Annotated in this window: 53 protein-coding genes (1 of these 53 running past the window's edge); 17 read left to right on the plus strand and 36 right to left on the minus strand. The window is 67.9% G+C overall.

Features of this window, described 5'->3' with window-relative positions:
- Positions 1-639: 639 nt before the first annotated feature.
- From E0H73_RS13585 to E0H73_RS13600, 4 genes are all read right to left on the minus strand, one after another.
- Positions 640-1,959 (minus strand): serine hydrolase domain-containing protein, encoded by a 1,320-nt coding sequence (locus tag E0H73_RS13585; RefSeq protein ID WP_131354786.1) that lies wholly within the window; start codon positions 1,957-1,959, stop codon positions 640-642.
- Between the two features lie 65 nt (positions 1,960-2,024).
- Entirely contained in the window at positions 2,025-2,252 is a 228-nt protein-coding gene (locus E0H73_RS13590; RefSeq protein ID WP_131354789.1) for a hypothetical protein, read from the minus strand.
- A gap of 78 nt (positions 2,253-2,330) precedes the next feature.
- On the minus strand, positions 2,331-2,534 hold the full coding sequence (locus E0H73_RS13595) for a KTSC domain-containing protein (RefSeq protein ID WP_131354791.1): 204 nt from the start codon (positions 2,532-2,534) through the stop codon (positions 2,331-2,333).
- Between the two features lie 36 nt (positions 2,535-2,570).
- Positions 2,571-2,924 carry a helix-turn-helix domain-containing protein gene (locus E0H73_RS13600; RefSeq protein WP_131354793.1) on the minus strand — a complete coding sequence of 118 codons (354 nt, stop codon included), beginning with the start codon at positions 2,922-2,924 and terminating at the stop codon, positions 2,571-2,573.
- Between the two features lie 139 nt (positions 2,925-3,063).
- Here E0H73_RS13600 and E0H73_RS13605 point away from each other — a divergent pair, with 139 nt between their 5' ends.
- Positions 3,064-3,360, plus strand: coding sequence for a hypothetical protein (locus E0H73_RS13605; RefSeq protein WP_238163409.1), 297 nt, complete (start codon positions 3,064-3,066; stop codon positions 3,358-3,360).
- A 59-nt stretch (positions 3,361-3,419) separates the two neighbouring features.
- Here the strand turns inward: E0H73_RS13605 and E0H73_RS13610 are convergent, their stop codons facing one another.
- Positions 3,420-4,190 carry a hypothetical protein gene (locus tag E0H73_RS13610; RefSeq protein ID WP_131354796.1) on the minus strand — a complete coding sequence of 257 codons (771 nt, stop codon included), beginning with the start codon at positions 4,188-4,190 and terminating at the stop codon, positions 3,420-3,422.
- A gap of 437 nt (positions 4,191-4,627) precedes the next feature.
- On the minus strand, positions 4,628-5,257 hold the full coding sequence (locus tag E0H73_RS13615; protein WP_131354799.1) for a hypothetical protein: 630 nt from the start codon (positions 5,255-5,257) through the stop codon (positions 4,628-4,630).
- Between the two features lie 212 nt (positions 5,258-5,469).
- Here E0H73_RS13615 and E0H73_RS13620 point away from each other — a divergent pair, with 212 nt between their 5' ends.
- Positions 5,470-6,294 carry an aldo/keto reductase gene (locus E0H73_RS13620; protein ID WP_131354802.1) on the plus strand — a complete coding sequence of 275 codons (825 nt, stop codon included), beginning with the start codon at positions 5,470-5,472 and terminating at the stop codon, positions 6,292-6,294.
- Positions 6,295-6,757: 463 nt separating this feature from the next.
- Here E0H73_RS13620 and E0H73_RS13625 read toward each other — a convergent pair whose 3' ends face one another.
- The 8 genes from E0H73_RS13625 to E0H73_RS47180 all read right to left on the minus strand — a co-directional run bounded on the left by E0H73_RS13625 (position 6,758) and on the right by E0H73_RS47180 (position 18,297).
- Complete coding sequence (locus tag E0H73_RS13625; RefSeq protein WP_131354805.1) at positions 6,758-7,816, minus strand: class I SAM-dependent methyltransferase; 1,059 nt, start codon at positions 7,814-7,816, stop codon at positions 6,758-6,760.
- Between the two features lie 62 nt (positions 7,817-7,878).
- The gene (locus E0H73_RS13630; RefSeq protein ID WP_131354807.1) at positions 7,879-9,513 is read right to left on the minus strand and encodes a helix-turn-helix transcriptional regulator; all 1,635 of its coding nucleotides are present in this window, start codon (positions 9,511-9,513) and stop codon (positions 7,879-7,881) included.
- 244 nt (positions 9,514-9,757) lie between these two features.
- The gene (locus tag E0H73_RS13635; protein WP_131354810.1) at positions 9,758-12,667 is read right to left on the minus strand and encodes a vitamin B12-dependent ribonucleotide reductase; all 2,910 of its coding nucleotides are present in this window, start codon (positions 12,665-12,667) and stop codon (positions 9,758-9,760) included.
- A 94-nt stretch (positions 12,668-12,761) separates the two neighbouring features.
- Positions 12,762-13,256, minus strand: a complete 495-nt coding sequence (gene nrdR, locus E0H73_RS13640) for a transcriptional regulator NrdR (RefSeq protein ID WP_131354813.1) — start codon at positions 13,254-13,256, stop codon at positions 12,762-12,764.
- A gap of 280 nt (positions 13,257-13,536) precedes the next feature.
- A complete protein-coding gene (locus E0H73_RS13645) occupies positions 13,537-15,225 on the minus strand; it encodes a dihydroxy-acid dehydratase (protein ID WP_131354816.1) in 1,689 nt (562 codons plus the stop codon).
- A complete protein-coding gene (locus tag E0H73_RS13650; protein WP_131354819.1) occupies positions 15,222-16,109 on the minus strand; it encodes a dihydrodipicolinate synthase family protein in 888 nt (295 codons plus the stop codon). The genes E0H73_RS13645 and E0H73_RS13650 overlap by 4 nt, the downstream gene beginning before the upstream one ends.
- Positions 16,110-16,182: 73 nt before the next feature.
- Complete coding sequence (locus E0H73_RS13655) at positions 16,183-17,898, minus strand: GH39 family glycosyl hydrolase (RefSeq protein WP_131354822.1); 1,716 nt, start codon at positions 17,896-17,898, stop codon at positions 16,183-16,185.
- 108 nt (positions 17,899-18,006) lie between these two features.
- The gene (locus tag E0H73_RS47180; RefSeq protein ID WP_238163983.1) at positions 18,007-18,297 is read right to left on the minus strand and encodes a hypothetical protein; all 291 of its coding nucleotides are present in this window, start codon (positions 18,295-18,297) and stop codon (positions 18,007-18,009) included.
- A gap of 77 nt (positions 18,298-18,374) precedes the next feature.
- On the opposite strand from E0H73_RS47180, the gene E0H73_RS13665 reads away from it, so the two are divergent.
- Positions 18,375-19,325 (plus strand): nucleoside hydrolase, encoded by a 951-nt coding sequence (locus E0H73_RS13665; protein WP_131354828.1) that lies wholly within the window; start codon positions 18,375-18,377, stop codon positions 19,323-19,325.
- Here E0H73_RS13665 and E0H73_RS13670 read toward each other — a convergent pair.
- Positions 19,318-19,908 carry a TetR/AcrR family transcriptional regulator gene (locus E0H73_RS13670; protein ID WP_131354831.1) on the minus strand — a complete coding sequence of 197 codons (591 nt, stop codon included), beginning with the start codon at positions 19,906-19,908 and terminating at the stop codon, positions 19,318-19,320. The genes E0H73_RS13665 and E0H73_RS13670 overlap by 8 nt on opposite strands.
- Before the next feature lie 81 nt (positions 19,909-19,989).
- Here E0H73_RS13670 and E0H73_RS13675 point away from each other — a divergent pair, with 81 nt between their 5' ends.
- Together E0H73_RS13675 and ubiG are read left to right on the plus strand one after the other, a co-directional pair.
- Positions 19,990-20,562 (plus strand): GNAT family N-acetyltransferase, encoded by a 573-nt coding sequence (locus E0H73_RS13675; protein ID WP_238163984.1) that lies wholly within the window; start codon positions 19,990-19,992, stop codon positions 20,560-20,562.
- A gap of 8 nt (positions 20,563-20,570) precedes the next feature.
- On the plus strand, positions 20,571-21,347 hold the full coding sequence (ubiG, locus tag E0H73_RS13680) for a bifunctional 2-polyprenyl-6-hydroxyphenol methylase/3-demethylubiquinol 3-O-methyltransferase UbiG (protein ID WP_131354837.1): 777 nt from the start codon (positions 20,571-20,573) through the stop codon (positions 21,345-21,347).
- Between the two features lie 7 nt (positions 21,348-21,354).
- Here the strand turns inward: ubiG and E0H73_RS13685 are convergent, their stop codons facing one another.
- Positions 21,355-21,891, minus strand: a complete 537-nt coding sequence (locus E0H73_RS13685; RefSeq protein WP_131354840.1) for a LysM peptidoglycan-binding domain-containing protein — start codon at positions 21,889-21,891, stop codon at positions 21,355-21,357.
- A gap of 357 nt (positions 21,892-22,248) precedes the next feature.
- Here E0H73_RS13685 and lexA point away from each other — a divergent pair, with 357 nt between their 5' ends.
- Entirely contained in the window at positions 22,249-23,025 is a 777-nt protein-coding gene (gene lexA / locus E0H73_RS13690; RefSeq protein ID WP_131354843.1) for a transcriptional repressor LexA, read from the plus strand.
- A gap of 48 nt (positions 23,026-23,073) precedes the next feature.
- On the plus strand, positions 23,074-23,583 hold the full coding sequence (locus E0H73_RS13695; protein WP_131354846.1) for a glutathione peroxidase: 510 nt from the start codon (positions 23,074-23,076) through the stop codon (positions 23,581-23,583).
- A gap of 190 nt (positions 23,584-23,773) precedes the next feature.
- Here E0H73_RS13695 and ligD read toward each other — a convergent pair whose 3' ends face one another.
- From ligD to macS, 5 genes are all read right to left on the minus strand, one after another.
- Complete coding sequence (gene ligD, locus E0H73_RS13700) at positions 23,774-24,751, minus strand: non-homologous end-joining DNA ligase (protein WP_131354849.1); 978 nt, start codon at positions 24,749-24,751, stop codon at positions 23,774-23,776.
- Positions 24,748-26,745 carry an ATP-dependent DNA helicase gene (locus E0H73_RS13705; protein WP_131354852.1) on the minus strand — a complete coding sequence of 666 codons (1,998 nt, stop codon included), beginning with the start codon at positions 26,743-26,745 and terminating at the stop codon, positions 24,748-24,750. Before E0H73_RS13705 ends, ligD begins: the two co-directional genes overlap by 4 nt.
- 242 nt (positions 26,746-26,987) lie before the next feature.
- Positions 26,988-29,288 carry a protein translocase subunit SecD gene (gene secD, locus E0H73_RS13710; protein WP_131354855.1) on the minus strand — a complete coding sequence of 767 codons (2,301 nt, stop codon included), beginning with the start codon at positions 29,286-29,288 and terminating at the stop codon, positions 26,988-26,990.
- A 73-nt stretch (positions 29,289-29,361) separates the two neighbouring features.
- Positions 29,362-29,997, minus strand: a complete 636-nt coding sequence (locus E0H73_RS13715) for a response regulator (protein WP_131354858.1) — start codon at positions 29,995-29,997, stop codon at positions 29,362-29,364.
- Positions 29,994-31,115, minus strand: a complete 1,122-nt coding sequence (gene macS, locus E0H73_RS13720; RefSeq protein WP_131354861.1) for a MacS family sensor histidine kinase — start codon at positions 31,113-31,115, stop codon at positions 29,994-29,996. The genes E0H73_RS13715 and macS overlap by 4 nt, the downstream gene beginning before the upstream one ends.
- Positions 31,116-31,351: 236 nt before the next feature.
- Here macS and E0H73_RS13725 point away from each other — a divergent pair, with 236 nt between their 5' ends.
- Positions 31,352-33,727: an immune inhibitor A domain-containing protein gene (locus E0H73_RS13725; protein ID WP_131354864.1), complete on the plus strand. Its 2,376-nt coding sequence runs from the start codon at positions 31,352-31,354 to the stop codon at positions 33,725-33,727.
- A 65-nt stretch (positions 33,728-33,792) separates the two neighbouring features.
- On the opposite strand, the gene hflX is transcribed toward E0H73_RS13725, so the two are convergent.
- Positions 33,793-35,304 carry a GTPase HflX gene (hflX, locus tag E0H73_RS13730; RefSeq protein WP_131354866.1) on the minus strand — a complete coding sequence of 504 codons (1,512 nt, stop codon included), beginning with the start codon at positions 35,302-35,304 and terminating at the stop codon, positions 33,793-33,795.
- 83 nt (positions 35,305-35,387) lie between these two features.
- Complete coding sequence (dapF, locus tag E0H73_RS13735) at positions 35,388-36,230, minus strand: diaminopimelate epimerase (RefSeq protein ID WP_131354869.1); 843 nt, start codon at positions 36,228-36,230, stop codon at positions 35,388-35,390.
- 24 nt (positions 36,231-36,254) lie between these two features.
- On the opposite strand from dapF, the gene E0H73_RS13740 reads away from it, so the two are divergent.
- A complete protein-coding gene (locus E0H73_RS13740; RefSeq protein WP_131354872.1) occupies positions 36,255-36,518 on the plus strand; it encodes a hypothetical protein in 264 nt (87 codons plus the stop codon).
- Here E0H73_RS13740 and E0H73_RS13745 read toward each other — a convergent pair.
- The 5 genes from E0H73_RS13745 to E0H73_RS13765 are packed head-to-tail and all read right to left on the minus strand — an operon-like array spanning position 36,505 to position 41,916.
- Positions 36,505-38,058 carry an N-acyl-D-amino-acid deacylase family protein gene (locus E0H73_RS13745; protein WP_131354875.1) on the minus strand — a complete coding sequence of 518 codons (1,554 nt, stop codon included), beginning with the start codon at positions 38,056-38,058 and terminating at the stop codon, positions 36,505-36,507. The two genes, E0H73_RS13740 and E0H73_RS13745, sit on opposite strands and share 14 nt — an antisense overlap.
- Positions 38,055-39,488, minus strand: coding sequence for a Na+/H+ antiporter NhaC family protein (locus tag E0H73_RS13750; protein WP_131354878.1), 1,434 nt, complete (start codon positions 39,486-39,488; stop codon positions 38,055-38,057). The genes E0H73_RS13745 and E0H73_RS13750 overlap by 4 nt, the downstream gene beginning before the upstream one ends.
- Positions 39,489-39,505: 17 nt before the next feature.
- Positions 39,506-40,621, minus strand: coding sequence for an o-succinylbenzoate synthase (gene menC, locus E0H73_RS13755; RefSeq protein ID WP_238163985.1), 1,116 nt, complete (start codon positions 40,619-40,621; stop codon positions 39,506-39,508).
- Entirely contained in the window at positions 40,611-41,255 is a 645-nt protein-coding gene (locus E0H73_RS13760) for a MurR/RpiR family transcriptional regulator (protein WP_131354881.1), read from the minus strand. Before E0H73_RS13760 ends, menC begins: the two co-directional genes overlap by 11 nt.
- On the minus strand, positions 41,248-41,916 hold the full coding sequence (locus tag E0H73_RS13765; RefSeq protein ID WP_131354884.1) for a GNAT family N-acetyltransferase: 669 nt from the start codon (positions 41,914-41,916) through the stop codon (positions 41,248-41,250). Before E0H73_RS13765 ends, E0H73_RS13760 begins: the two co-directional genes overlap by 8 nt.
- Before the next feature lie 101 nt (positions 41,917-42,017).
- Between E0H73_RS13765 and E0H73_RS13770 the strand changes: the two genes are divergently transcribed.
- Positions 42,018-43,109 (plus strand): M20 family metallopeptidase, encoded by a 1,092-nt coding sequence (locus tag E0H73_RS13770; RefSeq protein WP_238163986.1) that lies wholly within the window; start codon positions 42,018-42,020, stop codon positions 43,107-43,109.
- Here E0H73_RS13770 and ggt read toward each other — a convergent pair.
- The 4 genes from ggt to miaA form a co-directional block, all read right to left on the minus strand.
- On the minus strand, positions 43,102-44,919 hold the full coding sequence (gene ggt / locus E0H73_RS13775) for a gamma-glutamyltransferase (protein ID WP_238163987.1): 1,818 nt from the start codon (positions 44,917-44,919) through the stop codon (positions 43,102-43,104). The two genes, E0H73_RS13770 and ggt, sit on opposite strands and share 8 nt — an antisense overlap.
- 90 nt (positions 44,920-45,009) lie before the next feature.
- Positions 45,010-45,696, minus strand: a complete 687-nt coding sequence (locus E0H73_RS13780; RefSeq protein WP_131354890.1) for a hypothetical protein — start codon at positions 45,694-45,696, stop codon at positions 45,010-45,012.
- A gap of 6 nt (positions 45,697-45,702) precedes the next feature.
- Positions 45,703-46,221, minus strand: a complete 519-nt coding sequence (locus E0H73_RS13785; protein ID WP_131354892.1) for a SigE family RNA polymerase sigma factor — start codon at positions 46,219-46,221, stop codon at positions 45,703-45,705.
- Positions 46,208-47,197 (minus strand): tRNA (adenosine(37)-N6)-dimethylallyltransferase MiaA, encoded by a 990-nt coding sequence (gene miaA / locus E0H73_RS13790; protein ID WP_131354895.1) that lies wholly within the window; start codon positions 47,195-47,197, stop codon positions 46,208-46,210. The genes E0H73_RS13785 and miaA overlap by 14 nt, the downstream gene beginning before the upstream one ends.
- 147 nt (positions 47,198-47,344) lie before the next feature.
- Here miaA and E0H73_RS13795 point away from each other — a divergent pair, with 147 nt between their 5' ends.
- From E0H73_RS13795 to E0H73_RS13805, 3 genes are all read left to right on the plus strand, one after another.
- The gene (locus tag E0H73_RS13795) at positions 47,345-47,584 is read left to right on the plus strand and encodes a hypothetical protein (protein WP_131354898.1); all 240 of its coding nucleotides are present in this window, start codon (positions 47,345-47,347) and stop codon (positions 47,582-47,584) included.
- Positions 47,585-47,694: 110 nt separating this feature from the next.
- A complete protein-coding gene (locus tag E0H73_RS13800; protein ID WP_131354900.1) occupies positions 47,695-47,937 on the plus strand; it encodes an antitoxin in 243 nt (80 codons plus the stop codon).
- Positions 47,938-48,939: 1,002 nt separating this feature from the next.
- The gene (locus E0H73_RS13805) at positions 48,940-49,713 is read left to right on the plus strand and encodes an alpha/beta fold hydrolase (protein WP_272949132.1); all 774 of its coding nucleotides are present in this window, start codon (positions 48,940-48,942) and stop codon (positions 49,711-49,713) included.
- Positions 49,714-49,734: 21 nt separating this feature from the next.
- On the opposite strand, the gene E0H73_RS13810 is transcribed toward E0H73_RS13805, so the two are convergent.
- Together E0H73_RS13810 and E0H73_RS13815 are read right to left on the minus strand one after the other, a co-directional pair.
- Complete coding sequence (locus E0H73_RS13810; protein WP_131354906.1) at positions 49,735-50,280, minus strand: hypothetical protein; 546 nt, start codon at positions 50,278-50,280, stop codon at positions 49,735-49,737.
- Between the two features lie 52 nt (positions 50,281-50,332).
- Complete coding sequence (locus E0H73_RS13815) at positions 50,333-50,821, minus strand: GNAT family N-acetyltransferase (protein WP_131354909.1); 489 nt, start codon at positions 50,819-50,821, stop codon at positions 50,333-50,335.
- Between the two features lie 596 nt (positions 50,822-51,417).
- On the opposite strand from E0H73_RS13815, the gene E0H73_RS13820 reads away from it, so the two are divergent.
- Positions 51,418-51,870: an NUDIX hydrolase gene (locus tag E0H73_RS13820; RefSeq protein WP_131354912.1), complete on the plus strand. Its 453-nt coding sequence runs from the start codon at positions 51,418-51,420 to the stop codon at positions 51,868-51,870.
- A gap of 68 nt (positions 51,871-51,938) precedes the next feature.
- Positions 51,939-53,792, plus strand: coding sequence for a LamG-like jellyroll fold domain-containing protein (locus tag E0H73_RS13825; RefSeq protein WP_131354915.1), 1,854 nt, complete (start codon positions 51,939-51,941; stop codon positions 53,790-53,792).
- Positions 53,793-53,953: 161 nt separating this feature from the next.
- Here E0H73_RS13825 and E0H73_RS13830 read toward each other — a convergent pair whose 3' ends face one another.
- Together E0H73_RS13830 and miaB are read right to left on the minus strand one after the other, a co-directional pair.
- The gene (locus E0H73_RS13830) at positions 53,954-54,643 is read right to left on the minus strand and encodes a phosphotransferase (RefSeq protein WP_131354918.1); all 690 of its coding nucleotides are present in this window, start codon (positions 54,641-54,643) and stop codon (positions 53,954-53,956) included.
- Positions 54,640-56,115 (minus strand): tRNA (N6-isopentenyl adenosine(37)-C2)-methylthiotransferase MiaB, encoded by a 1,476-nt coding sequence (gene miaB / locus E0H73_RS13835; protein ID WP_131354921.1) that lies wholly within the window; start codon positions 56,113-56,115, stop codon positions 54,640-54,642. The genes E0H73_RS13830 and miaB overlap by 4 nt, the downstream gene beginning before the upstream one ends.
- A 259-nt stretch (positions 56,116-56,374) precedes the next feature.
- Here miaB and E0H73_RS13840 point away from each other — a divergent pair, with 259 nt between their 5' ends.
- Positions 56,375-57,136, plus strand: coding sequence for an amino acid ABC transporter ATP-binding protein (locus tag E0H73_RS13840; RefSeq protein WP_165555666.1), 762 nt, complete (start codon positions 56,375-56,377; stop codon positions 57,134-57,136).
- Between the two features lie 50 nt (positions 57,137-57,186).
- Positions 57,187-57,257: the beginning of a glutamate ABC transporter substrate-binding protein gene (locus E0H73_RS13845; protein WP_131354924.1), read on the plus strand. Its footprint extends 778 nt past the window's final position; only the first 71 of its 849 coding nucleotides appear in the window; the start codon lies at positions 57,187-57,189; its stop codon lies off the right edge, out of view.

Consider the following 57,257-nt stretch of genomic DNA (forward strand, 5'->3'; position numbering starts at 1 on the left):
AGCAGAAGACCATCCGAAGCCCATGAACGGGGATAATGCATCTTTCGGCATTGACTTTCGGCACGCTGTTGAGTTCTCAAAAATCGGGCGCACACCGCGCTTCAGACTCTCGTTTGAAGCTCCGGGGCAACTCGCCAAACTTTACTGTTTCGTCCGCGGCCGGTCAAATCGGCCTCTTTCGTCCCAGTCCCCCTGCGTGACTCAGTGTCCAAAACCCGCCGAGGCGTGTTTCGGCTTCCGAGACCTTCAGGGAGTTTGTCGGAGGACCGGCCGCTTTCGCGTCCTGCGCCTCGCTCCAACAAGAAGAACATTACTGACATTCGCGGTGCGGATGCAAATCGGGGTCCTGGACCCCTCCGATGCCCGCCGGCCGCGGCCTGCTCGTCCCTCTGTTCCCATCCGTCACTCACGTCTCCGCGAGCAGTGGAACCTCCATCATCCACCCCCGGTCAAGGGGCGGCAGGTGGATCGGGTGGGAGACGATCGCTCGTCCCCCACCCGAGGTACTGCGACTGTCCGGCAGACGCCTCTCGGCGAGTGGCCGCTCGAAGCGGCGAAAGTTGAGGCCCGGGGTCATACATCGGACAGTCGAGAGTTGTAACCCCGGTACTCGCCCACCTATTCCCGAGTGCACGTCACTCAGCTCGTGCGGGTGCAGGGGATCTCCTCGTCGTTCTGGATGAAGACCAGATCGCCGTCGCGGAGCTCAAGCTCGGTGTCTGAGGTGGATGCTGCGAACCTGGTCGCGGAGCGCGCGCTGAACTGCAACGGGTTCTGCTTCTCGAACGTCACCTCGAGTCCACTCCCCTGCAGTGCGACGTCGAACGACGGACCGCCATCCAGCCGGAACGCACCGGCCAGCTCAGCCGGAGCCTGTGACGGGAGATCCGGCAGCTCGACATCCATCGGGTAGCCCTCCCAGCCGTACGCCGCGGCTGCCGCAGCGAACGCGCGCAGGACGAGCCACATGCCGTTGTCGCTGTTGGTCATCACCACCGCGCCCTGTCCGCTGTCCCGATAGGCCAGCATGTGGCACTTGAATCCTTCGTTGCCTCCGCTGTGGCCGAAGCGCTGTCCGGCGTCGTCGAGGAACAGTCCCAGTCCGAGATGGCTCAGGCCACCGATTCGCTCGCTGGCAGAGATCTGGGGCGTGAGCATCTCGCGCGCGAGGTCCGGCGACAACACGGCACCATCCACGCCTGCGTAGGCCTGCTGGATGCCGATGGCGAACTTGGCGAGATCGGTCGGCGTTGTCCACAGTCCTGCTGCGGCCAGCTCCGGGTAGGCATGCCAGCGTCCGTCGATGGGCCGGCCTAGCTCGTCGTGAGCTGTCGCCGCGGAGGAGTACAGCTCTGGAGGTAGCGGTTGGGCGTAGTCGCTGGCTGACATGTTGAGTGGTTCGAGGACCAGCTCCCGGGCGAGTTGCCGGAACGGCGTGCCTGTCACGTCTTCGAGTAGCTGCTGCAGGACGATCGTGCCGCCACCGGCGTACCGGAACTGGGTCCCGGGGACGGTGTCGACGCGTACGCCGAAGGTGTTGGTCGGGCTGACGCCGTCGAGGATCTGTCTGGTTGTCGGGAGCGTGGCCTCGTGGTGGTACCCCGGGAATCCGTGCACCGTCAGGCCTGCGCTGTGGCTGGCCAACTGCCGCAACGTGATGACCGGCTGCCAATCTCCGGTCGGCGGCACCTGCCATGACGTCAGCCGTTTGTTCACATCCTCATCGAGATCCAGCAGCCCGCGATCGACCAGCCGGAGCATGGCGAGAACCGCGACCGGCTTGCTGATCGAGCACGCCTGGAACAGAGTGCCCGGGACCACCGGCGCAGACTCGCCTGCCTGCATTACGCCGGCGGTCCCGGTGTACCTGATCTCGCCGCCCTCGATCACCACCCAACTCGCGCCGGACACCCGGAACTTCTCGAGATCGGCCTCGATCCCCTCGCGCAGAACGTCCACGTTCCCTCCCCTCGACTCCAACCGGCTCGGAGCCTCGTGGAGGGAACGCTACGACGCGAACGGTGCTACCTCGACGGTTGCGGCGCGGTGCAGTCGATCTTCGGGTTCGCGCCGATGTAGTTCAGTGGACCGGCGACGATGGTCACCAGCGTCGTGCCCACCTTGGCGCACGTCGCGTCCGAACCCGCGAAGTAGTTCCGCTGAACCGCGGCCGCGAGGCCGATGAGCAACCAGACGAGAACGATGATCGTGATGGTCCGGGAACCGGTCGTAGACGCTCTACGTGTGCGCATGTCCACCTCCTGGGCTGGGCGCATCCCCGTGTGGAACGCCCTTCCGGTGCCCGCTGCGCAGTCGCCGGAAACGCAGAGTCAGACTTCGCGACAGTCGTAGTACGGCTTGATGTGCTTGTTCACGTAGGCGCCGATGCTCGGTGCGGCGAGCAGAGCGGCGTACGTCGGTTGCGGGACTTCGTCGTACTGGTAGACGTAACCGTTGACGTACTCGAGCTCGAGCGTGCCGTCGGACCAGCCGACCGTTTTGATACTCGACGAGTTCACCGGCCGCCGCCTCATGCCTCACTCCTTCTGTACGCCGTACGTCGCCACAGGTCAGTGTGCCGGTGATCGCTCCGGATCGGGCGACTCCAGGCGCGCCAAGGCGCGGGCGAGGTCGCCGATCGCGGTGTTGAGCTGGTCGAGCACGGCACGGTCGAGCGGGATCCGTCGCTCGTCCAGGCCGAGATTGGACTCGAACCGGACCAACGCATCGGGCGGTGCCTTCTTGAGTGAGCTGTCGAGGGCCTCCTGTAAGTAGGGACTGGGCACGATCTCGGGTCTCTCTCGCCACTTCGTGACCGTGCGAGGCGCAATGCCGAGGTGCTCGGCGAAGGCCTCGTTCGTCAGCCGCAGCGCCGTCCGCAAGGCGTGCGCGTGCCGGCCGGTCCATTCTTCGATGACTGTCATCGGATTCGCTCCTTGCGCGTCGATCACTCCTTGCAATCAGATTACGGCGATTGGGTGACCGTCGGAGTGCACAATTTGTGCCCTGTGGATACCGGTTGGGTTCATGGTGCGGACCGGCTTCGGCGCGTTGACTTCAGGCATGAACGAGATCGGCGGAAGAACCCCGACGCTGCTGCGGACGATCCCGCGCCGGCGTCACCTGAAGGTCGCGAACAAGTCCGGGCCACGCTGTTTCCAACTGGTCCGTCATGTTGACGTCTCCGGCATCAGCGGCACGGGCGTTGTCGCCGAAGGGGTCGAGTGGAGCGACGGGACGGTGGCCCTGCACTGGGGAGGCCGCTATCCCACGACCACGGTCTGGCCGGATGGCGTGCACGCGCTGCTCACCGTCCATGGTCACAACGGTGCGACCACCATCCGATGGCTGGACGAGTAGCCATGCGGACCCGATCTCGGTGGGGCGGGCCTCCCCTGCAACCGGCCCGCCTCACCGGCCTACTCCGAGAAGAACTGCTCGCGGTACTCGGCCGGGGTCTCCTTGGTCGACCTACGTGCGCTGCCGTTCAATCCCGGAGACCTGGCGGACTTCTGGCTGGACGTCGCTTCGCTCGCCGGTTGTGTGCCCGCGTCAGGCGGGGCGGGCTGTTGGTGCGATTCGTCCGGTTCCACCAGGGTGTCGACCGCGGCGTTGAAGGCGAGTTCGGTCCGGGTCGGCTTGGTGTGCTCGATGGCGTCGGCAGACGCCCGTCGTGCCGGCAGGTCGTTGGCGGCCGCGGACAGTTCGGCGAGGGTGTCGAGCAGCCCGAGGGTCGTCTCGACCTCGCCGGGGTGATTGACCAGCCACCAGACCGCGGCCGAGCCGGGCGTGGCGAAGACGTCGTCCTTCAGGTACGCGCGTTTGTCCTGCTCCATCCGGCGTTCGAGCAGAGTCGTTTGCTCCCGGCGGTGCAGAGCGGCGAGGTGCTGGAGATGCTTCTGATCGGCGTCGGGCAGCCGCAGTCTGATCTCCGTCGCCCAGCAGCGCACCTGTCCCTTCTCGTCCAGCGCGGGCTCACCAAGGGTGGCAGCGAGGCGGTGCTGGTTGAGCGACTCCTCGGTCACCTGTTGGGTCGCGGTCAGGGCCCGAGCCCGCTCGAGCAAAGCGTGGACCGCGACTGCGCCCAGGTCCGCGTGGCGCGAGCCCGACAGCACGGTGGACCACTGCACCACTGCCGAGAAGCTGAACTGGAAGTCGGGCGACGCGGACGGCAGCCGTATGTCGGCCACCGTGCGCGTCGGCGGTCCGGAGAAGACGGGATCCGGATCAGCCAGGACGACGGATGGTGCCGGCGTCGGCTGGTGACCACGGGACGCGGTTCATCGGGCTGCTTCCAGACCACCGCCAGCAGCACGAGCAGCACCACGGTGAGTACGACGGCGGCCCAAGCTGGGAGGCCGACGACGAGCGATACGACGTACAGGACCAGGACAATCGCGGCAGCAGTCAGGAGGGAATTCCGGTGGAGCTTCATGGTGGCGTTCCTTCACCGCGTCGGGCGGACGTCAGTAGGTCGGCGAATGCGTACCGGACGGCTTCCCCGTCCTCCGCCACCCAGGTCACCGGCAACCCAGACCACGGATCCCGCCACTCAGCGAGACCACAAAAAGTCTCACATGCTCCACCGAAAGTAGCCGCCCGGAGCGTGTCGGTAGCCGAGCGTGAGTCAGCCGGTGAGCGAGCGGAGGGCTCGGCGGGAGGGGGTGAGCACCACGGGCTTGTAGGGACAGCGGGCGTCGGTGAGGGTTTCGTAGGCGCGGATGGCGCGGTTGGCGGCGTCCCAGCCCTGCTCGGCGGGGGTCCGGCCGAGGCCTCGGTTGCGGACCAGGGCGCCGTAGAAGGCGGAGCAGAAGACGGTCGCTTCGTACCAGCCGATGACGGTGCTGGTGCCGATGTAGGTGATGTCGTCCTGGAGACAGTCGCGGATGGCCCGCTGCCATTTGCCGATGCCGGTCTTGCAGCCGTCGGCGATGACGACGCCACTCGCAATGCCCCACTGCCGGTCCAGGAACCACTCCGCCAACGAGCGCAGCGAGACCTGGGTCTTGCCGTCGGTGGAGAGGAAGGACGGCTCCTCGCTGTGGTCACCGTGTGCCATCACGTGCAGGACGGTCGACGGGGTGGTCAGGGCGGAGAACGCGGTCTCGTGGTCGCGGGTGCGAACGAAGTTCACGTCGATCACCGGCTGGTCCCAGCCGGCGTTGATGTTGCCGGTGATGCCCTGGACGAAGCTCATCGAGGCGTCGAACGAACTGTCCAGACCGAGATCCACCAAGGTGATCAGCCGGTTCCTCATTCGCCCATCCCTCCCAAGCGTTTCGTTCCCCGCCGCACCATGATGAACCACAGATCCGACAGTTTGCTCCCCTGTTTATCTGCGCTGAGACAGCCCGCCCGAGCGCGGGCCGGACCGTACGACGTACGGCGATCCTGGGCCGGCGGACGACGCGGGAGCGGACCGTGAGCGGCGGGTACGGTGGCGGGCAGCGGCTGCCGAAGGAGGACAGGATGAGTCAGGTTCCGAGTGTCACGCTGAGTCATGGAGCGGTGATGCCACGGGTCGGTCTGGGAACGTCACCGATGAACGACGCGGACGCGGAACGGGCGGTCAGTCAGGCTCTCGAGACCGGCTATCGGTTGTTCGACACGGCGGAGAACTATCGCAACGAGGTCGGGGTCGGTCGGGCGCTGCGTGGTGCGCCGCGCGACCAGGTGTTCGTCACGTCGAAGTTCAACAAGCGGTGGCACAGCGTCGAGGGCGCGCGGACCGCGTTCGAGGCGAGCGCGGAGAAGCTGGGTGTCGAGTATCTCGACCTGTTGCTGATCCACTGGCCGAACCCGGAGCAGGACCGGTACGTCGACGCGTGGCGCGGGCTGATCGAGTTGCGGGAGGCGGGGTTGGTGCGGGCGATCGGTACGTCGAACTTCAAGCCGGCTCACCTGTCGCGGCTCATCGACGAGACCGGGGTGGCGCCTGAGGTCAATCAGGTGCAGCTGAGTCCGGTGTGGGCGAAGGCGGCTGAGCGGGAGTTCCATGCGCAGCACGGGATCGTCACCGAGGCGTGGAGTCCGTTGGGTAAGGGGACCGATCTGCTGAGCCATCCGGCCGTGCAGGAGATCGCTAACGCCCACGGGCGGTCGCCGGGCCAGGTGGTCCTGCGCTGGGAGACCCAGCAGGACGTCGTACCGATCCCCAAGTCAGCCAACCCCAGCCGGCTCGCCGACAACCTGAACATCTTCGACTTCGACCTGACCCCCGCCGAGCTCTCCACCCTGGCAGCCCTCGACGGCACCAGCCGCCCCGCCGCCAACTCCGACCACTCCGGCCACTAACCACGCAGGACCGCCGCTGCCCAGGCGAGCGGCTCCCCCGGCAGAAGTACCTCGGCGGGCGCGGCCCTCCGGGACCAATGCAGTTCGGGCGGGGAGCGCCCCCGGACCGAAGCACCCGGCAGACGGCTGCCCGGGCCGACGCACCTGGACAGGCGGCTCCCGGCAGAAGCACCTGGGCGGGCTCGGCCCTCCGGGATCAACGCAGTTCGGGCGGAGGGCGACCCCGGACCGAAGCACCTGGGCGGGCGGTCTCCGGGCCGACGAGCCCGGGTGGGCGGCTCCCTCGGCCGAAGCATCTGGCGGTGCCCACGGGACAAACCAGTCTGTGCGGGCGGCTCCCTGGCCCGAAGCACCCGGCGGCGGCTCCCCGGACACCAGTCTGTGCGGGCGGCTCTCCGGATCGGCGCGCTTGGGGGGCGGCCGCCTCGGGCGAGGCGGCCTGAGGCGGCTCCTTTGAAGCGGCTCAGTTCTTGTGGGCTACGTAGTAGGCGTTGAAGGCGTCTGCTTCTACTTCGGCGATTTCTATGGAGGTGAAGCCGGCGTTGGTGAGCATTTCGCAGGCTTTCTGACGACCCCAGACGGTGCCGAGGCCGGTGCCTCCGGCGGACAGGGAGACGGTCATGCAGTGCATGGTCGAGACGCCGTACAGGAAGGTCGCGAAGGGGTTGTCGAGGTTGTCCTCGAGATTGCTCGACGCCTGGATATCGACCATCAGGAAGACACCGTCGGGGCGCAGGGATGCCGCGATTCCGGCAAGCACCGCGGCCGGCTGGGCTTGATCATGGATCGCGTCGAAGGCTGTGACGAGGTCGAACCGTTCGTGCTCCCCCAGGTCAGCAACATCGCGGACCACGAACTCCGTGTTCCCGAGCCCGTCTGCCTCAGCACGACCGGCCGCGATGCCTTCCGCGGAGATGTCGTAGCCGACGCACCGACTCCGCGGATACGCCGCGGCGATCAGATTGACGGCGTGCCCGCTGCCACACCCGATGTCGGCAACGTCGATGCCGTCCACGAGCCGCTCCGGCAACCCCGGGACCAACGGCAGGATCGAGTCGAGCAGTGCCGCGTCGAAGAGGGCACCACTGTCTTCCGCCATCAGCCGATGGAACTCGGTGTACTCCGCGTACGGAACACCGCCGCCGTGGCGGAAGCACTCGACCAACCGCGATTCCACCCCCGCAAGCAACGCGATGAACTGCGTCGCGCCCGCGAGGTTGTCCGGCCCGGCAGCGCGTGTCAGGAAAGCAGCGTGTTCCCGCGGTAGCCAGTAGGTACGGCGCTCCGCGTCGTAATCCACCACCCGCGCGACCGTCATCCCGCCCAGCCACTCCCGCACGTACCGCTCCTGCAGGCCCGCGGCGCCCGCGAGCTCGTGACTCGTGACCGGTGGCAGCTCCGCCATCGTGTCGAAGAGGCCCACCTGATGTCCGATGCTCATGAGCAGCGTGAGCACCCCGTGGTTGAGCACCTCGCCCATCTGTGCGCCGAAAGCCTCGACGCGTGGAGTATCCAAAAGCATTGACCCCACCTCCCACAGGCAGCATCACCCCGGGAGATCGCGCGCAGCATCGGTGAACTCGCCTATTCGTTCAGGCGGGTGAGGTAGGCGGCCGCCTCCGTCCGATTCCGGACGCCGAGCTTGGACAGGATGCTGGCCACGTGATGCTCGACGGTACGGCGGCTGATGTACAGCCGCGCCGCGATCTCCGGATTCGGCAGACCCTCGGCCAGCACCGCGAGCACATCCCGCTCCCGTTTCGTCAACAAACCAAGCCCTCTGGGACCGGACCGAGCCGCGGACGCACCAGCCGCCCGTAGCCACGCGGCCGCCGCATCCGCATCACGCGAGGCGCCGACGTCCTCGAACACCGTGAGCGCCATCCGGGCCTCAGCCACAGCAGGCGCCGAGCCTCCCTCGGCGCACAGTGCCTCGGCCAGCAGCATCCGGGTCCGCGCGACCTCGACCGGCATCTCCAGCAGGCCGAACCACGTCAGCGCCGCCGACAGCCGGCGTACCGCCGCGTCAGCCTCCCCCTGCGCCAGCAGAGCCCGCCCGCACAACCGAGCAGCTCGTGCCGCGATCAGTCCGCTGTCGGTCGTCGTACCCAAAGCCGAGAGGTGTTCGGCCTCCACAGCAGCGCCCGCAGCGTCACCGCGAGCGAGACAGGCCTCGCCAAGCACCTCACGGAGTCGGGCGGCTTCCAGTGGGTTCGCGTCGACGAGCTGACGCCGCACCAGCGACTCAGCCATCGCCACGTCCCCGGCTGCGAGGTGGACGGCTGCCAGCACCGGTCGTACAACGGGGCGATCCTCAAAGCCGGCAAGGAGTCCTCGAGCCTCGGTAACCCGGCCCTGACCAAGCCGGAGCTCGGCCAGGGAGGCCGCCGCCTCTGCCTGGACCGCAGGCAACGAGTTACGCGCCAACTCGGCTGCAGCAGTCAGCTCGTTCTCCGCGCGTGGCCAGTCACCGGTCGACACCAGGACAGCGCCGTACGCCGCTCGGCAGGTCGAGTGCAGGTACGGACAGCCGTAGCGATCGATGAACTCGTCCAGCGAACGCATCCACTGCACGACACGCAGGAAGTCCGCACCGCGCACGCACGACCGCATCAGCAGACAACTGGTGAGAACGACGGTGTCAGGCCGAGCTCCCTCGCCACCCAGCGCGCCGGCCAGAGCCTCGTCCAGCAACGCGGTACCTTCCAGCACCTGCCCGAGGTCAATCAGCGCCGCACCCCAGATGCTCAGGGCGCACAGCTCGAGGTCGCGATCCTCGGCCACGGCAGCAACGTCGTACGCCGCCTCCGACCAGGCTGCTGCGAGTTCGGGATCGTCGACGGACGACGCCCGCGCCAGCGACGCCCACGCCATCAGTACGGGCTCAGCAACCTCCGAGGCGATGCGGACTGCTCGGGCTGCCCATCCCTGTGCTGCGGCGCGGTCGCCGAAGTTGGCGTCGTAGGAGAGGCTGAGGCCGAGGGCCACGAACACGGCGTCTCCAGGATCGGACTGACGGTAGAGCGCGTAGGCGCGTTCCCAGCAGGAGAAGGCGGCGGGTACATCGCCCAGCCACCACTGGGCGTCACCCAGCCCAGCCAGACCTCGGGCCGTTGCCGAGATCCCGACTGCTTCCGCGAACACGGCGCGTGCCGCGCTCCAGTCTCCCTCGCCGAGTGCCTTCGCCCCGGTCGCGAGGAGACCGTCGATCCCCTCCACAGCTTCGACGGTAAACGCGCTGCGCCCCGCGGGAAAGTCCCGGCGTTCGGCCCCAGCCGTGCATTCGGCCTGGGACGACCGCAGTCGGGTCGTCGGTGACTACGGCACCAACCCGCACGCTCAAGGTCATCGCCAGACGCGCTGCGGCCCCCGGGGAATGTGGGAAGTTCCCGGAGGCCGTGGCGCTTTCAGTTTGGGGTGGTGCGGCGGCGGGCAGCACACCCGCCGCCGCACCCCGTTGGTGTCAGCTGCAGCCGGAGGTGCTGCCGCAGCCTTCGCAGACGTAGCAGGAACCGCTCGGGCGCATCTTCGTGCCGCAGGTGAAGCACAGTGGCGCGTCGACCGAGGTGCCGGTGATGAGCTCGAACATCTCGGCGGTCGTGCGGACCTCAGAGGTGTCGAGCGGCTTGGCCGCGGCCGCTTCCGCCACGACCGGCTTGTCGGCCTCGGCGGCCGGCTCGACCGACTTCAGCGACTCGGCCTCGGAGACCTCGACGGGGGCCGGCTCGTAGGAACCGGTGTCGAGTTGCCGGGACCGCTCGTCGGCGGAGTAGATGCCCAGGGCGGCCCGGTCGTCGAACGGCAGGTAGTCCAGGGCCAGCCGCCGGAAGATGTAGTCCATGATCGACTGCGCCATCCGGACGTCCGGGTCGTCGGTCAGACCGGCCGGCTCGAACTTCAGGTTGGTGAACTTCTGGACGTAGGTCTCCAGCGGTACGCCGTGCTGCAGCGCGATCGAGATCGCGATCGAGAAGGCGTCCATCACCCCGGCCAGGGTCGAACCCTGCTTGCCCATCTTCAGGAAGACCTCGCCCAGACCGTCGTCCGGGTAGGAGCCGGCGGTCATGTATCCCTCGGCGCCACCGACCGAGAACGACGTGGTCCGCGACGGCCGCGACTTCGGCAGACGCTTGCGGGTCGGCCGGTACTCGATCACCTTCTCGACGATCTTCTCCGCGACGGCGGCGGTCTCGGCCACAGAGGCCGAGGCGGCCTCGGAGGCCTTCTTCGCCTTCGCGTCGGCCAGCGGCTGGCCGACCTTGCAGTTGTCGCGGTAGACCGCGAGCGCCTTCAGGCCGAGCTTCCAGCCCTGGAAGTAGACGTCGGCGATCTCCTCGACCGTCGCGGTCTCCGGCAGGTTCACCGTCTTCGAGATCGCGCCGGACAGGAACGGCTGCGCGGCCGCCATCATCCGGACGTGGCCCATCGGCTTGATCGCCCGCTCACCCATCGCGGTGTCGAAGATCTCGTAGTGCTCCGGCTTCAGGCCGGGCGCGTCGACCACGTGACCGTGCTCGGCGATGTACTCGACGATCGCCTCGATCGTCTCCTCGGTGTAGCTGTACTGACGCAGCGCCCGCGGCACGGTCTGGTTGACGATCTGCATCGAGCCGCCGCCGACCAGCTTCTTGAACTTGACCAGCGAGAAGTCCGGCTCGATCCCGGTGGTGTCGCAGTCCATCATGAAGCCGATGGTGCCGGTCGGTGCGAGCACCGAGGCCTGCGCGTTCCGCCAGCCGTTCTTGCCGCCGACCTTCAGTACGGCGTCCCACGCGGCCGTGGCGTGCTTGTGCACGTCCTTGTCGATCTCGTGCAGCGTCCGGATCGCGTCGTTGGCCGCGGCGTGCTTGCGCATCACCCGGGTGTGCGCGTCCTTGTTCCGCTCGAAACCGTCGTACGGGCCGACGACGCCGGCCAGCTCGGCCGAGCGCTTGTACGACGTACCCGTCATCAGCGAGGTGATAGCGCCCGCCAGTGCGCGACCACCGTCGGAGTCGTAGGCGTGACCCGTTGCCATCAGCAACGCACCGAGGTTCGCGTAGCCGATGCCGAGCTGCCGGTACGCGCGGGTGGTGTCGCCGATCGCCTCGGTCGGGAAGTCGGCGAAGCAGATCGAGATGTCCATCGCGGTGATGATCAGCTCGACGGCCTTGACGAACTTCTCCGAGTCGAACAGGTCGTCGTCGCGGAGGAACTTCATCAGGTTCAGCGACGCCAGGTTGCAGGACGAGTTGTCGAGGTGCATGTACTCCGAGCACGGGTTGGACGCGGTGATCCGGCCCGTCTCCGGCGTCGTGTGCCAGTCGTTGATCGTGTCGTCGTACTGCAGACCCGGGTCGGCGCAGGCCCACGCGGCCTGGGAGATCTTGTCGAACAGGGACCGCGCGTCGACGGTCTCGATCACCGAGTTGTCCAGCCGCGCCCGCAGCCCGAACTCACCCTTGTCCTCGACCGCGCGCATGAACTCGTCGGTGACCCGGACCGAGTTGTTGGCGTTCTGGTACTGCACCGAGGTGATGTCGCGACCGCCGAGGTCCATGTCGAAGCCCGCGTCGCGCAGAACGCGGATCTTCTCCTCCTCGCGCATCTTGGTGTCGACGAACTCCTCGATGTCGGGGTGGTCGACGTCGAGCACGACCATCTTCGCCGCGCGCCGGGTGGCGCCGCCGGACTTGATCGTCCCGGCGCTCGCGTCCGCGCCGCGCATGAAGCTGACCGGGCCGGACGCCGTACCGCCGCTGGACTGCAGCAGCTCCTTGGACGAACGGATCCGGGACAGGTTCAGACCGGCACCGGAGCCGCCCTTGAAGATCAGGCCCTCTTCCTTGTACCAGTTCAGGATCGAGTCCATCGAGTCGTCGACGGCGAGGATGAAGCAGGCCGACACCTGCTGCGGCGACGAGGTCCCGACGTTGAACCAGACCGGCGAGTTGAAGCTGAAGTACTGGTGCAGGAGCATCCAGGTGAGCTCGTGCTCGAACACCTCGGCGTCGGCCGGGGTGGCGAAGTACCCGTGCTCCTCGCCGGCCTTGCGGTAGGTCTTCACGACCCGGTCGAGCAACTGCCGCAGGCTCCACTCGCGGTTGTCGTGACCGACCGCGCCGCGGAAGTACTTCGTGGTGACGATGGTGGACGCGTTCACGCTCCAGTAGTCGGGGAACTCGACCCCGCGCTGCTCGAAGACGGTCTCACCGGTCTTCCAGTTCTGCTGTACGACGTCGCGGCGCTCCCACGTCACCTCGTCGTACGGGTGCGCGCCCTCGGTGGTGAAGATGCGCTCGATGGTGAGTCCCGCGGGCGCGTTCTTGCGCCCCCGGAACCCGGCCGCCGACCTCTTGGTCGACCCCGAGTGGCCGGTCACCGTCTCTGTCATGGTTGCTCCTCGCCGTGTGTCTGCACTGCCGCGGTCTGTCGGGACCGCCCCGTTGAGTAACGCCAGGTGTTGCAGATGGTGCTGAATCCCCGATTTATGTCTGCTGGGTCGGCTTCAGCGGACGCGGCTCGGTGCCCTCAGGCTCCTTCTCCGCCCGCAGCAGCGCGATCTCCGTCTCGAAGTCGTCGGCCGACTCGAACTGCCGGTAGACGCTCGCGAACCGCAGGTAGGCGACCTCGTCGAGCTCCCGCAGCGGCCCGAGGATCGCCAGTCCGACCTCGTGCGCGGGCACCTCCGGCGAGCCGCTCGCCTTGAGCGCGTCCTCGACCTTCTGGCCGAGCCGGGCCAGCGCGTCCACGTCGACCGGCCGGCCCTTGCAGGCCTTGCCGACGCCGTTGATGACCTTCTCCCGGCTGAACGGCTCGGTCGCGCCGGAGCGCTTCACGACCGTGAGCTGCATCTGCTCGACGGTGGTGAACCGCTTCTCGCACACCGGGCACTGCCGGCGGCGGCGGATCGCTCCGCCGTCCTCGGCCACCCTGCTGTCGACGACCCGGGAGTCGACGTGCCGGCAATACGGACAGTGCACGACGAATCACTCCTCCCGTGAGGCCGCCCGGCGGGCGTCCTGTGGATCTTTCTGGGGACAACTTGTGTATGACGTGTGCGTAACCGACCACTACCTGTGGAAAATTACACCCGTGTAACCACTACATCTAGCGATCCTAGATCGCTGCTCCGACAGTTTGCAAGAACGCTGGAATCCCGCGCGCGTCTCTTTGTTCCAACACCCGCGCGGCCCGGTGTACTCCCGCGTGGCGCCGCCGGAACGGGCCCGCGGAGGAGCAAACTACGGGCCGCCGAGAGGGTCAGGAGGCGGGCAGGCAGAAGTCGAAATCGCAGCCCTGGTCCGCTCCCAGAACGTGGTCGCGGAACAACTTTCGGTAGCCGGTGACCGGCGGCGAAGCGGACACCGGGAGATCGGCTCGGCGCTTCGCCAACTCGTCCGGCGGGACCAGCAGGTCGAGCCGGCCCTCGGACACGGACAGCCGGATCTGGTCGCCGGTGCGGACCAGAGCGAGCGGTCCGCCCAGGGCTGCTTCCGGGGCGACGTGCAGAACGATCGTTCCGTACGCCGTGCCGCTCATCCGCGCATCAGAGATCCGGACCATGTCGCGGACACCGCTCCGGGCGAGCTTGGCGGGGATGGGCAGATAGCCGGCCTCAGGCATACCTGCGCCGAGTGGTCCGGCGTTCTGCAGGACCAGTACGTCGGAGGGCTCCACATCCAGCGCCGGGTCGTCGATGCGGGCTGCCAAGTCCTCCAACGAGCTGAACACGACAGCACGTCCGGTCGTCTCGAAGAGCGCCGGATCGGCAGCGGACCGCTTGATCAGCGCACCAGACGGCGCCAGCGACCCACTCAGCCAGACCAGACCGCCCTTGTCCCGGCTCGGATTGCTCAACGGACGCACGACATCCCGATCCACCCAGGGCGGTCCCTCACCCAGCCGCTCCCCCAGCGTCTCCCCGGTCACCGTCAGCGCAGACAGGTCCAGCAGGTCCCGCAGCTCATGCAGTACGGCGGGCAATCCGCCAGAGGTATGCAGATCCTCCATGTAGTGGGCACCGGTCGGCTTCAGCTCCACCAGGACCGGTGTGGTGTCACTCAGCTCGTTCAGCTCGTCCGGATCGATCCTCAGCCCGAGTCGTCCGGCGATCGCGGTCAGGTGGATCAGTGCGTTGGTCGACCCACCGATCGCCAGCAGCACCCGGAGGGCGTTGCGTACCGAGGCAGCCGTGACGACCTGATCCGGCGTACGTCCAGCCACAGCGATTGACACTGCGGCAGCACCTGTCGCTTCCCCGATCCGCAGCCGGTCTGCGTGCACCGCCGGAGCCGCAGCACTGTCGGGCAGAGCCATACCGAGCGCCTCCACGATGCAGGCCATCGTCGACGCGGTCCCCATGACCGCACATGTGCCGGCGGTCGTCGCCAGGTTGCGCTCCACCCGCCCGATCTCTTCTTCTGACACCTCACCGGCCCGGTAGCTCGCCCAGAAGCGACGGCAGTCGGTGCAGGCACCCAACCGCTCGCCTTGGTAGCGCCCGGTCGACATCGGGCCAGTGACCAGCTGAATCGCCGGCCGACCGGCCGACAACGCTCCCATCAGCTGCGCCGGGACGGTCTTGTCGCAGCCGCCGACGAGGACGACGCCGTCCATCGGCTGGGCGCGGACGAGCTCCTCCACATCCATCGCCATCAGGTTGCGATAGACCATCGAGGTCGGCTCGAGGAAACTCTCCCCGAGCGAGACAGTCGGGAACTCCATCGGCAGTCCGCCGGCCGCGATGATGCCGCGGGCCACCGACTTCACCAGCTCCGGCTGCTGCCGATGGCAAGGGTTGTAGTCACTGGCCGAGGTGGCGATGCCGATCACCGGGCGCTCCAGCGACTCCGGCGACCGGCCGCTGGCGTGCAGGAACGCCCGCCGCAGGAACCGCGAGAACTCCGGATCCCCGTAGCTGACCAGCCCGCGGTAGATGCCGGTCGTCATAGTGCTCCTGGTGTCCGGCGAAGATGCTCCTCCAGCAACCGCAGCATGCTCTCCGGCGGTACAGCGCCCGGCGCGCGAACAGCGTCGTACGAGATCAGTCCGCGCAAGACGAGACTGCGCTTGCGCAGACCGAGCGCGATCCCGGCCTGGAACTCGAAGTTGACCAACGGTAGGTAGTCCCGCCAGCCCTCGCGCGCCGCCTCGAAGCCACCGGACCGGTACGCCGCCACGCACGCGAGCAGCCCTTCCGGAACGGAGAAGCCGGTCATCGCGCCCGCGGCGCCGACCGCCAGTTCGTCGAGCAGGCAGGTGCCACCGAGCCCGCCGAAGATCGGTACGTCGAGCCCGGCCGCCAACTCGGCCACCGCGGGCGGGCTCGGAGAGGACTCGGACTTCACGGCCACAGCAGACGGCACGGCGCGGACGGCGGCGATCAGGTCGGCGGTGGCGATCCGGATGCCGGTGATTACCGGGTAGTCCTGCACCACAAGCTGGCGTTCGGTGCGATCGGCAACCTCGTTCAGACGGTTGCTCAGGGCATCCGGATCACTGGAGTTCACCTGAACCATAAGTCCGGCGAGGCGGGAACCGACCGCAGGCAACACATTGGCGGCCTCGGCCACCACCTCGTCGAGCTTCAGTGCACTGATGCCGATGACGAGCGGCAGCCGGTCCGACGAGGCAACGACCGTCTCGACCACCGTCCGCCGCTCGGCGGGAGTCAGCCGCGCCGCCTCGCCGAAGACACCGAGCACGGTCAACCCGGTGGCTCCGATGGACTCGTAATGCCGGACCTGCCGCGCCAGCGACTCCGCGTCGACCGCGGATCCGTCCGCCGTCAGTGGCGTCGCCAGCACGCCCCACACCCCGGGATCCAACGTCATGGAGTTCCTCTCGTCGTCACCGCGGCAGCCTCTGCCCTACCCGGACAGCTTTACCCCACCGGACGGCGAGGAATCAGACCGCCCTGGTCAGGACGACGAGGCTCAGCGATGGAAGCGGAAGGTCGAGCGTGAGAGAGAGCGCTCCGTCGACCTTGACCGCGGCGTCCTCCGCGAACCGCTCGAGTCCCTGGCGATCGGTGATCGTCGCGAGCTGCTCGGGTGTCGGGTCCTGTGGTGCGCCGAGGTCCTGCCAGACCGTGTGGCTGTTGCTGTGGCTGTGGTCGATCCGGTAGTGCTCCACGGTCCAGTCGCCGGAGTCCAGTCCGTTCACCTCGAGGTCCACCCGAGCCGTCGCGGTATCAGCGGCGTACTGGTCGTCGGTGTGCCGCCAGACGAGGACGGCGACACTGCCGTCGGCCGAGGCGCGGCTCGCGATCACGTCGACCTCCTCGGGCAGACCGTTGCCCAAGGCACTGATGTCGGAGACGTCGGCGGAGCTGTCGGACGAAGCTGCGATCCGGCGGTCGCCGAGGAGCGCGAACGCCCGGTAGGCGTTCATCAGCGGCTTCTCGACCCCCGCCGCGGTGACGAAACTCCGGGTGCCCTCGAAGTACCGCTCGCCCTCGATCTGGAAGCTCCAGGTGGTCGCCTCGTGCACTTTCGCGGTGTGCTGCTCGTTGAGGTCGAGGACCTTCTTCATCAGCTTGGCCTGGAAGACCGGGTAGTACTCGTTGTTGCGGTAGGCGAAGTTCGAGTTGTCGTAGATCCCCCAGTGCGCGGGCACCGAGGCGTCGCACTCGTCCACGATCACCGGCTGCCCGGCGTACTGCGGGAACTCCTCGATGACGGCCAGCGCGCGGTCGATCTCGCGGAGCATCTTCGGGGTCGACGGCGACTGCTGCAAGGACGCCGGCGCACCGATCGGGCCGTAAGTGCGCCACGGGGTGAAGTGCGAGCCCTTGGTGTGGAAGGAGACGAAGTCGACGGGCAGGTCGCGGTCGGCGCAGGCCTGCAGGAAGCCGTGGAGGAACTCGGCACCGCGGTCGCCACCGGTGACAGCGGGTCCGCCGACCTTCGCCTCCGGGTAGACCTCGCGGATCGACTTGACCGTGACGTCGTACAGCTCGTGGAACTGCTCGGGCGTGCCCTTCCAGTACGAGATGTCCGGCTCGTTCCACAGCTCCCACAGCCAGTGCTGGACCTCGTCGACGCCGTACCGCTGCAGGGCGTGCTCGACGAGCGCGGCGACCAGGCCGCCCCACTTCGCGTAGTCCTTCGGCGGATAGGTCCACCAGCCGGCCTCGTACCCGCTGTACTGGCTGGGGCTGTCGCCGAACGGGAAGTCGGCCTTCGCCTCCTCCGGCACCAGCGCGAGCGGCGTGAACGCGAGCTCGACCAAGGGATGATGACCGGCCTCGACGATCGCGTCGTAGGTCAGATCGGCGATGGTGAAGTCGTAGAACGGCTTCCCGTCCGCGTCCTCGTGGTAGACGTTGCCGCTCCCCCAGTGCGGCAGGCCGAAGCCGGTGCCGCTGTTGAAGATGTTGTGCGGCCGGACGTGGTACGGCGTCTCCGCGAACTCACCGATCGTCCGCAGCGTCCGGCGCCCCTGCGGCGTGTAGGTCCAGTTGATCTCGTCGTACCCGAGGCTGGCCCACGGGCGGTCGAGCTTGCCGAGCTCCTGGCCGGCCTCGACGGTCACGCGCGCCTGCTGCAGGCGCGGCGCGTCCGGGTCGGACGGGGCGTACGGGAGTTGCTGAACCGCGCTGGGAGAGCTGTTCTCGGTCATGTCAGCCTTTCAGTCCGGTTGTATCGATAAACACGCTTCTGTAGCGGGACGCTGCCGGCCGCGCGAGTCAGCCTGGTCGGGACATTGTTAAATGTCAATGGTTAACAATCACCGTTTTACACCGATGGAGGAACCACTCGCGGCCGCACTGCAGATGAGCCGCGGCCCGGTCCGGGAGGCGCTGATCGAGCTCGAGCGCTCGTCGTACTGCGTCAGCACCGCGGCGCGCAGGTGATCGCGCTGACCGACGAGCACATCGAGGAGATCTACACGCTCCGGCTGAGCCTCGAACAACTGGCGATCGCCCGGGCACTCCCCCGGCTGACCGACGAGCACCTGGCACAAGGCGATCCGCGACATCATCACCGGCGGCGACACCGCCGCCGCCACCGAAGCCATCGACCACCACCTCACCGGCGCCTACCGCCGGTTGATCTCCGCCCGCCGGTGACCGGGCAGTGCGTGAGGATGGCGGTATGAAGCCGGTGATTCTTGATGTCGATACGGGGTTGGACGACGCGTGTGCGCTGCTGCTCGCTGCGCGGCATCCTGAGCTCGACCTGATGGCAGTGACGTGTGTTGGTGGGAACGTCGGGCTGGACGACGTGGTGATCAACACGCTGACAGTGCTCGACGCCGCCGGTCGGACCGACGTGCCGGTGGCTCGAGGAGCCGCAGCGCCGTTGCTTCAGCCGGTTCGCGCCGCGCCGCATGTCCATGGCACGGATGGGCTCGGCGACTTGGACTGGCCACGCTCGACTCGTATGACGGACACCCGGCATGCGGTCGAGTTGCTCCGCGACGTACTGCGTGATGCCGCGGCGACCGGTGAGCTCGTGACGCTGATTCCCTTGGCACCGATGACGAACATCGCCCTTCTGCTCCGGACCTATCCCGAGGCGGCGGCCGGACTCCGCGAGATTGTGTTCATGGGCGGCGCGGCAGGGATCGGGAACGCGACCGCCTCGGCGGAGTTCAACATCTGGACGGATCCAGAGGCGGCTGCGGTCGTCCTCACCGCGGCCGGCGAGCTCGGCGTACCGGTGACGATGTACGGCCTGGATGTGTTCTATGACGTGGTGATCACGCTGGAGCAGGCGCGCGGGCTGGGCGGGTCGCCGTCGGCGGATCTGGCTCGGCGGCTGATCGAGAAGCGGAGCGAGCTCTACATGTCGGACGGCGCCAGCATCGGCGACGGCGGCGCGGTGTGTGCGGTGATCGATCCGGACGGGCTGACGACGCAGCGCTTCCCACTGCGGGTCGAGCTGTCCGGCAGCTGGTCGCGTGGGCGGACGATCGTCGACACGCGTGACTGGTCGGCCGATCTCAGCAGCGATCCGCACGGGCCGTCGCCGACGGTCGTACAGGTCGCGACCGCGGTGGACAGCGCGCGGTACGCCGAGCTCTGGTTGAGCACGGTCAAGTAGCCAGCTCCTGCAGACGAGCGCACAGGCCGTCCATGAACAGCTCGAGGCCATCGCCGAAGAGATCGGGGCTGCCGTTGGACTCGGCGACCACGGCCGCGAGAGTCCAACGGGCACTGACCTCGAACAGATGGCGCGCCTGCGCTTCGGGTACGCCGAGGTCGACGAGGGACTCGATCTGCGCGCGGACCAGCTCGGCTCGTGATCCCTCGCCGCGATCGCGGTCGGGCGTCGCCTTGGCCTGGATCAAGCCGGCCAGTCCGGGATGATCGGCGTAGAACGCCCGCAGCTCCAACGCCCCTGCCTTGGTGACAGCAATCCACTCGTCGACACTGCGCACAGCCTGGTACGCCGCGTTGTCGCCGGTGAACTGGTCGAACGCGTTCCGGGCGATCAGGTCGAGGAGCTCCTCCTTGTTGTGGACGTGGTGGTAGAGCGACGGCGCCCGGACGTTCAGGCGCTCGGCGACAGATCGCATGGTCAGTCCAGTGACGCCATCGCTACGGATGACCGCGAGGGCGGCGTCGGCGATCGCGCCGACGGAGATCCCTGCGGCCGCATGGGAGGACGGGTCGCGTCTGGTCACGAAAACCTCGTTGTCGGGTCGGGTCCCGGGCGGTTAGGTTGCTGTCTAACGACATTAGACAGCCTACCCGAGGACGGCATCGTGCCTGGACTGCACCCGGACTATCCGCTACGCACCGAGCGACTCGACCTGCGGCCGCACCGGATGGACGACCTGGACGATCTGTACGCGTTCCACTCGCGGCCCGAGGTGGTGCGGTACACGCCGTGGCCGGTGCGGGACCGGGAGCAGACGCGGGTCGCGCTCGAGACGAAGCTGTCGCAGGGCGAGCTGACCGAGCCGGGTCAGTGGCTGGTGCTCGCGATCGAGCTCCGCGAGACCGGAACCGTGATCGGCGAAGTTCTGCTGAAGTGGGCCAGCGAGGCGGATCGGCAGGGTGAGATCGGGTTCGCGCTGCACACCGACTACCAGGGCAAGGGCCTGGCCGCGGAGGCTGCGCGCGAAGTACTGCGGGTGGGTTTCGAGGATCTGGGGCTGCACCGGATCGTCGCGATCCTGGACGATCGCAACCAGGCGTCCGCGCAGTTGCTGGAGCGCCTGGGCATGCGGCGCGAGGCTCACCACATCCACGCGCTGAAGTTCAAAGGCGAGTGGGCGAACGAGTACGTCTACGCTCTTCTGGAGGAGGACTGGCGCGCGGCGACCTCCTCCTAGGGGGTGCGGTGGGGATCGACAACCGGATCTACGACCGGATCGGCGGCGGTTGGTGGGACGAGGCCAATCCGCTGAACATGCTGAACGGGAGTTTCACGCCTGGCAGGTTCGCCTACTTCCGCAGCGTCCTCGGCCGCCGCGGCCTCGATCCGGCCGGCCTGCGCGCTGTCGATATCGGGTGCGGGGGCGGATTCATGGCCGAAGAGTTCGCCCGGCTCGGATGCCGGGTCGCCGGCGTCGATCCGTCGGAGGTCTCGGTCAGGACCGCGCACGCGCATGCCTGTTCGTCGGGGCTCACCGTCGGCTATGCCGTCGCATCCGGCGAGCGGCTCCCCCTCGATACCGAGAGCGTTGAGCTCGCGTATTGCTGCGACGTACTCGAGCATGTGTCGGACCTGGATCGGGTGATCGGAGAGACCTCGCGCGTGCTGAAGCCGGGCGGGATCTACTTCTTCGACACGATCAACCGCACCGTCGCGTCGAAGGTTGTGGTGATCAAGGTGGCGCAGGACTGGCGACTGACGAAGGTCATCGACACCGAGTTGCACGCGTGGAACATGTTCATCAAACCGACAGAGCTCGAAGAAGCCCTGCGCCGGCACGGGCTGCGCCTGGGCGAGATCACCGGCCTCGGACCTCGCGCGAACAAACTCGCCGTACTACGGAGCTACCTGCAAGCCCGCCACGGTCGCATCACCTTCGGCCGGCTCAGTGAACTGATGGACGTCGGCGAGGTGAAGACCACCGGCGTCTCCTACATGGGCTACGCGATCAAGAACGAATGACTAGCGGTCAGCGAGCGATCGGGATCTGCAGAGTCTGACCGGGGACGAGATCGGCCGGGCCGGACAGCTTGTTGAGGTCGGCGATCTTCTCCACGACGGTGGCGGGGTCCTGCGCCGGGTTGGTGTCCTGCGCGATCGACCACAACGTCTGACCGGGCGCCACCTGGACCGGCACCGTGTGGGTGAAGTCGGGGCCGGGCTCGAGTACGCCGCTGATCCGCAGGCCGAGCACGACGATCGCCGAGCCGAAGACCAGCACGGACAGCGCCGTCATCAACATCCGGCCGCGCCGGGTCAGCCGCAACGCCGGCGCCTCGGCCTCCGCGGTACGCCGGACGCGGGCAGGGTCTGCTTGCCGCCGGACGCGGGTCGGCTCGGTCGTGTGGCGGCCGAGAACCTCGCCGGAGCAGGCACGGACCGGGAGTGGCTCGGTCGTCGTACCGGCGATCCTCGGGCGGCGGCGGGGCACGCTGTTCGGAGACGGCGCAACCTCGGGCGCCTGGCGTCCTGCCAGTGCGTCGGCCGCGAGAGCCGCTGTGCTCATCGGATCCTCCAGACCTCGGTCAGTCCACGTCCTGCGGTGTCGATCTCCTGTCTACCGGCCGCCTCCGACAGTTTCTGAGAAGCAGCCTGTTCGACCGGCCCGAACACCTGTTCGATCGAACGCCTGTACGAATGATTAACCGACAGACACCCGTCGCGCAACCACTTCCAACCACGACACGCCCGGGAAATTCCCCAGGTCACCGGCGCCTTATAACCCGACACACGAACAAACGTGCGAACCGACACGCCTTCGAACAGATGTTTGAAGAATCTCAAAATTCGGTCTACGGTCAGTGTCAGTCGAGCAAGCTTGGCCGGTGCGCGAGCGGCGGCCCGACCCGAGGAGCAACGACCGATGGCCAGGACGCCGAGCGGTTCCAGTAAGGGCGAGCGCAGCGGTGCGGACGAGGTCGCGGACCGGACCGTGACCGAGCTGCCGGACGGCCCCGCCGACGCCACCGGCCTGACGCCGCGCCAGCGTCGCGTTCTGGACGTCATCCGCGACTCGGTCGACAGCCGCGGGTACCCGCCGTCGATGCGCGAGATCGGTGAGCGGGTCGGCCTGACCAGCTCGTCGTCGGTGTCGCACCAGCTCCGTGTGCTGGAGCAGAAGGGCTTGCTCCGCCGCGACCCGAACCGCCCGCGGGCCATCGAGGTCCGCTACCCCGGCGAGGTCGACGCCGCCGCCCGCCGGTCCGCGCTCGGCTCCGTGCGGCAGACGGCGTACGACGAGACCGGGGCCGGCGACGCGCACCCGGACGCGGCGTACGTGCCGGTGGTCGGGCGGATCGCCGCCGGTGGCCCGATCCTGGCCGAGCAGGAGATCGAGGAGATCTTCCCGTTGCCGAAGGCAATGGTCGGCGAGGGCACGCTGTTCATGCTGCGGGTCAAAGGTGAGTCGATGATCGACGCGGCGATCTGTGACGGCGACTGGGTCGTGGTCCGGCAGCAGCCGAACGCCGAGAACGGCGACATCGTGGCCGCGATGATCGACGGCGAGGCGACGGTCAAGACGTTCAAGAAGACCAAGACCGAGATCCTGCTGCTACCACACAACCCGGCCTTCGAGCCGATCGACGGCAAAGATGCCATCATTCTCGGAAAGGTCGTAACAGTTCTGCGCCGTGTCTGACATCTCAGACAGCGAGCGAAGTCGGGCGTGTCGTGTCAGCATTGAACCATGACGACTGTCTATGACTTCAGCGCGCGCCGGATCGAAGGCAATGAACAGTCTCTTGCCGATTTCCGCGACCAGGTGCTCCTGGTGGTGAACACGGCGTCGCAGTGTGCCCAGACCCCGCAGTACACGGGGTTGCAGAAGCTCTACAAGGCTTACCGTAGACAAGGCTTCTCGGTGCTGGGTTTCCCCTGCGACCAGTTCGGCCACCAGGAGCCTGGTGACGAGAACGAGATCGCGAACTTCTGTTCGACGATCTATCACGTCACGTTCCCCATGTTCGCCAAGATCGATGTGAACGGGTCCAAGACGCTTCCGCTGTTCAACTGGCTGAAGCGTGAGCAGGGAGGCCTGCTCGGCGGGCGGATCAAGTGGAACTTCACCAAGTTCCTGATCGGCCGCGACGGCGGCGTGATCGCCCGCTACGCCCCGACCCACGCACCGGACAAACTCGCCGACAAGATCGAGGCGGCGTTGGCGATTCCCGCACCGTCCCGGGAATCGAACGACTGAACCATCCGGCCCGGTTCCCGGGGGGAATCGTCGCCGCAGGCAACGGTCGTTGACGTGAAGAGCACAGCAGTTCCTTCCGCCGTTGCCGAAATGTCGTTGCTGAATGAGACACCTGAACATCGACCGTCTCAGCGCAACGCAAATCTCTCCGAATTCCGGACAATGTCGGCGGCGACCGGCTCGGCGCAATTCATCGGTCGACGAGTACGGCGTCCGCGTTGATGTCCAGCCGCAGACCGCGCCAGACCGGATGACGCAACCGAGAGTCCGCGGCCCACCCGGAGTAGGTCACCTCCGCGACCAGGACCGGGTCCAGCCAGTGCGCGATCCGGCGGTCGTGGGTCGGGATCGTCGCGGGGTCGAACGGCGGAGCACCGATCTCGAGGCCGGCCAGCTCCGCGCTGAACATGTCGAGCGTGGCGAAGTCGAGGCCCGAGCCGACCTTCCCGATCAGGATCAGGTCACCACCCGGCTCGGAGTACGCACCGCAGTAGAACGACCCGATTTTGCCCTCGCGATTGCCTTCGCCCGGGTGCCAGCCGCAGAGGATGACGTCGCGGGTCAGGACCGGCTTGATCTTGATCCAGTCCGAGCTGCGCCGGCCGGACAGGTAGCGCGACTTCCGGCGCTTCGCCACCACACCTTCGAGCCCGGTCGACATCGCCACGTCCAGCGCCGCTCCCCCGTCGTCGAACGCCGGCGGCGTCTCCCAGAACGGGTCGCCGATGTCGAGCGAGTCCAGCAGCCCGCGGCGGTCGTCGTACGTTGCCTCTAGCAACCACTTGCCGTCGAAGCGGAGGACGTCGAACAGCCGCACCGAGACGGGCACCTGGGTGATCAGATGCCGCAACTGGCGCGGGTCCCGCACGTGCATCCGCCGTTGCAGCAGCCCGAACGACGGTGCGCCGTTCTCGTCCAGGGTGACGATTTCACCATCGAGTACGGCGGGGAGTCGCAGGCCGGGGGCTTCGGCGAGACCGATCAGCTCGGGGTAGCCGGCGGACACATCGCGGCTGTTGCGCGACCACAGCCGGCAGACGCCGTCATCCACCTCCGCGATGACGCGGATGCCGTCCCATTTCAGTTCGTACGACCAGCCCGCACCGGACGGCATCTCGCCCAGGGAGGCCATCATCGGCAGCACCGGAGGACTGGTCGCAGGACTCATGTCGACTGCAACCGCTTCAAGGCACCGAGCACCTTCTCACGATCGGCGGTCGGCCACATCGGAGGCAAGGAGGCGCGCAAGTAGGCGCCGTACCGCTGGGTGATGATGCGGGGGTCGAGGATGGCGACCACGCCGCGGTCACTGCTGCGGCGGATCAACCGGCCGGTCCCCTGCGCGAGCAGCAGCGCGGCATGGGTCGCGGCGACGGCCATGAAGCCGTTGCCACCCGCTTCGTCGACGGCGCGCTGGCGGGCCGCCATCAGCGGCTCGTCCGGGCGCGGGAACGGAACTCGGTCGATGATCACCAGGTTGCAGGTCGAGCCCGGTACGTCGATGCCCTGCCACAAGGACAGCGTGCCGAACAGGGATGTCTCCGGGTCGTCGACGAACTCGCGGGCCAACTCGCCCAGTTGTGCGTCGCCCTGGCAGAGCACCTTCAGATCGGTCGCCTCACGGACCGCGGCCGTCGCCGCCTCGGCGGCGCGGCGCGAGGAGAACAGGCCGAGGGTGCGGCCACCGGCGGCCGTGATCAGGTCGATGATCTCGTCGAACTGTTTCTGCCCCAGTCCGTCGCGATGCGGTGGCGGCAGGTGCTTGGCGACGTACAGGATCGCCTGCTTCTCGTACTCGAACGGGGAGCCGACGTCGAGGCCGCGCCAGGGCAGCGGGCCAGTCTCGGAACTCTCGTCGAGCTCCGGCATCTCGTCGTCGTCATCGAGCTTGTCCGCCGGGCGCAGGCCGACCTGACGGGCGATCGCGTCGAAGTCGCCGCCGAGGGTGAGGGTCGCGGAGGTGAGTACGGCGGTGCGGTCCTTGAGCACGAGCTCGCGGAGCAGGCCGGCGACGGTGAGTGGCGCGATCCGGAGCTCGCGGCCGAAGCGGTCGCGGTCGGTCATCCAGACCACGTCGGCGTCGCTGAGCGCCGCGACGCGCTCGGAGACGTCGAAGATCTCCTTGACCGCGCCCTTCGACTGCCGCTTCGCGCCGTCGGGGTCGTCGTCCTTGTCGTCGGACTTCTTGTTCAGGTCGGAGTACAGCGAGCGGGCGGCGTCGCGGACCAGGGCGGCAGCCTCCAGTACGGCGGCGTTCGACGGCTCGATGCGGCCTTCGCGGGTGCTGTCGAGGGCGGCGCGGAGAGCGTCGGAGGCGTCGATCAGGTCGTCGGCCTTGTCGTCGTCGACGAAGCGGCGGGATCGTTTCGCGGCGCGCTCGACCATCTGCGGGGAGAGCTCGTCGCCGGCCGCGCCGGTGACGCGCGCGGGGAGCTCGTGCGCCTCGTCGACGATGATGACGTCGTGCTCGGGCAGCACGGTGCGGTTCTCGAATGCGTCGATCGAGAGCAGGGCGTGGTTCGTGATCACGATGTCGGCCTTGCGAGCCTGGTCCTTGGCCTTCTCCGCGAAACATTCCTCGCCGTACGGGCATTTCTGCGCGCCGAGGCACTCGCGGGCGGCGATGGCGACCTGCTGCCAGGCTTGGTACTGGTGGGAGGGGGCGTGGTCGCGGTCGCCGGCCTTGCCGTCGAGCAGCTGCTGCTCGGCCCAGTCGCGCAGTTCGAGCACCTGCTGACCGATCTGGCCGGGCGGTGGGACGTCGATCAGCATGCCGTCGTCGTCCGGCGCGCCCTCGCGGATGCGGTGCAGGCAGGCGTAGTTGTTGCGGCCCTTCTGGATCGCGTACGACGGTCTGCGCGGGAGGACCTTCTCGGTCGCGTCCAGGAGCGCGGGGACGTCGCGGTCGACGAGCTGCGACTGGAGCGCGAGGGTCGCGGTGGACACGACCACGCGGCGGTCCTCGATCGCGTGCAGGAGCGCTGGGACGAGGTAGCCGAGCGACTTGCCGGTGCCGGTGCCGGCCTGCACCAGGAGATGCGAACCGTCGTGCATCGAGGTGTCGACGGCCTGCGCCATCTCCACCTGACCGGGCCTGGTCTGCCCGTTGATCCCCGACACAGCAGCCTCGAGCAGTTCCCGCACATCAACACCCACCGCCACACCCTAGCCCGCCGGTGGGACAGATTTTGGTGAGTGGGGCTTGGTGTGTGGATAACGTGCCGCTGCCGCTGCATGGGTGGGCGGGTGCGGGTAGCCTCCGGGCGCGCACTTTCACCCGCGTGCGGGTTGGCGGGCACGGTTGGGCGCCGCTTCGCGGGTGAAAGCACCCGCCCGGAGGCGGTTGGTGCTGAAGCCTGGCTCGCTCGGCGCTGGCGATGTGCCTGGCTGACGCCGCAGGCGGGTTAGACGACGGCGCCTCGGTCTGGTTGGGCGTCTCGGTCTACTTGGGGGCGTTTGGGGCGTGGGGGTGGGGCTGGGTAGCGGCGTTCCAGTTCTAGGAGCAAGGGGGCCGCAGTGAGGTTGGAGGAGTAGGTGCCGACGAGGATGCCCAGGAGGAGGGCGAGGGCGAAGTCGGCCAGGGAGTCGCCTCCGAGGAAGAGGAGGGCGCTGAGGATGAAGAGGGTAGAGATACCGGTGTTGATGGTTCGGGGCAGGACATTGACGATGGCGGTGTCGATGACCGGGCCGAGGTTCTCGGTGGAGCGGGCGTTGCGGGTCTCGCGGATGCGGTCGAAGACGACGACCGAGTCGTTCACCGTGTAGCCGATGATCGTGAGGATCGCGGCCAGGAAGATCCCGTCGACCGGTTTCCCGGTCCACGCGAACACGCCGACCACGACCGCGACGTTCTGCAGCAACGCCAGCACCGCGCCGGCGCCGAAAGTCCATCGGAACCGCGCAGCCAGATAGATCAGCTGCGCGAGCAGCGCGATCCCGAGCGCGATCAGGCCTTTGTTCCGCAGTTCCTCACCCAGCGACGGCCCGATGCTCTCATTGCGCACCAGCTCCGTACCGCCGCCGACCCGGGAGATCGACTCGCGGATCTTTTCCGCCTCGTCATCACTGATCGTCCCGGTCCGCACGGTGATGTCGTCGGCGCCGGACGCCTGCACCACCGCGTTCGGGTACCCGGCCTCGGCGACCGCGGCCCGCGCCTGGTCCGGCGTGATCCGCTGCACCGTGCTCACCTCGAGCAACCGCCCACCGGTGAACTCGATGCCCAGGTTCAACCCGCGTACGGCGACCCCCGCGAGACTCACGATGATCGCGACAGCCGTGATCACCAGCCACCGACGGCTGTGCTTCATCAACGACGGACGCCGAGCCTCCAGCCAGGTCCGGACCCGCCCGTGCCCCGCGATCCCGCTGATCCGCGGGTGCCGCACCACGAAGCCCCGCGACACGGCGAACTCCGCCAGCACCCGAGTCACGACCAGCGCGGACAACATCGAGGCCACCACACCGATGCTCAGCGTGACCCCGAACCCGCGGACCGGCCCAGCCGCCAGGAAGAACAACAACCCCGCAGCCAGCAGCGTCGTGATGTTCGAGTCGGCGATCGCGGACAGCGCGTTCTGGAAACCACTCCGCAGCGACCGCCGCAGCCCGTCCGTCCGGCCCGCGATGTAGTCCTCACGCGCCCGTTCGAACACAAGAACGTTCGCATCGACCGCCATACCGATGGCCAGCACGAAGCCGGCCAGGCCAGGCAACGTCAGCGTCGCCCCGAGTGCGGTCAGGGCCGCGTACGACATCCCGGCGTACCCGATCAGGCCGAAGACCGCCATCAGGCCGACCAGGCGGTAGACCATGACGATGAACAGCGCGGTGAGCGCCAGCCCGATGATGGCGGCCAGTGCGCTCGCCTGGATCGCATCCTGTCCGAGCGACGGGCCGACTGTGCGCTGGTCGATGACCTCGACCGGCACTGGCAGCGCACCGCCGGAGATCAGGGCGGCGAGGTCCTTCGCCTGCTCCTCGTTGAAGGAGCCGGAGATCGTCGTGTTGCCGCCGCCGATGCCGACGTTGCACAGCTGATTGCCGCCGTTCGGGTCGACCTGCGGCGCGCTGATGATCTCGTTGTCGAGCACGATCGCGATCAGCCGCTGCGGCGTGTTCAGCGGCTGGCAGGCAGCCTTGCCGGTGATGTCGGCCCAGGTCTTGCCGCCGTCGCCCTTGAAGTTCATCTCGACGAACCAGCCCATGGCGGCCTGCTGCGGGTCGAGCCGGCCCTCCGCGCCGCTGACCATCTCGCCCGTCATCGCCGGCTTGGCCAGCCGGAGGAACCCCTGCCCTGTGTCGCTGGGCAGATACAACTCACCCGCGGCCGGTTTGGCCGGCTTCGTCGCGACCTGGTCGAGCACCTCGTGGAAGGTGAGCTGCGCGGTCTTGCCGATCACCTGCGCGGCCTCGCGCGGGTCCTGTACGCCGGGCAGCTCGACGATGATCCGGTTCTCGCCCTGGCGCGTCACGTTCGGCTCGCTGACACCGAGCGCGTCGATCCGCCGGTGCAGCACCTGGGTGGCCCTGTCGGTGGTGTTCTTGTCCGCCTTGACCGTCGGCGAGTCCTTCGCCTCCAGCACGATCTGCGTGCCGCCACGCAGGTCGAGACCGAGCTGCGGCTTGGCCGTCAGCACGACGTACGTCGAGGCTGCCAGCACGAAGAACGCCAGCAGCGCGCGGACGAGGGACGACCGGTTCACAACAGCCTCCGGAGGCTCTCGGCGAGGAGCGCTCAGTGTACGGAGCGGCTGCAAAAGTGCATTCGTGCCTGAACTATTCCGGTGCGTCGATCCCGTGCTCGATCGCGTAGCGGACCAGTTCGGCCCGGTTGTGCAACTGCAGCTTCCGCAGTGTGTTCTGCACGTGATTCTCCACCGTCCGGTGCGACAGCACGAGCCGCGTCGCGATCTGGCGAGCAGTCAGCCCTCGCGCCACCAGACGGAGCACCTCTGTCTCCCGCTCGGTCAGGTGCGGCACCTCCGGTCCCGCACCGAGCCGCCGGTACTCCCCCAGCAGCAGTCCGGCCAGTCCGGCGCTGAACACCGCATCGCCTTCCGCAGTACGTCGTACTGCGTCGTCGAACTCGTCCAACGACGCCGACTTCACCAGATAGCCGGACGCACCGCTCTTCACCGCGTCCAGTACGTCGCTCTGCTCGGCGCTGGCCGACAGCACCAGCACGCGCGTGTCCGGCAGCGCAGCCGTGATCTCCCGGGTCGCATCGACGCCGGACCCGTCGCCGAGCTGCAGATCCATCACCACCACGTCCGGCCGCGTCGCCAGCGCGATCTTCACCGCACCCGACACGTCCGAGGCCGTCGCGCACACGTCGTATCCGCGACTCCCCAGGTCCCGCGCCACACCCTCGCGCCACATCGGATGGTCGTCGACGATCATCACGCGTGTCATGTAGCCACCTTCAGCTCCCACTCGGTTCCCTCGCCCGGGGCGGTCCGGACCATGACTGTGCCACCCAGATCGGCGATCCGGCCGCGGATCGACTCGCTGACGCCCAGGTGCCCGTCGACGCGGGCCTGCTCCAGCCGGGCAGGCGTCGTACCGATCCCATCGTCGCGGATCGATACCACCACCTCGTCGCCGAGGTCCTCGACCACCACCCAGGACCGGGCATCCGGTCCCGCGTGCTTGTCCACGTTGCTCAGCGCTTCGTTGACCGCAGCCACCAGTTCGGCAGCGGTTGCGGCCGGCAACAGGACCGATGCGGCAGGTACGACGACGTCCACCCGGGTGGTGGCCAGCGGCAACAACAGCCCGCACAGGTCGACGCTGCCGCCCTCGCCGACCGTCGGACGGGACGACATCAGGGTGCGCAAGGCAACTTCCTGCTCAGCAGCCAGCTCTGCCAGCTCCAGCGCCTCACCGCCTATCGCCGTACCGCGTCGCTGCACCTGGGCGAGCACCTGCAGTACTCCGTCGTGGATGGACCGACTGAGCCGGAGCCGCTCGGCGGTAGCACTCTCCGTCGCAATGGCCTCGCGCAGGCGCGCTCCCGCCTGCCGCATGGTCGAGGCGGCGTACCCGACGACCAGTCCGGCGACCAGGAGCAGTTGCACGTTGCCGAGGATCTTCGGCACGTGGTCGACACCACGCAGCGACAGCAGCGCCAGGCTCACGATCACGGCGCCGAGCAGACCGCCGTCCCGCCCGCGGGAGATGGCCAGCGCGAGCACCGGTCCGGCCGCCCAGACCGAGGTCAGCACGGAGGCGCCCGCGCGGATGTCCAGTAGCGGCTGCGCGAGCAGGGTCGCGTACATGCAGCCGACCGTGATGACCAGGTCGGCGAACGCGAGCCGGGTGTTGCGGCGTCCCCAGCGCCGGCTGTAGCCGATCGAGGAGACCACGGTCCAGACACCCATGACGGCCAGTTGCAGGGCCGCCCCGGACGGCCGGACGATCCCGTCCCACCGCGTCCAGACGCCGAAGCACGCGAACCCGAAGGCGATCACGCGGAAGGCGACCAGGGCACGCCACAACGGCTGCAGGAGGTCGACGGGGTCGGACTTCACCGGGACAGTCTGCCAACCGACCGGATCGCCGCGGCTGAGGCGTCGTACCGGACTGGTCAGGTAGTCCTACTCATGGCGCAGGATTCCCCGCAGGTTTCCCGGATTTACCGCCATCCACTTCAGCTCTGCCGGTTTTCGCCGTACTCTCGCGCAAAACACGCTCGGGGGAGCTTCGATCACGCCGCGTCACCATGCACTGGTGGCGCGGCGGCAGCGACCAAGCATGGAGGGGAATCGTGCGCAAGCTACCCGCCGGGTTGTTCAGCCTGGCCCTTGCGGCGACGTTCGGACTGAGTATGGCTTCGTCCGGCAACGCCGCCCCGCCCGAAGGGGCTCCCGCAGCCACGAGTGCCAGTGAGCCGGCCCAGACGTCCGACGAGCTGTCGAGCCCGCTCGAGGACCAACGTCGCGAACTGCGCCAGGAAGCACTGTCCAAGGTGCTGAACGGCACCGCCAAGGCCGAGAAACGCGGCGCCAGCACGGTCGTGAAGGTCGGCACCAAGTCGGCCGCGGCCAAGGGCCAGACCGGCCCGAAGGCCCAGCAGAAGGTCGACCAGTACGTCGAGCTGAGCCGGGAGAAGACCGACCGGATCTTCGTGATCCTGGCCGAGTTCGGCAACGAGCGGCACCCGAGCTACCCGGACAAGGACCAGGCCCCGAGCATCCCCGGCCCGGCCACGTTCGAGGGGCCCCTGCACAACGCGATCCCGGAGCCGGACCGCTCGGTCGACAACTCGACCGTCTGGCAGGCCGACTACAACCAGCAGCACTTCCAGGACATGTACTTCGGCAACGGCAACTCCGTGAAGAAGTACTACGAGAAGCAGTCCTCGGGCCGCTACTCGGTCTCCGGTGAGGTCACCGACTGGGTCAAGGTGAAGTACAACGAGGCCCGCTACGGTCGCTCGAACGGCTTCCCCTGCACCGGCAACGTCTGCAACAACACCTGGTTCCTGATCCAGGACGCGGTGAACCAGTGGGTCGCCGACCAGGAGGCGGCCGGCCGGACCAAGGCGCAGATCACCGCCGACCTGAAGACGTTCGACCAGTGGGACCGCTACGACTTCGACGGTGACGGCGACTTCAACGAGCCGGACGGCTTCATCGACCACTTCCAGATCGTGCACGCCGGCGGCGACCAGGCCGACGGCGACCCGCAGCAGGGCGAGGACGCGATCTGGTCGCACCGCTGGTACGCCGGCTTCCCCGGCGGCCCGGCGAACAACCCGATCGGTGGCGCCCAGATCGGCGACACCGGCATGTGGGTCGGTGACTACACGATCCAGCCGGAGAACGGCGGCGTCAGCGTCTTCGCGCACGAGTACGCGCACGACCTCGGCCTGCCGGACGAGTACGACACCTCCGGTGCGGCCGTCGAGAACGGCGTGAACTGGTGGACCCTGATGGCCCAGAGCCGGGTCAGCGCGGCCACCGACGGCGGGCTCGGCGAGCGTGCGGCCGACCTGAACGCGTGGGACAAGCTCCAGCTGGGCTGGCTGGACTACGAGATCGTCAACGCCGGCCAGAAGCGGACCGTCGAACTCGGCCCGCACGAGTACAACTCGACGAAGGCCCAGGGGTTGGTGGTGACGCTGCCGAAGAAGGCCCGCGTCAACGAACTCGTGCCACCAGCGGCCGGGTCCAAGTCGTGGTGGAGCGGCGCCGGCGACAACTTCACCCACACGATGAACCGCCAGGTCACGCTCCCGGCCGGAGCACCGGCCAGCCTCACGTTCCAGGCCAACTGGGACATCGAGGACTGCGGTACGACGGCCTGTGACTACGCCTACGTCGAGGTGAACGACGGCACCGGCTACAAGCCGATCCCCGGCAGCATCGCGAACGCGGCCGAGGGCAACGGCATCGACGGCAAGAGCAACGGCTGGAAGCCGGCGACCTTCGACCTGTCCGCCTACGCGGGCAAGACGGTCGGTCTGCAGTTCCGCTACACCACCGACCCGAACACCGGCGGCAAGGGCTTCTTCGCCGACGAGATCAACGTGACCTCCGGGACCACCACGGTGCTGACGTCGGGCGCGGAGACCTCGCCGGACGGCTGGACGCTGAACGGCTTCAGCGCCCAGGGCGCGAGCTTCACCAGCATGCACGACAACTACTACCTGGCGTCGCACATCAACTACGTCGACCAGGACCAGTACCTGAAGACCGGTCCGTACAACTTCGGCTTCCTGAACACGTTGCCGGACAAGGTCGAGCACTTCCCGTACCAGGACGGTCTGCTGGTCTGGTACTGGGACACCTCGTTCAACGACAACAACACCAACACCCACCCGGGCGGCGGACTCATCCTGCCGGTCGACTCGCACCCGACCCCGATCAACCGGATCGACGGCCAGGTCTGGCGGCCGCGGGTGAGCGCGTACGACGCGCCGTTCGGTCTGGAGAAGGCGGACTCGTTCACCCTGCACATCAACGGGCAGGCGAGCTACGTCCGCGGCCAGGACGCCGTACCGACGTTCAACGACAGCAAGCAGTACTGGTCGGCGGACCTGCCGACGAGCAGCGTCAAGGTCCCGAACAACGGGGTCAACATCAAGGTCCTGTCCCGCAGTGGGACGACCATGAAGGTCCAGGTGTCGAAGCGCAGCTGACCTGCTGAGCAACACAGAACGGCCCCGGGAGGATCATCCTCCCGGGGCCGTTCTTTGTGTCTGCCTTACTGAGCCGTTGCCACCTGGTACGGCGTCAGGTCGCCGGCCAGGTCCCCGTGGACCCGGGCGGTGACGCGAGTGCCGTCGGCGGTGTGCTCCAGCTGGTCGACCGAGCCCTCGGAGTGGATCCGGGAGACCAGGTCACCACGCTCGTACGGGAGCAGCAGGTCGAGCGCTACGTCCGGCTGCGGCAGTGAGGCCTCGACCAGCGCCTTCAGCTTGTCGATGCCCTCGCCGGTGCGGGCCGACACGACGATCGCGCGCGGCTCGCGGTGCAGGATCGGGGCCAGCGCCATCGGGTCGGCCAGGTCGGCCTTGTTGATGACGATGATCTCCGGGACGTCCGAGGCGCCGATCTCGCTCAGCACCTCGCGAACCGCCTGGATCTGCGCGAACGGGTCGGCGTGCGAGCCGTCGACCACGTGCAGCAGGAGGTCCGCGTCCGCGACCTCCTCCAGCGTCGACCGGAACGCCTCGACGATGTCGTGCGGCAGGTGCCGGACGAACCCGACCGTGTCGGTGAACGTGTACACGCGGCCGTCGGACGTCGTCGTACGCCGGGTGGTCGGGTCCAGGGTCGCGAACAGGGCGTTCTCGACCAGGACTCCGGCTCCGGTGATCTTGTTCAGCAGCGAGGACTTGCCGGCGTTGGTGTAGCCCGCGATCGCGACCGACGGGATCGCGTGTCGGCGGCGCTCCTGGCGCATCGTCGACCGCGTGCCCTTCATGCCCTTCAGCTCACGCCGCAGCTTGGAGATCTTGGTGTTGATCCGGCGCCGGTCGGTCTCGATCTTGGTCTCACCGGGACCACGGCCACCGATACCGCCACCGGCCGCACCGACGCGTCCACCGGCCTGGCGGGACAGGTTGCCACCCCAACCACGCAGGCGCTGCTTCATGTACTGCAGCTGGGCCAGCTCGACCTGGGCCTTGCCTTCCTTGCTCTTCGCGTGCTGGGCGAAGATGTCCAGGATCAGCGCGGTCCGGTCGACCACCTTGACCTTGAGCTTGTCCTCCAGGTTGCGCAGCTGCGCCGGGGCGAGCTCGCCGTCCGCGATCACCGTGTCCGCGCCGAGCGACGCGACCAGGTTGCGCAGGTCGGCCACCTTGCCGGAACCGATGAAGGTCGCCGGGTCGGGCTTCTTCCGCCGCTGGATCACACCGTCCAGTACCTCGGAACCGGCGGTCTCGGCGAGCAGCTTCAGCTCGGCCAGCGAGTTCTCCGCGTCCTCGGCGCTGCCCTCGGTCCAGACGCCGACCAGCAGTACCCGCTCGAGCAGCAGCTTGCGGTACTCGACCTCGCTGATGTCGGTCAGCTCGGTCGACATGCCGACTACACGGCGTAGCGCCTGGCGCTCCTCGAGCTCCAGCCCATCGGTGCTCAACTCTGGGCTCAACTCGGAGTCGTAGGCAGTGTCGTCATCGTGACCCGTCAACGAGTCGCCTGAGTCATCGCCCTGAACCAGGTCGAGTTCGACGTCGGTGGTCTCATCGTAAAAGTTCGAATGGGTCGTCATATACCTTCCATCGTGGCACGGGCCACCAGTACAAGCGACCCGATTTAGGTAGTCAACGCCCCACGCGATACCTGAATTCCCCTTCAGGCCGGCAGCCAGGCCCGATCGAACTCCCCGCGAGCGTGCAGAACGGCCGGTCCGGTCAGCTCCAGGTGGTTGTCCGCACGCCACGTCACGGTGACTTCCCCACCCGGTACGCCGACGCGGTACGTGACCGGCAGTTCCTCCCGGGCCGCCCGCGCAGCCGCCACGGCGACGGCACAGGTGCCGGTCCCGCAGGAACGCGTCTCGCCGGCTCCACGCTCGTGCACCCGCATCTCCACGTCCCGCGGACCACGCCGTACGACGAACTCCAGGTTGACGCCGGCGGGAAACGCTTCCTGGGGCGACCAGGTGGGCTGGTCGCAGAGGTTGCCCGGCTCGCGCAGGTCGTCGACGAAGGCCACCGCGTGCGGGTTGCCCATGTCCACGTGGACGGCGGGCCACTGGTGACCGTTCGCCTCCACGACGATGCCCGCCGCCGTGGGCAGCACGGGCTCGCCCATGTCCACGGTGAGCGTGCCGTCGTCGTTCTGCACGACCTCCTTGACCCCGGCGCGGGTCCCGACCCGGACCGGCTTGTCCCCGGTCAATCCAGCCTCGGCGAGATACCGAGCGAACACTCGTACGCCGTTCCCGCACATCTCCGCGATCGAGCCGTCCGAGTTGCGGTAGTCCATGAACCAGTCGCCGCCGTCCTCGACGTACGACTGCTTGCCGCCCTCGATCACCCGCAGTACGCCGTCCGCCCCGAGGCCCGCGTGCCGGTCGCAGAGGAACCGCACCAGCTCCGCATCGAGGTCTCCGTGGACCGAACCGTCGGGGTCGGGCAGGATCACGAAGTCGTTCTCCGTGCCATGCCCCTTCAGCCAGTCAAACGTGCTCATACCGAAGATCGTACGGTGTCCCTCATGGAGCTGATCGCCTACTTCTGGGAGCAGGAGGACGCCGAAGCCGCCGCCGAACGGCTGGACGGCCAGGTCCGGCGCGGGCGTTTCCACGGCGAGGACGACGACGAGGACCACCCGTGGGTCGTCGTACTGCGCGATGTGGACAAGGCCGAGGTGGACGAGATCGTGGCGGAGTACGACGGATGGCTCGAGACCACGGCCGAGGTCGAGCCCGCCGCTCATCCCCCGCTGCCCACCGCTCCCAAGCGGTTCAAGAAAGCGTGAGCACCCGGCCCGGCCGTGCGTCAGTCGGTACGCCGTCCGTCAGCACCGGTTGGCCCGCGACGAGCATGTGCTCGATGCCGACCGACAGTTGCCACGGATCGTCGTACGTGGACCGATCGGCGACCTGAGCCGGATCGAGTACGACGAGGTCCGCCACGGCACCGGCTTTGATCACACCGCGGTCGTCGAAGCCCAGGCGGGACGCCGGGAGCGAGGTCATCCGCCGGATTGCCTCGGGCAACGTGAGGACGCCGAGGTCGCGGGTGTAGCGGCCGAGGACGCGGGGGAACGTGCCGAAGTTGCGGGGATGCGGGTGACCGTTGCCGGTGGCATCGAGGATCCAGCCGTCGCTCGCAACGCTCGTGCACGGGTGCTGCAGCACGGTGACGACGTCGTCCTCGTTCATCGCGTGGTTGACCACGCTGACCGCGGCCCGGTGATGTTCGAGCACGCGCAGGGCGGCCTCGGCCGCGTCCACCTCGTCGCGGCGAGCGATCTCGGTCAGGCTGAGACCACGGCAGTCCTCGTACCGGCCGGGTGGCAGCGATGCGATGACTACGGCGTTCCCATCGAACAGGTCGCGGGTCCGGATGGCGTCCGCGATGCGTTCGCGTTCGGTCCGGTCGGCGAGCCTGGCCAGGAGGGCATGCGGGCCGCCGTCCATCGCCCACGTGGGCAGCCGGGCTGTGAGCGTCGTACTGGAGGCTGTGTAGGGGTAGACGTCCCAGGCCACGTCGACTCCGTCTGCACGGGCTTGGTCGAGGAGCTCGAGTGCGGCGGTGACGAGGCCATAGTTCGCCTTGCCTACTGCCTTCAGGTGCGAGACCTCGAGCCTCGCTCCGGCGGCCCTCGCAGCGGCGATCGCCTCGTCCAGTGCCTTCAGCAGGTCCGCGCCTTCGTTGCGGATGTGCGTCGAGTAGAGCAGACCGCACTCGGCCGCGGTTGCCACCAGGGCAGCCACCTCGAACGACTCGGCGTACGCGCCGGGGGCGTAGATCAGCCCGGTCGAGAAGCCGACAGCACCTTGATCGGCGGCCTTGCGCAGCAGGTCCTGCATCGTCCGCAGTTCGTCCGGCGACGGCGCCCGCTCGGCGCTGCCCATCGCAGCGATCCGGAGCGACGAGTGCCCGACCTGCAGTGCGAGGTTCACGGCGGGTTCCAAGGGAGCGGCGAACTCACTCGTGTCCCGCCACGACCAGTCGTGTTGCGGGTCGAGGAACGCCGTACCTGCCTTCATGGACTCCAGGTCGGTGATCGGGAACGGCGACCAGCCGCAGTTCCCGGTGACCAGCGTGGTGACGCCCTGATGCAGCTGCGTGATCGCGTCCGGCGACGTACGCACGCTGAAGTCCGCATGCGAGTGCAGGTCGATGAACCCCGGTGCCACGATGTTGCCCGCGGCATCGATCACCTCGGCGTCGGCCGGCGCGGAGTCAGCCGGCAGTACGTCGGCGATCCGGTCGCCGTCGATCAGTACCGTTGCAGCGACGGCGTCCGCACCGCTGCCGTCCAGGACGAGGCCACCCGTGATCGCGATCATGTTGTCACCAGCAATATCACGGCGTACATCACGCAGGCGGGCACAAGCATCATCCATCCGGTGATCAGCATGCTCTTCAGGTCGGAGGATCGGGCCAGACCCATCGCACCGACCATGTTGGCGTTCGGGAACGGGCCGTAGGTGTCAGCCTTCGATGCGAACAGCAACACCACAACCCAGGCGCCCGGTCCGACCCCAGCGCTCGCGGCGAGCGTCCCGAACACCTTGTCCAGCAGGACGACCTGGGCCGCGGTCGCACCCGGTACGCCGACCCAGCCGAGCAAGGCGATCGCGATCGCCACCCCGAACCCAGAGACCGTCGCGAGCTCCGGACCGAGCTGGTCGAGGATGACCTTGAACGGCGCGAGCTGGTCGATCAGTGCGAAGAGGGCCGCGAGCAACCAGAACAGCAGCAGAATGCTGATCAGCTTGGCGCCGCCGCGGTACATGTGCTCGGCGATGTCCTTCGCGGAGAGCCGTCCGGCCAACCCGGTGACGATGCCCAGTACCGGCAGCGCGAGCAGGGGGAAGTTGGTGCCGGCCTCGGTCACCGTCGCGTACACGACACTGCCGACCAGTACGACGAGGAACGTGGCCGTCGCGAACCGTGGCGCGCGAGCGGTCGTCGCACTGTCGTCGGTGACGAGTTCGGCCAGGTCGTAGTCGTCGCCGGTGTTCGCGGTCCGGCGCTGGATGTAGGCGACCACGAACGGGCCGAGCACCAGCGAGAGCAGTGCCAGCGGACCAGCGCCGTACCCGAGGTAGGTCAGGTAGTTGACGTCGGCCGCGGTCATGATCGCCACGTTCGAACCGGCGAAGGGCGCGATCGTCAGGCCGGCGCAGCCGCCGATGAAGATCATCGACGCGGTCGCGGCGCGGGTGTAGCCCAGCCGCGCGGTGATCGGCAGCACGATCGGCGCCGCGATGGCCAGCGCACCGGCCAGCGTGCCGAGGCTGGCGACGAGGGCCAGGCAGGCGACCATCACGCCGAGCACGACCGCGACCTTGCTGCGGTTGCCGGCCACCCGCATCACGCCGGACACGATCGTCGAGGCCACGCCGGTGACTCTGAGGACCTCGCCGACACCGGCGCCGAGCACGATGATCAGGCCGATCGCGGTCACGGAGTCCGCCAGCGACTTGCCCAGCAACGTGCCGGTCTCGATCGGGCTCAGTCCGGCAATCAGTACGCCGGACAGCACCGCGACGACCGTGCCGACGACGATGTCCATGCCGAGCAGGCACAGGACGGCGTACAGCACGATCGGCAGCAGGCCCCACAGCGTCGGGCCGTCGGTGAGCAGGCCGGCGACGATCGAGACGACCAGCCCGGCCGCGGCCAGCGCGTTCACCAGCCGGCGGCGCCCGGGCGCGACGTCGACCTGGTAGGCGTTCGCAGACGTGGTCGTGCTCTTCTGGTCCTGGCTCATCAAGAGTCCTGTTCGTTTCAGAGGGACAGCGTGGCAACGGTGTTCGCGGCGATCAGATCCGCGTCGACCGTGTGCCCGAGGCCGGTTTCCGTCGGCACCTGGACGACACCTCGGGTGGCAGTCACCGGAGGCGTGATCACGTCCTGGGCGTAGTACTTCTCCGAGGCGGAGACATCCGAGGGGAGGGAGAAACCGGGCAAGCTGGAGATGGCGACATTGGCGGCGCGGCCGATGCCGAACTCGTGCATGCCGCCGCACCAGACCGGGATGCCGGCCTGCTGAGCGCGGTCATGCGCGGCGCGGGCGGCGGTCAGGCCACCCATCCGCGAGACCTTGATGTTGAGCACCTTCAGCGCCTCGAGAGCTAGGGCGGTGTCGAGGTCGTCGACGGTCTCGATGCTCTCGTCCAGGCAGATCGGGGTCGCCATCGCCTGCTGCAGGCGGGCGTGGGCGAGCAGGTCTCGCGGCGCGAACGGCTGCTCGATCATCGTCAGGCCGAACTCGTCCAGCGCGCGCAGCCCGTCCGACTGCTCCGCGGAATAGATGCCGTTGGCATCGACATGGAGATCCAGCTCCGGGTACGCCGCTCGCACCGCACGCACCGGTTCGACGTCCCAGCCGGGCGCGATCTTCAGCTTGACCCGCGGATAGCCGGCCGCGACCTGGCGCTCGACCTCGGCCAGCAGATCGTCGATGGTCGGCTCGATCCCGAGCGACACCCCGGCGACAACCTCGGTCCGCGTCCCGCCGAGTGCCTCGGCCAACGGCACACCTCGCACGCTCGACCACAACACCCAGGCGGCGACATCCACGCCGGCCTTGGCGAAGTGGTTGCCACGAACCTTCGCCCACAACTGCGGAACCTGCTCGGGCCGCTCCCAGGTCTGCCCGAGCACGGCCGGAAGGAGGTAGTGCTCGGCAATCTGCCAGCACGTCTCGACGGTCTCCGGCGCGTAGTACGGATCCGACGGCGAAGCGATCTCGCCCCAACCAACGGCTCCCGACGCGTCTTCCAACTCGACGAGGATGTGATCGAGGTAGGTCTTGCGGTGTGAGCTGGTGCGGAACGCGTGCACCAGCGGCATCCGGACCCGGTGCAGCCGGGCCGCGGTGATCTTCAGGTCAGTTGACATACAAGCCCAGCTCCGTGTTCAACCGGTCGCGCTCCCCCAGCCGCCGGCGCGCGCCCTTCGCGCTCGCCGTGGTCAGCGTCGCCAGCACGTGCAGGACGGCCGCCACCACCGTCGGCGAATCGACGTACGACGCACTGCCGGTGGCGACGTAGATGGACTGGTCCGCGAGCTTCGCCAGCGGCGCGTCCTCGAAGTCCGTGACGGCAACGAGTTCGCCACCGGCCTCGACGAATCTGCGGGCGATCTCGACCGTGTCGCGGCGATACCGGCGCAGCGAGAACGCGACCATCAGGTCACTCGAGCGGACGTCGGACAGTACGTCGACGCCGCGGACGACGGTGCCGTCGATCAGGGTCACCTGGGACAGGCCGGCGCTCAGGTCGAAGGCGAGCAGCGAGGCGTACGAGAACGACTTTGCGGAACCGATGATGAACCGGCGGCGGGCGGCGACGATCCGGGCGGCCGCCTGGGCGATCGAGTCGTCGGCCAGGATCTCGTCCAGTGCCTGCTCGATCGAGGCTCGCTCCTGTTCGACCACGCGTCGCTGCAACATCGTCGACGACCGGCGCTGGAGGCGGGCGTCGTACCGCTCCTGCGGGCTGGCCAGTTCGCGGTTCCGCAGATCGTCAGACATCGTCCACCGGTCCGAAGTAGTAGACGGCGTTCCCGTCCGGCAGCCTGCGGCAGGACACCGCGGCGAGACCCTTGGCGAACAACTCCTCGAACGCCGCTCGCACCTCGTGCCGGTCCTTGTCCGTTGACTCGGCCGGCATCACCAGCTCGGTCAGCTCGTGGTCAGGGACAGGGTTGGGTTTGTCGGTGAGGTCCCACTCGACCACGACCCGGTCCGTGCCAGGGCCGTACATGTCCGGGGCGAACCAGCGACCGCGGGCGCCGAGCACATCGAAGTTGAAGTGCCCGTTGCGGATCTGGAACGGATCGTAGGTCCAGCGCATCCGGGTCATGCCCGAGCCGAGCGCCACCTCACGCTGCGCGTACTTCAGCTGCCGGCCCAGACCGCGTCCCTGGTGTCCCGCGGCGACCACGGCCGACTGCGAGTAGTGGTAGAAGCCGCGCTTGTCGGTGCCGCAGAATCCATACGCGAAGGCGACGAGCCGATCGCTCTCGTCCAGTACGCCGACCACCGATCCGCCGTTGCTCGCCAGTGCACCGAGCAGCCGCGGGTTCAGCCCGTAGTCGGGGTGCTGGTAGCCGAAGACCTCGCGATACAGCACCGCGGCCTCGGCGTACCGGTCCTGGGTGGTGAGCGAGACGGATCTGAAGCTGTCCTGCACCGGCCCACTCCTCTCAAAGATACGTAACAGATCCTGAGTAAATCCCCTGGACAACAAGGGAGTCAATCGGTGACCAAATGATGATACGTTGCATATCTATGATGATCGATCGACTCCGGGAGTACGTCGGGCACGAGACGCCGACCGGTGACGCCCAGGCCCTGAACGCCTTCGCCGACCGGCTCCTCGACCGGTACGCCGAGCTCGGCGGGACCGCCCGTCGCGTCGCGGCACCGACCGGCGACCACGTCGTTGCCGACTTCCCCGGCCGCGGTCCGCTCGCTGCTGAGGCGCCGCTGCTCTTCATCGGTCACCACGACACGGTCTGGCCGATCGGGCAACTGCGCGAAGTGATGCCCTGGCGCGAGCAGGACGGACTGCTGCACGGTCCCGGCGTCTTCGACATGAAGGGTGGACTCGTCGTTCTGGAGGCGGCGCTCGAGCAGATCGCGGATCGCGATCATCGCCCGGTGCGCGTCGTCGTGGTCGCGGACGAGGAGGTCGGATCGCCGACCGCCCGCGAGCTCGTCGCCGCCGAATCATCCGGCGTGGTCGCCGCCTTCGGTTTCGAATCGCCGCTGCCGAACGGCGACCTCAAGACCGCGCGCCGCGGCAGCAGCCGGGTCCGGATCGAGGTCACCGGCCGCGAGGCGCACGCCGCGCTCGAACCCAGCCGGGGCGTCTCCGCGATCGACGAGCTCATCGACCAACTGATCGCCGTACGCGCGCTGGTCTCGTCGTACGACGACGTTCTGTGCAACGTCGGCACGATCACGGGAGGTGGACGGACGAACGTCGTACCCGGGGCGGCCGCTGCCGACGTCGGGTTCCGGTTCATCGATCCTGAGACCGAGCGGGCGGTCCTGGATGCCGTGACGAGTCTCGAGCCGATCCGGCCCGACGCTCAGTTGCAGGTTTCGGTGATGTCGAACCGGCCTGCTTGGCAGCCGTCGGCGGCGACCGATGAGCTGCTGCAGAAGGTGCAGGCGGCCGCGCGATCGGTTGGTCAAGAGATCGATGGTGCGCCGGCGTCAGGTGCCGCGGACACCAACCTGACCGGCTGGCTGGGCATCCCGACCCTGGACGGCCTGGGGCCCCGGGGTAAGGGCGCCCACGCCGTCCACGAGCAGGTGATCGCGGCGAGCCTGGCCGAACGTGCGAGCCTGGTCGCCGCGATCATCACGACTATCTAGGCCACAACTGTTTGACCGTTCCCGCCGCTCCCCCACCACGTCGCGTGGGCTCAGCGGCGGCGAGGATCCCACCACCCGGCAGGAACTCCAGCGCGGCAACCGCACCGATCTCGGCGGCCGACGTGAACGCGTCGCCCGACGGGACCAACGTGTGGCCGTAGGGTTTGAGGACTGCGTCGTACGCGTCGATGAACGGCGGCTCGGCCGTCACGGTCACGGTGTTGCGCTGGGACGCACGCGGTGCCGCGATCGCCTCCGGCAACGTCATGTCGCGGTCGAGCCGGTTGGTCAGAGTCTGCAGGACGGTCGTGATGATGGTCGAACCACCTGGCGAGCCCAACGCGAGGAACGGCTTGCCGTCGCGCAGCACGATCGTCGGCGACATCGAGGATCGCGGCCGCTTACCCGGCTGGATCCGGTTCGGGTCGGCCTCGTCGTAGACCGCGGAGAAGTCGGTCAGCTCGTTGTTCAGCAGGAACCCGCGACCTGGCACCGTGATGCCGCTGCCGCCGGTCTGCTCGATCGTCAACGTGTACGAGACGACGTTGCCCCACTTGTCGGCGGCCACCAGATGGGTGGTCGACAGACCTTCGGTGTCCGGCCGCTGCTCGGTCGCCACGCCCTTCGCGCAGTGCGAGTACTTGCCGTCGGGCGAGCCGGCCTTCACCGGCTTGGTCGCGGCGTGATCCGGGTCGATCGAGCAGGACCGCTCGGCGCCGAATCCACGCGACAACAGCTCCTTCGTCGGTACGTCGACGTACGCCGGATCACCGACGTACGCGGCTCGATCCGCGAAGGCGAGGGCGGATGCCTCGAGGTAGGTGTGCAAGGCCTGCGGGGTGTCCATCTTGTCCAGATGCAGCGGCTGGAGGATGTTCAGCGCCTCGCCGACCGTGGTCCCGCCGGATGACGACGGCGGCATGCCATACACGTCCAAGCCGTCGTAGCGGACCTTCGTCGGTTCCCGGTTGATCGTCTTGTACTTCGCGAGGTCGCTGGTCGTGAGGTACCCGGGCATCACCGGCAACGTCGCGCCCGCGGCCTTGGGCGGGGTCTTCACGACTGCCTCGATCTCGGACGCGAGCGGGCCGTCGTAGAAGGCCGACGTACCCTCCTTGCCGAGCATCCGGTAGGTGTCGGCGAGCTCCGGGTTCTTGAACAGCGAGCCGACCTGCGGCGCGTCACCGCCGGGGAGGAACAGCTTGGCCGTCGGCACGATCGCGCTGAACCGCGCCTTGTTGTCCAAGGTTTGGCCGCGGAACGTGTCGTCCACGACGAAGCCGCGATCGGCCAGGTCGGCGGCCGGCTTGAGTGCGTTGCCCAGCGACAGCGAACCCCAGTGCCGCAGCGCCGAGTCCCAGGTCGCCAAGGTGCCCGGGATGCCGACCGAGACGCCGGACGTCACCAGCTCCGGGGTGAAGCGGTACGGCTCACCGGTTGCCGGGTCGATGAACGCGTCGTTGGGCATCGTGGCGGGCGCGGTCTCGCGGCCGTCGATCGTGAACACCTTGTGTTTCTTGGCGTTGTAGTACACGAAGTACCCGCCTCCGCCGACTCCCGCGGAGTACGGCTCGGTCACCCCGAGCGCGGCTGCGGTGGCCACTGCGGCGTCGACCGCGTTGCCGCCACGACGCAGTACGCCGAGGCCGACGTTCGTTGCTTCGGGATCGACGGAGGCGACCGCACCACCGAACCCGATGGCGGTCGGATGCTTGGCCGGCGGCTGCGGCGGGCCGGCGACCGCGCCGCTCGCACTCAGGCCGGACAAGACGAGGGCACCTGCAGACAGGGATGCGACCAGCTTCTTCACCAGTTCTCCCGCGGGGCGTCGGCATACAGGGACAAGCCCCTGCCTATCCCGAACCGGCGCTGCGCGCCAGTTGTGGCGCGGCTAGATCCGCTAGTTCACCGTGCAGGAGTCGAGGAAGCGGCGGAGCAGCTCGGGATTCCAGTCCTTGTCGCCGGCCGGGAGCTCGACCAGGAGCCACTGGTCGGGCAGCTTCACCTGACCCGCGACGCGGCCGTCGAGCCGGCCGATGTGGAACGTCTTGCCGGCCGACTGGGTGACCTGGACCGACGCGAGCGTGCGCGCCTCCGGAGCCGCCTGCAGGACCACCTTGGTGTCGGTGTCCGCGGTCCGCATCGTCGGCTGGGACAGGATGACGCGGTCCTGCGGGATCGGGGTCTCGGCGCTCCAGCCCTTCGGGGCGAGGGTGCAGCCGATCCTGTTCCAGGACTGCTGGTTGGCGACCAGCTCGACCACGGACGCACCGAACATCGACATCGTCTCGCCGCCTTCGGCCGGCGCCGGTGACGAGGATGACGGCGCTGCCTGCGCGGTCTCAGTGTCGGCCGGTCCACCGGCGATCTCGGTCCCCGGGTTCCCCCACCACTTCACCTGGTTGCCGATCGCGAGCACGACCGCCGACACCGCGGCCACGCACAGCACGCCGGTCACCCGGCGACGCCGCTTGATCCGGCGCAACGCCCGGCGCCCACGCGCGACGTCCGCGTCGATATCCGCCGTCGGCAGCCCATCGGCGGCCTCGTCGGCGAACCCCTCCAGCAACCTCTTGACCTCGTCCACTTCTCCTCAACTACTCCCGGTCGCCTGATCCGACGGTTCGTCGGTCATCAGGTCCTTCAGTCTCTTCAGCGCCTTGGCGGTCTGGCTCTTCACGGTCCCCTCGGTGCATTGCAGGATCCGCGCACAGGTCGCCACGTCGAGATCCTGGAAGTACCGCAGCACCAGAACCGCCCGCTGCCGCGGTGCCAGATCCAGCAGCGCCCGCCGGACGGCCAGCGTGTCCACCGGGTCCGCCTCGTCGGTCAGCCGCGGCTCGAGCGTCTCGGCGGTCACCACCTCGGGGTGGCGGCCTGCTCGGCGGCGCTCGTCCAGGAAGGCGTTGACCAGGATGCGGTGCGCATACGGTCCGGCGCCTTCGTGCTTGATCCGGTGCCAGTGCACGTACACACGGGTGCAGGCGGTCTGGACCAGATCTTCGGCGGTGTGCACATCCCCCGCGGTGAGCAGCAACGCCGTACGCATCAGTCGGGTGCGGTCCGCGAGCAGGTACTCGCGGAACTCGGCCTCACGGTCACCCCCTCGCATCGACGGACCCCCGGCCATGGGCTGGGCCCTCTTCCACCCCGACTACGCCGCCGGTCCCCCTTCGGTTGCCTTCGGCTATCACGTTCAGTGCCTTCTCCACCAGATCGGGGTCGTCGTACGGGAGCCACACAATGCGTTGGTCCTTACGGAACCACGAGTCCTGCCGCCGCGCGAACCGGCGGGTGGACTGGGCGGTCCGCTCCCGCGCCTCCTGCTCACTGATCTCACCGTCGAGCAACGCGATCACCTGCGAGTAGCCGAGGGCACGGTTGGCCGTCTTCCCTTCAAGCAAACCCTTGTTCAGCAGATCTCGCACCTCGTCCACGAAACCCGCGTCGAACATCCGGTCCACCCGCCGGCCGATCCGCTCGTCCAGCTCCGGCCGCGGTACGTCGAGCCCGAGCTGCACCGCACCCGGATAGACATAGTGATGCTCGGGCAACGTCGCGACGTACGGTCCGCCGGTGATCTCGATGACCTCCAGCGCCCGGACGATCCGCCGCCCGTTGCTCGGCAGGATCTGCTCGGCCGACTTCGGATCCACCTCGGCCAGCTTCTGGTGCAGCGCTCCGGACCCTATGCGTTCGAGCTCCGCTTCGAGCCGTTCGCGTACAGCGGCGTCCGTACCAGGGAACTCGAAGTCGTCGAGGATCGCGCGCATGTACAACGCGGAACCGCCGGCCAGCACCGGCACCACACCGCGGCTGACACAGTCATCGATCGCGGCCCGTGCCAACTGCTGGAACTCGGCCACGGTCGCGGTCTCGGTGACGTCGAGGATGTCAAGCAGATGATGCGGTACGCCGGCACGCTCGGCCGCCGTGATCTTCGCCGTACCGACGTCCATACCGCGGTACACCTGCATCGCGTCCGCGTTCACCACCTCGCCACCCAGGCGTTTGCACAGGGCAACGGACAGGTCGGACTTGCCGGCCGCGGTGGGACCGACGACCGCGACGACGAGTGATTCGGCCATCACTCCAGTGTGTCAGTGTCCCTGCCGTCCCCTCGCCACCGGGCTGAAGAGTGGGCCAAATGGGTGGCACTGGGGTTGTGGTTGACCCGGAAAGTTCGGTAGGACTCATCCTGATGATCGCAACACCGATACGGGAGGAATGACGCTGTGACGAATCCGTTCGAGGAAGAGTCTGACGCGGCGAAGGACGCGCTGGACCTGGGGGGCGACAGCAAGGACGATCTTGCGGCCGCAAAGCGCAGTGGTGGGGACGTCGAGTTGAAGCGCAGTGGTGGCGACGTCGAGTTCAGCGGCGGTGACGTCGAGTCCGACTCCGGCGGCGACGTCGAGTCCGAACCCGACGGCAGCGGTGGTGACGTCGAGTCCAGGCCCGGCGGCGACAGCTGATTCCTGTCACGACGGCTGCGGTGCAGGTCCCACAGTTCGGGGCCGGGAGATGCGAAGATCACCGCTAGCTGTCCGTAAGCAGTTCACTACGCAGGAATGGGAGCCCGACGATGGGCATCTTCGACAAGTTCAAAGGCAAGGCCGAGGACCTGAAGGACAAGGCCGGCGACCTGGTCGACCAGCACGGCGACAAGGTAGGCCAGGGTCTGGACAAGGCCGGTGACTTCGTCGACGAGAAGACCGGCGGTAAGTACGGCGACAAGATCGACCAGGGTGTCGAGAAAGCCAAGGAGGGCCTGGACGGCCTCGACGGCCAGAACGACGACATCCCCGACACGAACCGCCCCGCCTGACCGCACCACCCGAAGGGCCGCGAGTCTGTTTCTCGCGGCCCTTCGGCCTGTGCAGATCTGGGAAGAACCAGAAAGGACACGCCTACGGCGCGGCAGACCTTCTGGCCGCCTCCGGCGGCGCGCAAACCGCTCACACGCCTAGCCGTACTCGGCGAAACACAAGGTCTTAGGTAGATAGGGAAGAACCGGTAAAGGACACGCCTACGGCGCGACTGTTCTTTCAGCCGCCTCCGGCGGCGCGCCTACCGGTGATGCGCACTCCCGCACTCGGCGAATGCCATGTCGACCGGCCTAGCACCCGGGAAGACACGCAAGGACGCGCCTTCGGCGCGGCAGTTCCTTTGGCGCATACCGAACACACGGCCAGCCGTGCTCGGCGGAAGACACGTCCAAGGTGCAGGACTGGAAGGCCCAGCGAGGACGCGCCTGCGGCGCGGCTGCCCTTCCGGCCGCCTTCGGCGGCAAGCCGCCCACCGGTGACACGATCAAACTGATTGGCGAACAACCGGGTAGGTCGAGCGGCACAACAATCGCAGCGGCGGATGCTGCAGGAGCTCCGTCGCGATCCCCCGGTCATTGCCTACGACAGGAACCGGGTGGCTGGCACATGGTGTTTCCTGTGCACAGCCCCGAGAAGGTGTTCTAGCGCGGTGAACCAGCACAGCCCGCCTTCATCTCACCACCACCAAGACTCGTGACGCCGACCGTCCACGGTCACGCTCCACGCATCGCCACCGCTTCAGGTCCCAGCAGCCCGCCACGCGATGCCGTGCCAACAACCCGTGCCCAGCCGGAGGCAGCCATGGAACTGTCGCGGCCGGAGGCGGCCACGGTGCTGTCGCCGCCGGAGGCGGTGTCCGCCTCGCGAGCGCTGGCCGAGCGGTCAGTCCGCCGGGGTGAACGGCCGCGTCATCGTGGTGTCAGGGTGGTGTCAGGGCGGACGGTCATGGTGGGGGCATGACGACGAACAGCATTCCCTCGAACAACTCTGAATGGGCCGGCATGGTGGCGGTTGATGACACGGCTTTGGCGGTTACCGATACCGGCGGGTCTGGCATTCCTGTGGTTTACCTCAATGGGCAGTTTGCGACCCAGGGATATTGGCGGCGGGTGATCTCCGACCTGGGGCCGGGGTGGCGGCACATCACGTACGACGAGCGGGCTCGGGGCAAGAAGTCGAAGCTTTCCGCGGACTATTCGTTCGAGGCCGCCGTACGGGATGTCGATGCTGTGCTTGCGGCCCGGGGTGTGGACCGAGCGCTCGTGGTGGGCTGGTCGTACGGAGCGTTCGTCGGTGCGCACTGGGCCAGCCGGAATCCGGAGCGTGCCATCGGCGCGGTCCTGGTTGACGGCGCGGAGCCGTACGACTGGCTGGACGACGCCATGGAGCAGCGGATCCGGAAGCTGTTCCGGCGGATCGGGTGGTTCACGCCACTCCTGCGTCCGACGGGACTCGTACCGCGGCTGAGCGCCGCACAGCAGGCCGAGAGCAACATTGAGCTCGGCAAGATCTCCCGGGAGAGCGCGCTCGGGCCGGTGCTGGACAAGATCAGCGTCCCGGTGCGGTACGTGCTGGCTTCCGGGTCGTCGTTCGGCAGCAAGGGCGACGAGCAGGAACGGATTCGCGCGAGCCTCGATCAGGTCTTCGAGCGGAACCCGAACCTCAAGCTCAGCGCGAAGGTCGCCAGCAACCACGGCGCGATTCTGAAGAAGGACTTCCGCGCCATCGCCGACGCCGTACGCGAGGTCAACGCCCTCGATCGCACCGATCACTGAGTCAGCAGGCGTCCAAGATGGTTACGCGTCAGAGGCCTTGCGGCGAGTGAACCTGGAGCGGAATTTAGAGTCGTACTCTAGTCGCACGTACCCGGAGGAATGCACTCCCACGGCGACGAATCCCACGGCCAGGAACACGATCCCCGCGATCATGGACATGTGCCAGAACGCCGCAGTGATGCCGACGAACGCCGAGCCTTGTGCGACCGCCTTGGCCAGTCCGACGAACGGTGACCTGCTCGCCCGACGACGAAACTCTTCCTGCCGATTCAGCACCAGGAGTGCCGCAAGCAACGGAATCGCCACGGCGAACGCGATGACGCAGACCGTCGCCGACGGGTCGAGCGAGGGCTCGGTCAGGAACGGCTGCACCACCACGAGGCCGGCAGCACCCAGTCCGCCGTAGATGAGGTTGGACTGGCGGATCCACTCCTGCTGAGCCGCCGGGTCGGCGGTGGCGTCCTCAGCCTCCTGCCGGATCCGTTCCGCATCGGCTTCGGCTTGCGCTTCGGCCTCGGCTTCGGCGAGCTGTGCCTGCTCAACCAGGAAGTCCTTGTCCTCGTTCATGGGCACATCCTCCCCGACACCTCGCTGGTCCACCCCCGTCCAGGCAGAGTTGTCAGGCGAGCGTCTTGCGCAGGACGGTGATCATCGTTTCGTACCGCGTGACCGTGCCGTCGGGTGCTTCCTGGTTCCAACCACCCGGTTCGCGGCCAACGACGACGTACCCGAGGCGTTCGTACAGCACCCGCGGCCGCGGCCAGTTCTCGTCTATTCCCAGCTCGGCCGAGGTGAGTCCGCGTCCGCGGATCCGCTCCTCCAGCGCTTGGATCAGGACCGTGCCGATGCCACAGGAACGCAGCGGCGCATTGACCTCCAACTGCCACAGCACAGGCACACCCGACGGCTTGGCGTAGTCCACCCCGCCGGTCGCCACCGGAATCCCGGACGGCGGACAGACCGCGAGAAAGTCCACTTCCCCGCGCTTCGCCCGATCAAGCGCCTCGAACGTCCCCGCAAGATGCGTATCCGTCCAGCCGGAGAACCCCGGATACAGATCCTCAGCAACCAGATCCCTCACCGCCAACGGCACCACGACGTCCGGCATACGCGCCACCCTGTCACCACCCCACCAACCACCGCCACACAATTCCCCTACCCACCCACCCGACTAGGGCAACTGCTCAAGCCGATAGAAGACTTTGCTACAGCTCCGCTCGACCCCAAAGGTCCCGTAGAAGACCTGCGCCACAGAGTTGTCCCGTCGGTCGTCCTCCACTCATCCCGCGGTCACCACGGTGCACACCTCACTTGCCGCCCCGCTGTCCCGTGCTCCGGTGTGGGTCGCCGGAGCCGGCCAAGGAAGACAGTCGCCGCCGAAGACGGTAGTCCTCTCCGGAGCACGCTGCTTCCGCCGGCCACTCCGATCCGTGTCACGGGGATATCCCCGGAAGGTGTGGGTTCTCCCCTCGTACACGAACCGAGAACCCACAACAGCAAGGGATATCCGCTCGCGTGTCATGGGTAGTAGGGGTGCGCGCGTCGCCGGAAGCGGCCGAAGAACTGTCGCCGGCAGAGGCGGTGTCCTTTCGCGAGAGCACCAAGCGCATGTCTCCCGCCGATCGCCCCCGCCCATGTCACGGGTGCGCGCGCCGGCGGAGGTGGTGTCGGTTGGTTGTCGGTGGGGGTGATTAGGGTGCTTGTATGGATCGGTTTTGGGTGGTTCCGGCGGCTTATGTGGTGTTGCGGCGGGGGGATGAGGTGTTGATGTTACTGCGGGCCAACACCGGTTACATGGATGGGTACTGGGCGGTGCCGGCGGGGCATGTGGAGAAGGGTGAATCGGTGTTCGAGGCGGCGGTGCGGGAGGTGCGGGAAGAGGTTGGGGTGGAGATCGACCCGGCGGACCTCGTGCCGGTGACCGCGATGCACCGGACCGGTGGCAACGGGGATCCGATCGACGAGCGGGTCGACTTCTTCTTCACGACATCCCGGTGGAGTGGAGAGCCTCGATTGATGGAGCCGGAGAAGGCTGCCGGGCTCGACTGGTATTCGCTGGACAAACTTCCCGACCCGGTCGTCCCGCACGAGGCGCGGGTGCTGGCCGGTCTGGCCGGTGACGGCCTTCCCGCGGTGATCGCCCACGGTTTCGCCTGAGTTCACCAAGGCTTGGATCGCCTCGCCCTAGAGTTCGCTGCGATGTCAGCGAGCTTCGGAGGCGAGCGATGGACGAGCGGTACGACGGCACGAGCCGGCGGCGGCTGCTGCAGGCGGGCGCACTCGGCGCGGGGGCGATGCTCGCATCGGGCACGCTGAGCACCGGAGGCGCCGGAGCAGCGCCGACGCAGGCGAGCAAAGCGAGCAAAGCGACCCAGGACGCCAAAGCATCAACCGCGAGGATCGACACCGAGCACCCGCGGTTCACGGTCGCCGTCGTACCGGACACGCAGTACCAGTTCGACCTGGACCGGGTCGACCCGGCGCCGCTGACCGCGAGCTTCGAGTACCTGATCGACCAGCGCTCGACCGAGAACATCGTCTTCACCGCACATCTCGGTGACGTGGTCGAGAACGCGCAGGCGTCCGAGTTCGCCCAGGCGGACCCGGTGTTCAAGATCCTCGACCGGGCCCAGATGCCGTACTCCGTGCTCGCCGGCAACCACGACATCGACGCGTCGAAGGACGACACCCGCGGCGACTCGGCGTACTTGCGGACGTTCCCGCCACAGCGGTTCCGGCGGATGGCGACGTACGGCGGATCGACGCCGAACGGGTACAACTCGTACCACGTGTTCCGCGCGGCCGGCCGGCAGTGGTTGCTACTGGCAATGGACTGGCGGCCGTCGGACGCCAGCTTCGCGTGGGCGCGGGACGTGATCGCCAAACACCCGAAGCTGCCGGTCATCCTGACCACGCACGAGTTGGTGAACGCCGACCACGGCCAGCCGGTGGCGTACTTCACCGATCACGGCAACCGGGTCTGGGACCAGTTGGTGAACGGCAACGACCAGATCTTCCTCACCCTGAACGGCCACTTCTGGCCGCCCGGCCGGGTCGTCCGCCAGAACGCCGCCGGCCACGACGTACACCTGCACCTGACCAACTACCAGGACCGGTACTACGGCGGATCCGGGATGATCCGGCTCTACCACTTCGACCTGGCCCGGAACACGATCGACGTCGAGACGATCGCGCCGTGGCTCCTCGGCCAGGACCCGGCCAAGCGCAACGCGCTGGCCGAAGGCGACCTGGAGCTGACTGACGACACCAACCGGTTCAGCGTCCCGATCGACTTCGCCGAGCGGTTCGCCGGCTTCGATCCGGTCCCGGTCCGCCCAGCACGGCCGGCCGCGCAACTCGTCGTTCCGGGTACGGCGGCGTACTGGCGCTTCGACGGGGCGATCACCGACAAGGTGGTCGACCACTCGGGCAAGGGCAACCACCTGACTCGCGTGCAACTGGCCGGCGACGGACCGCAGGCGTCGACGGAGTTCCACCCGGACCAGCCCGGACACGCCAGCTGGTTGTTCTCCGGTGGCAAGAACCCGGCCCGCGGCGGCTACCTGCGGACCGCCGACGATGCGCCGCTCAACGCGATGACCTTCCGCGGCGGCTACACGATCGAGGCGTTCGTGAAGCTGGCCGACGACGGCGCCGACCACGCCTGGGAGGGTCTGCTCAGCCGGATGGGCACCGGCGCGGACGTGGGCAAGACCGGCAGCGATCCGTCGGAGCCGGTGGTCAACCTCGCGTTCTCCGGCGGACGCCAACTGCAGTGGGCCGTGTACCCGCTCGACCGGAACGACACGTTCACCAACTGGGGCCACGAGCAGGTCGTCGGACAGTGGTTCCACCTCGCGGTGGTCAACGACGGAAGGCGCAGCATCTTGTACGTCGACTCGTCGCCGCTGCTCCGCAACCCGGCTACCGCATCCAACGGACTCGCCACCGCCGGCAAGCCCTGGCTGCTCGGCGCGAACCACTACGCAGGAGTGATCGAGCAGTCCTTCGCCGGCCACATCGGCGAACTCCGCATCGTCACCCGAGCCCTGAAACCCGCCGAATTCCTGAACGCCTGAGCGGCCGAGGTGTACAGGCGAACAGGAGGTATCGGCCGCCGGCGCCGCTTCCCCACGTACGCCTCGCCCACTGGAAGGCGCCGGGCCTGAGACCTCCTGTCCGCCTGTACACCTCCGGCGCCCGTCAACCCCAGAGATCCGCCCCGCGGTCGGACTGCGGGTCAGAGATGCTCGCGGATCAGAGCTTCCTGGGCTGGGAGGAGCGCCAGCTCCTCGGGTGTCAGCGTCGGGTTGTTCCCGCGGACCTCGAGTGCGGCAGCGAGGCCAGGGGTCGGGTCGATGGAGTTCTCCAGGTAGGTGGCCAACGCCTCGCGGACGAGCGGCGTGAGTGCCTCGAACGACGGGTCGAGCGCCACCTGGGCACAGATGATCGCGGTCATCGCGATGTCGAACTCCGCCGTACCTTCCTCGGCGTTGCGCCAGTCGATGACGACCGGGCCGTCGTCGGTGGCGATCACGTTGAGTGGATGCAGGTCGCCGTGCACCACCACGCGGCCCGGCGTGCCGCTCGGGGCGGGGATTGCGTGCAGACGCCGGTGCAGGTCGGCATGGATCCGGCCGAGTTCGGCGCCGGTCAGATCGCCGGCGATCGCGGCATCGCCGAGGGTCGGACCGTCGAGTCGCTGGATCACCATGTCCGCACCCGTGACCTCACGCACCGCCGGCACGGGATAGCCATGCCGAGCGACATGCCGCATGAAGTCGGCCTCGTCCCGGACCGGATGACCGTTGCGATAGCGCCGCAGCACCCAACCGTCGTCCAGCGAGTAGATATCCGCGTCGCGTCCGGCCGCGAACGGCACGGCGTCGGGTGGGAGCAGAGACGAGCGGTCAGCCGCGGAGCTCGTCATCCGACCTGGCACCCGCCGACCGCGGGCTCCATCGGCTTGGCCCCGAGCGTCGGCATGCCGAGCATGACACCCGGGGTCGACACGGACGGGGTGTCCTGCGCGCGTTCCCACGCGTCGCCGGCGCGAGTACGTCGTACTGCACCGAAGACATCCGCGACGAGATGGTGCGGCGCGGCGTACGTGACCTCGACCGTTGCCATGTCCCCCGGTCGCGGAGCCTCGACGCCCTCCGGCAACGCGAAGTGGACGAGCCGGTTGTCACGCGCGCGGCCGCTGAGGCGATGGGTGGCGGCGTCCTTGCGCCCCTCCCCCTCGGCCACGAGCACCTCGAGGAACCGGCCGACGACCTTCTTGTTCTCGTCCCAGGCCATGTCGTCCTGCAGCGCGACCAGACGCTCGTACCGATCCTGCACAACGTCGCGCGGGACCTGGTCCTCCATCGACTCGGCCGGCGTCCCGGGACGCTTCGAGTACTGGAACGTGAACGCACCCGCGAACCGCGCCTGCCGGACCACGTCGAGCGTGCCCTGGAAGTCCTCCTCGGTCTCACCGGGGAAGCCGACGATGATGTCCGTCGTGATCGCGGCTTCCGGCATCGCTGCCCGCACGTCCTCGATGATCTTCAGATACCGATCGCGTCGGTACGAGCGCCGCATCGCCTTCAGAACCCGGTCCGAGCCGGACTGCAGCGGCATGTGCAGCGAGGGCATCACGTTCGGCGTCTCGGCCATCGCCTCGATCACGTCCGCGGTGAAGTCACGCGGATGCGGCGAGGTGAACCGGACCCGCTCCAGCCCGTCGATCGCACCGCAGGCCCGGAGCAGTTTGCCGAAGGCGTAGCGGTCGCCGAACTCCACGCCGTACGAGTTCACGTTCTGGCCGAGCAGTGTCACCTCGAGCACGCCCTCGGCGACCAGCGCCTCGACCTCGGCGAGTACGTCGCCAGGCCGACGGTCCTTCTCGCGCCCGCGCAGCGACGGGACGATGCAGAACGTGCAGGTGTTGTTGCAGCCGACGCTCACTGACACCCAGGCCGAGTACGGCGACTCGCGGCGGGTCGGCAGCGTCGACGGGAACACCTCGAGCGCCTCGAGGATCTCGACCTGCGACTCCTGCTCCACCCGGGCACGCTCCAGCAACGCCGGCAGCGAGCCGATGTTGTGGGTGCCGAAGACAACGTCCACCCACGGTGCCTTCTTGGTGATGCCGGCCTTGTCCTTCTGCGCCAGGCAGCCGCCGACGGCGATCTGCATGCCCGGCGTCTTGGCCTTCACCGGCGCGAGGTGGCCGAGGTTGCCGTACAGCTTGTTGTCGGCGTTCTCCCGGACCGCGCAGGTGTTGAAGACCACCACGTCGGCCTGGTCACCCTCCGGCGCGCGGACGTAGCCCGCGTCCTCCAGCAGCCCGCGCAGCCGCTCGGAGTCGTGAACATTCATCTGGCACCCGTAGGTGCGGACCTCATAAGTACGCATGACAGCCACCTAGAGTACGCAAGATCGCGGATCTCGTTGTATTCGGGACCGATCCATTAAAGGTGGTCCCGGAGCCCCCCGTCGGCCGCGTCAATTGCTGCAAGTGGCTGTTGCGGAACAGGGGTTAATGGACACTGAAGCGCAGATCATGCGGGCTGTGATCAGCCGGTCACAGCCCGCTCTGCTTTGTTGCAGATCGTTACCACCGTGGAACCGGGGGGTCGTTTGTCCGTGCCCCCCGCTCCAGTAGGTTCTGGCCATGAGCGATTCCGGAACCTTGACGAAAACCGGTCTGGTCGCGCTGACCGATGTCAACAAACATTTCGGTGACCTGCACGTCCTGAAGGACATCAACCTGTCCATCGCCAAGGGCGAGGTCGTCGTGGTGATCGGTCCGTCCGGATCCGGCAAGTCGACGCTGTGCCGCGCGATCAACCGGCTGGAGCCGATCGACTCCGGCACGATCACCCTGGACGGCCAGCCGCTGCCCAGCGAGGGCAAGGCCCTGGCCCGGCTCCGCGCCGACGTCGGCATGGTGTTCCAGTCGTTCAACCTGTTCGCCCACAAGACGATCCTGCAGAACGTCACCCTCGGCCCGAGCAAGGTGCGTGGCCAGTCCAAGTCCGTGGCCGAGGAGAAGGCCCGGGGGCTCTTGGAGCGGGTCGGCGTCACCGCCCAGGCCGACAAGTACCCGGCCCAACTGTCCGGTGGTCAGCAGCAGCGGGTGGCGATCGCCCGCGCGCTGGCCATGGATCCCAAGGTGATGCTGTTCGACGAGCCGACCTCGGCCCTGGACCCCGAGATGATCAAAGAGGTCCTGGACGTGATGGTCGACCTGGCCAGGCAGAGCATGACGATGATCGTCGTCACGCACGAGATGGGCTTCGCCCGCCGCGCGGCGAACCGGGTCGTGTTCATGGCCGACGGCCAGATCGTCGAGGAGGCCGAGCCGGAGCGGTTCTTCACCGATCCGCAGACCAAGCGGGCCCAGGACTTCCTGTCGAAGATCCTGACCCACTGACCGTCCACAACGCCGTCCCAGCGCAGTACTGATCAACGGAGGAAAAGACAATGCGACAGCGAATCATCGCTGCCCTCGGCATCGCGGGCCTGGCGGCCACCGGACTGGTTGCCTGTGGCGA

The organism is Kribbella pittospori (assembly GCF_004331465.1).
GTDB classification, from domain to species: domain Bacteria; phylum Actinomycetota; class Actinomycetes; order Propionibacteriales; family Kribbellaceae; genus Kribbella; species Kribbella pittospori.

Coding starts and splice junctions, on each gene's coding strand:
- E0H73_RS13590 (WP_131354789.1), bottom strand. CDS start 2,252: ATGCGCACACGTAGAGCGTCTACGACCGGTTCCCGGACCATCACGATC.
- E0H73_RS13595 (WP_131354791.1), bottom strand. CDS start 2,534: ATGAGGCGGCGGCCGGTGAACTCGTCGAGTATCAAAACGGTCGGCTGG.
- E0H73_RS13600 (WP_131354793.1), bottom strand. CDS start 2,924: ATGACAGTCATCGAAGAATGGACCGGCCGGCACGCGCACGCCTTGCGG.
- E0H73_RS13605 (WP_238163409.1), top strand. CDS start 3,064: ATGAACGAGATCGGCGGAAGAACCCCGACGCTGCTGCGGACGATCCCG.
- E0H73_RS13615 (WP_131354799.1), bottom strand. CDS start 5,257: ATGAGGAACCGGCTGATCACCTTGGTGGATCTCGGTCTGGACAGTTCG.
- E0H73_RS13620 (WP_131354802.1), top strand. CDS start 5,470: ATGAGTCAGGTTCCGAGTGTCACGCTGAGTCATGGAGCGGTGATGCCA.
- E0H73_RS13625 (WP_131354805.1), bottom strand. CDS start 7,816: ATGCTTTTGGATACTCCACGCGTCGAGGCTTTCGGCGCACAGATGGGC.
- E0H73_RS13635 (WP_131354810.1), bottom strand. CDS start 12,667: ATGACAGAGACGGTGACCGGCCACTCGGGGTCGACCAAGAGGTCGGCG.
- E0H73_RS13645 (WP_131354816.1), bottom strand. CDS start 15,225: ATGACGACCGGCATCTACCGCGGGCTGGTCAGCTACGGGGATCCGGAG.
- E0H73_RS13650 (WP_131354819.1), bottom strand. CDS start 16,109: ATGACGTTGGATCCCGGGGTGTGGGGCGTGCTGGCGACGCCACTGACG.
- E0H73_RS13655 (WP_131354822.1), bottom strand. CDS start 17,898: ATGACCGAGAACAGCTCTCCCAGCGCGGTTCAGCAACTCCCGTACGCC.
- E0H73_RS47180 (WP_238163983.1), bottom strand. CDS start 18,297: ATGGCTTCGGTGGCGGCGGCGGTGTCGCCGCCGGTGATGATGTCGCGG.
- E0H73_RS13665 (WP_131354828.1), top strand. CDS start 18,375: ATGAAGCCGGTGATTCTTGATGTCGATACGGGGTTGGACGACGCGTGT.
- E0H73_RS13685 (WP_131354840.1), bottom strand. CDS start 21,891: ATGAGCACAGCGGCTCTCGCGGCCGACGCACTGGCAGGACGCCAGGCG.
- lexA (WP_131354843.1), top strand. CDS start 22,249: ATGGCCAGGACGCCGAGCGGTTCCAGTAAGGGCGAGCGCAGCGGTGCG.
- E0H73_RS13695 (WP_131354846.1), top strand. CDS start 23,074: ATGACGACTGTCTATGACTTCAGCGCGCGCCGGATCGAAGGCAATGAA.
- ligD (WP_131354849.1), bottom strand. CDS start 24,751: ATGAGTCCTGCGACCAGTCCTCCGGTGCTGCCGATGATGGCCTCCCTG.
- E0H73_RS13715 (WP_131354858.1), bottom strand. CDS start 29,997: ATGACACGCGTGATGATCGTCGACGACCATCCGATGTGGCGCGAGGGT.
- hflX (WP_131354866.1), bottom strand. CDS start 35,304: ATGACGACCCATTCGAACTTTTACGATGAGACCACCGACGTCGAACTC.
- dapF (WP_131354869.1), bottom strand. CDS start 36,230: ATGAGCACGTTTGACTGGCTGAAGGGGCATGGCACGGAGAACGACTTC.
- E0H73_RS13740 (WP_131354872.1), top strand. CDS start 36,255: ATGGAGCTGATCGCCTACTTCTGGGAGCAGGAGGACGCCGAAGCCGCC.
- E0H73_RS13745 (WP_131354875.1), bottom strand. CDS start 38,058: ATGATCGCGATCACGGGTGGCCTCGTCCTGGACGGCAGCGGTGCGGAC.
- E0H73_RS13750 (WP_131354878.1), bottom strand. CDS start 39,488: ATGAGCCAGGACCAGAAGAGCACGACCACGTCTGCGAACGCCTACCAG.
- menC (WP_238163985.1), bottom strand. CDS start 40,621: ATGTCAACTGACCTGAAGATCACCGCGGCCCGGCTGCACCGGGTCCGG.
- E0H73_RS13760 (WP_131354881.1), bottom strand. CDS start 41,255: ATGTCTGACGATCTGCGGAACCGCGAACTGGCCAGCCCGCAGGAGCGG.
- E0H73_RS13770 (WP_238163986.1), top strand. CDS start 42,018: ATGATCGATCGACTCCGGGAGTACGTCGGGCACGAGACGCCGACCGGT.
- E0H73_RS13785 (WP_131354892.1), bottom strand. CDS start 46,221: ATGCGAGGGGGTGACCGTGAGGCCGAGTTCCGCGAGTACCTGCTCGCG.
- miaA (WP_131354895.1), bottom strand. CDS start 47,197: ATGGCCGAATCACTCGTCGTCGCGGTCGTCGGTCCCACCGCGGCCGGC.
- E0H73_RS13800 (WP_131354900.1), top strand. CDS start 47,695: ATGGGCATCTTCGACAAGTTCAAAGGCAAGGCCGAGGACCTGAAGGAC.
- E0H73_RS13805 (WP_272949132.1), top strand. CDS start 48,940: ATGGTGGCGGTTGATGACACGGCTTTGGCGGTTACCGATACCGGCGGG.
- E0H73_RS13810 (WP_131354906.1), bottom strand. CDS start 50,280: ATGAACGAGGACAAGGACTTCCTGGTTGAGCAGGCACAGCTCGCCGAA.
- E0H73_RS13815 (WP_131354909.1), bottom strand. CDS start 50,821: ATGCCGGACGTCGTGGTGCCGTTGGCGGTGAGGGATCTGGTTGCTGAG.
- E0H73_RS13820 (WP_131354912.1), top strand. CDS start 51,418: ATGGATCGGTTTTGGGTGGTTCCGGCGGCTTATGTGGTGTTGCGGCGG.
- E0H73_RS13825 (WP_131354915.1), top strand. CDS start 51,939: ATGGACGAGCGGTACGACGGCACGAGCCGGCGGCGGCTGCTGCAGGCG.
- E0H73_RS13830 (WP_131354918.1), bottom strand. CDS start 54,643: ATGACGAGCTCCGCGGCTGACCGCTCGTCTCTGCTCCCACCCGACGCC.
- miaB (WP_131354921.1), bottom strand. CDS start 56,115: ATGCGTACTTATGAGGTCCGCACCTACGGGTGCCAGATGAATGTTCAC.
- E0H73_RS13840 (WP_165555666.1), top strand. CDS start 56,375: ATGAGCGATTCCGGAACCTTGACGAAAACCGGTCTGGTCGCGCTGACC.